Source organism: Pseudomonas sp. 18175 (assembly GCF_050432925.1).
Classification (GTDB): domain Bacteria; phylum Pseudomonadota; class Gammaproteobacteria; order Pseudomonadales; family Pseudomonadaceae; genus Aquipseudomonas.
Genome location: NZ_JBKFTO010000024.1, coordinates 54,054 through 102,754, shown reverse-complemented (window position 1 = coordinate 102,754; position 48,701 = coordinate 54,054). Strand labels below are relative to the sequence as shown.

Sequence of the window (48,701 nt, the reverse complement as noted above, 5' to 3'; positions counted from 1 at the left end):
GACTGCTTCGATGAACTGAAGCAACCTGCTACCGAAACCTACATAACTCATTGTTTACCAAGGAGTTTTCCGTTTCGACTGCGCCGGAAGTGGGGCGAATTATAGGCCTCCAGAATCTGCCGTCAACCTTTAATTTTGATTTTCTATCAAACAGTCGAGATTGATTAAAAAACCATCAAAAGGACGGCTCACCCATCCTATCTATATAGAAGAACACTCAAATCACGCCCACTTCCTTAAGGGCAGCCACATTCGCCACTCCCAACCCCAGCACCCGCTGTAAAACCTGGACTGTATGCTCTCCCAGTAAGGGCGGTGCGCTACGGTATTCCACAGGCGTCTTTGATAGCCGTATGGGACTCGCCACCTGAGGCACCATCCCTGCCAGCACATGAGGCAACTCCATCGCCAGCCCGCGCGCCTGAACCTGTGGATCAGCAAACACCTGTGCCAGATCATTGATCGGCCCACAAGGCACCCCAACCCGCTCCAACTGAGCAACCCATTCAGCCGTCGTCTTAAACACCGTAGCTTGACGAATCAGCGGTATCAGCTGCGCACGATTGGCCACCCGCGTCTTATTAGTAGAGAACCGCGGATCATCTGCCCACTGTGGCTGCCCAGCCACCTCAGCAAACTTGCGAAACTGCCCGTCATTACCTACCGTCAGGATGAAATCGCCGTCAGCCGTAGGAAAATCCTGATAAGGCACAATATTTGGATGTGCATTACCGAGGCGTTTAGGCGCTGCCCCCGTAGTCAGATAGTTCATAGCCTGATTAGCCAGGCAAGCCACCTGCACATCCAGCAGCGCCATATCGATATGCTGCCCGCCACCGTCATGATCCCGATGGGCGAGCGCCGCAAGAATCGCAACGGTCGAATAGAGCCCCGTGAGAATGTCAGTCAACGCCACGCCAACCTTTACCGGCCCAGCGCCCTCATCACCCTCGGGTCGTCCAGTCAGACTCATGAGCCCACCCAAACCCTGGATCATGAAGTCATAACCCGCGCGAGCCGCATAAGGCCCCGTCTGGCCAAAGCCTGTGATTGAGCAATAAATCAGCTCCGGGTTGATCTCCTTGAGCGACTCATAGTCCAAGCCATACGCCGCCAGGCCACCCACCTTGAAATTTTCGATCAAAATGTCGGACTTGGCAGCCAGGTCACGCACCAGCTTCTGCCCCTCCGGTCGCGTGAAGTCGATGGTCACCGACTCTTTATTGCGATTGGCCGACAGGTAATACGCCGCTTCACTGGTGTTCTCGCCATAGGCGTCCTTAAGAAAGGGCGGCCCCCAGGCGCGAGTGTCGTCGCCGCTGCCCGGTCGCTCGACCTTGATCACCTCAGCCCCAAGGTCCGCCAGTATCTGCCCGGACCACGGCCCCGCCAGTACCCGCGATAAATCCAGTACCCGCAGATGTGAAAGCGCGCCCATGCCGTGCTCCTATTAATAGAACGCCTGAAGACCGGTTTGCGCACGCCCAAGAATCAGGGCATGCACGTCGTGGGTACCTTCATAGGTGTTCACCACTTCCAGGTTGACCAGGTGACGCGCCACCCCGAACTCATCGGAAATACCGTTCCCACCCAGCATGTCCCGCGCCATGCGTGCGATATCCAGGGATTTGCCGCAAGAGTTGCGCTTCATGATCGACGTGATTTCAACCGCCGCCGTCCCCTCATCCTTCATGCGCCCCAGACGCAGGCAACCTTGCAGGGCCAAAGTGATTTCGGTCTGCATGTCAGCCAACTTCTTCTGGATCAACTGGGTAGCTGCCAACGGACGACCAAACTGCTGACGATCCAAGGTGTATTGACGAGCGGTGTGCCAGCAAAACTCGGCCGCACCCAATGCGCCCCAAGAGATGCCGTAACGCGCCGAGTTAAGACAGGTGAACGGCCCCTTCAAGCCACGCACATCCGGGAAGATGTTCTCCTCCGGCACAAAGACGTTATCCATGACGATCTCACCGGTAATCGAAGCCCGCAGGCCGACCTTGCCGTGAATCGCCGGCGCACTGAGGCCCTTCCAGCCTTTCTCCAGGACAAACCCACGGATATCACCGGCATCGTCCTTGCCCCACACCACGAACACATCCGCGATCGGACTATTGGTGATCCACATCTTGGCGCCCGTCAGGCTGTAGCCGCCTTCCACTTTGCGTGCACGAGTAATCATCGCGCCCGGATCGGAACCATGGTTAGGCTCGGTCAGCCCGAAACAACCAATCCACTCACCAGACGCCAACTTTGGCAGGTACTTCTGTTTCTGCGCTTCGGTGCCGAACTCATTGATTGGCACCATAACCAGTGACGACTGCACACTCATCATCGAGCGATACCCGGAGTCGACACGCTCAACTTCGCGGGCGATCAACCCATAGCTGACGTAATTCAAGCCGCTGCCACCGTACTGCTCGGGGATCATCGCGCCCAACAAGCCGGTTTCGCCCATTTCGCGAAAGATCGCAGGGTCTGTCTTTTCATGGCGGAAGGCTTCGAGTACACGCGGCGCCAGTTTGTCCTGGGCGAACTGCTCAGCACTGTCGCGCACCATGCGCTCTTCTTCGGTGAGCTGTTGATCCAGCAGCAGTGGATCGATCCAGTTGAAGCTTGCCTTGCCAGCCATGAATAAGTCCTCGCGAAGATAAATCAGAAGTCGTGGATGGAGCCTAGGCCGGGCGAGCGAGGAGGGCAAACGAGGTTTCTGCATAGGCTTGTGCTAATTTCTCACTTCGAAACACTTAATAGCGCCGCCTATGCGCTTTACATGTGAGGACAAGGTACATGCGCAGAAAAATCCCCAGCACGACCGCCCTTGTCAGCTTTGAAGCCGCAGCCCGCCACGAGAGCTTTACCAAGGCGGCGCACGAGCTCTCCATCACTCAGGGCGCTATCTGCCGGCAAATTGCGAGCCTTGAGGAGTTTTTAAGTGTCGAGCTGTTTCGCCGTTCGCGGCGCGGGGTCAAGCTGACGGAGGCGGGGCTGTCCTATAGTCGCCGTGTCGCTGCGCAGTTGGACGCGGTGGAGCGCGACACCTTGTCCGTCATGGGGCAGCAAGGCACCAACGTGATTGAGCTGGCCGTGGTCCCGACATTTGGCACCCAATGGCTGATACCGCGCCTCAAAGACTTCCAGCATCAACACCCAGAGGTGACGGTTAACCTCACCAACCGCACGCGCCCCTTTCTATTCGCCGATACCGAGTTCGACGCTGCGATCTACTTTGGCGATGCCGACTGGTCGGGCACCGAGTCCCACCGCCTGATGGGAGAAAACCCCGTTCCAGTGTGTAGCCCACGGTTACTCGGCAACCGCACGCAATTCAGCCCCCAGCAGATTGCCGAGCTGCCACTGCTGCAACAAACCACGCGCCCTTATGCCTGGCGTCATTGGTTCAACGCCCAGCAACTGAACATCCCCCGTGACATGACAGGGCCGCGTTACGAGCTATTCTCGATGTTGTCCCAGGCAGCCATGCATGACATGGGCATAGCATTGATCCCTCCATTCCTGATTCAGCGCGAACTGGACGAGCGTCAACTGGTCATCGCGAGCCCAGAAGCGCTAACCAGCTCGAAGGCTTACTACCTGATGATTCCTGACAGAAAAGTCGAATCAGCCTCGCTGCACGCATTCAGAGATTGGCTGATCGATCAATCACAGCGCTACACCCCCAGCATTTAAAGGGAAATCAAATTTACTGACTTTGTAGTCAGTAAAAACAAGATCCTACAGATATACGTATATGTCGCATTTCAACAGACTGTACTTGCCGACTTAAAATACGGCTCAAAGCCATGATCTTCATGGCTTGTAGCGAATATCACAAGCCGATGCCCGACTATTCACACCAACGATAACAAAATCCTCTGAAAACGCCTGAAGCCCTTTAAACCCATGTATTTGAAGCGGTTATTTCAGAGTGTTGCGACAATCAGTCACAGGGTGACTTGTAGTTAATTTTTCGTCACCCGTCATAATCCCTTGAAGGCCGTAAAGTTCGCCTGCAAAATGCCGCGCCCCGCTGTCATTTCAGCGGGATCGTGCTGATCGGCCGCCCCAGATGCGCCCCTCACGGTGCACTGGCCTTTTTACAAAAAGATCAAAAGCAAAAAGATCATGCAGGAGATTTGACGTGCACATTGGTGTTCCTCTCGAAACCCAGACCGGTGAAACGCGGGTGGCTGCCACCCCGGAAACCATCAAGAAGCTGATCGGCCAGGGCCATAAGGTCACTGTACAAAGCGGTGCCGGCATTAAGGCCAGCATCACTGACAGTGCCTATGAAACGGCAGGCGCAACCATTGGCAGTGCCAACGATGCGTTTGGCGCCGAGCTGATTCTCAAGGTGGTAGCCCCCAGCGACAGCGAACTCACGCTGATCAAAAGCGGCACCGTATTGGTGGGCATGCTCAACCCGTTCAGCAACGAAACCATCACCAAGCTCGCCGAGCGCGGCATCACCGCCTTTGCCCTCGAAGCTGCGCCGCGCACCTCGCGCGCTCAAAGCCTCGACGTGCTGTCGTCCCAGGCCAACATCGCCGGTTATAAGGCCGTGCTGCTCGCCGCGCATCACTATCCGCGCTTTATGCCGATGCTGATGACCGCCGCCGGTACCGTCAAAGCAGCGCGCGTGTTGATCCTCGGCGCTGGTGTTGCTGGCCTACAGGCCATCGCCACGGCGAAACGTCTGGGTGCGGTGATCGAAGCGTCTGACGTGCGTCCGGCCGTAAAAGAGCAGATCGAGTCCCTCGGCGCCAAGTTCGTCGACGTGCCGTACGAGACCGACGAAGAACGCGAATGCGCCGTCGGCGTCGGTGGCTACGCCCGCCCAATGCCAAGCAGCTGGATGCAACGCCAGGCCCTGGCCGTGCACGAGCGCGCCAAGCAGGCCGATATCGTCATCACCACCGCGCTGATCCCGGGCCGCAAGGCGCCGACCCTGCTCAGCGCCGACACCGTCGCGCAGATGAAACCAGGCTCGGTGGTCATCGACCTCGCCGCCGCCCAAGGTGGCAACTGCCCGCTGACCGTCGCTGACGAAGTCGTGGTGGAAAACGGCGTGATCATCTGCGGCCCGACCAACCTCGCCGGTGCTGTCGCCGCCGATGCGTCAGCCTTGTACGCGCGCAACCTGCTGGACTTCCTGAAGCTGGTCTTCACCCAGGAAGGGCAGTTTGAAATCAACCTCGAAGACGACATCGTCGCCGCGTGCCTGATGTGCCGCGACGGCCAAGTCATCCGCAAAAACGCCTAAGCAGGGATTCAGACGATGGAAGAGCTTATCTCCCCCGGTATCTACAACCTGATCATCTTTGTGCTGGCGATTTATGTCGGTTACCACGTGGTCTGGAACGTGACACCCGCGCTGCACACGCCGCTGATGGCGGTGACCAACGCGATTTCCGCGATCGTGATCGTCGGCGCCATGCTGGCCGCCGCCCTCACCGTGACCCCGCTGGGCAAGACCATGGGCACCCTGGCCGTGGCCCTGGCGGCGGTGAACGTGTTCGGCGGTTTCCTGGTGACGCGTAGGATGCTTGAGATGTTCAAGAAGAAAGCCCCGAAAGTAAAAGAAGAGGCGCCGAAGTAATGAGCATGAATCTGGTAACGACGCTCTACCTGATCGCGTCGATCTGCTTCATCCAGGCCCTCAAAGGCCTGTCGCACCCAACCACCTCGCGTCGCGGCAACCTGTTTGGCATGCTCGGCATGGCGCTGGCGGTGCTGACCACCGTGGGCCTCATCTACAAGCTAGGCGCGGAGCTGGCGACTGCCGGTATCGGCTACGTGATTGTCGGCCTACTGGTCGGCGGCACCGCCGGTTCGATCATGGCCAAGCGCGTAGAAATGACCAAGATGCCGGAGCTGGTGGCGTTCATGCACAGCATGATCGGCCTGGCCGCGGTGTTCATTGCGATTGCCGCCGTGGTCGAGCCGCAATCCCTGGGTATCGTTAAACACCTCGGTGATGCGATTCCAGCCGGTAACCGCCTGGAACTGTTCCTCGGTGCAGCTATCGGTGCCATCACCTTCTCCGGTTCGGTGATTGCCTTCGGCAAGCTGTCGGGCAAATACAAGTTCCGCCTGTTCCAGGGCGCACCGGTACAGTTCGGCGGCCAGCACAAGATCAACCTGGTGCTCGGTCTGCTGACCCTGGGCCTGGGCTTGGCCTTTATGTTCACCGGCAACCTCACCGCGTTCGCGCTGATGCTGGCCCTGGCGTTCGTGCTGGGCGTGCTGATCATCATCCCAATCGGCGGCGCCGACATGCCGGTCGTGGTGTCGATGCTCAACAGCTACTCCGGTTGGGCCGCAGCGGGTATCGGTTTCTCGCTGAACAACTCGATGCTGATCATCGCCGGTTCCTTGGTGGGCTCCAGCGGCGCGATCCTGTCGTACATCATGTGCAAGGCGATGAACCGCTCCTTCTTTAATGTACTGCTCGGCGGTTTCGGCAATGCGCCGGATGCCGGTGCCGCAGCTGGCTCCAAAGAAGCCCGCCCGGTCAAATCCGGCTCGGCCGACGATGCGACCTTCCTGCTGACCAACGCCGACACTGTGATCATCGTTCCAGGCTACGGCTTGGCTGTGGCGCGGGCGCAACACGCGCTCAAGGAACTGACCGAGAAACTCACCCACCGCGGCGTCACCGTAAAGTACGCAATCCACCCGGTGGCAGGCCGCATGCCCGGCCACATGAACGTTCTGCTCGCCGAGGCCGAAGTGCCTTACGATCAGGTGTTCGAGATGGAAGACATCAACTCCGAGTTCGGCCAGGCCGACGTGGTGCTGGTGTTGGGCGCCAACGACGTGGTCAACCCGGCGGCCAAGAACGATCCGAACTCGCCGATTGCCGGCATGCCGATCCTCGAAGCGTTCAAGGCCAAGACCATCATCGTCAACAAGCGCTCGATGGCCAGCGGTTATGCCGGTCTGGATAACGAACTGTTCTACCTGGATAAGACCATGATGGTCTTTGGTGACGCGAAGAAGGTCATCGAAGACATGGTCAAAGCCGTCGAGTAACACTGCTGCAACGCAATACTCGAAACCCCGGCCTCTTGTAGGCTGGGGTTTTTTATTACTTCATGAAACCCGACCAAAGGCTCTAAATCGCTGCCCGGCATTCGACCATGGTAGCGGGCCGAAATTATTTGAAATCACTAAACTGCGCACCTTGCTTCCGTAGCCTGAGATAAGAATCCATGTACCGTGATCGCATCCGCTTGCCTTCGTTGTTAGACAAGGTCATGAGCGCGGCCGACGCCGCCGCACTGATCGAAGACGGCATGACCGTCGGCATGAGCGGCTTCACCCGCGCCGGTGAAGCCAAGGCCGTGCCCCACGCCTTGGCCGAGCGCGCCAAGACGTCGCCGCTGAAAATCACCCTGATGACCGGCGCCAGCCTGGGCAACGACCTGGACAAGCAACTGACCGAAGCCGGCGTGCTGTCCCGACGCATGCCGTTTCAGGTCGACAGCACCCTGCGCAAGGCGATCAACGCGGGCGAAGTGATGTTTATCGACCAGCACCTGTCGGAAACCGTTGAGCAGCTGCGCAACAACCAGCTCAAGCTGCCGGACATCGCCGTAATTGAAGCGGTGGCGATTACCGAGCAAGGCCACATCGTGCCGACCACTTCGGTGGGCAACTCGGCCAGCTTCGCGATTTTCGCCAAGCAGGTGATCGTCGAGATCAACATGGCGCACAACCCGAACCTGGAAGGGTTGCACGACATCTATATCCCGACCTACCGCCCAACGCGTACACCGATCCCATTGGTAAAAGTCGACGACCGCATCGGCAGCACCGCGATCCCGATCCCGCCGGAGAAGATCGTCGGCATCGTCATCACCAACCAGGCCGACTCCGCCTCCACGGTGACACCGCCTGACAGCGACACCCAAGGCATCGCCAATCACCTGATCAACTTCCTCAAGCAGGAAGTGAACGCCGGGCGCATGACCAACAAGCTCGGGCCACTGCAGGCGGGCATCGGCAATATCGCCAACGCGGTGATGTGCGGCTTGATCGACTCGCCGTTCGAAGACCTGACGATGTACTCGGAAGTATTGCAGGATTCGACATTCGACCTGATCGACGCCGGCAAGCTGAGCTTCGCCTCGGGCAGCTCGATCACCCTGTCGGAACGTCGCAATGCCGACGTGTTCGGCAACCTGGAACACTATAAGGACAAGCTGGTGCTGCGCCCGCAGGAGATCTCCAACCACCCGGAGGTGGTACGTCGCCTGGGCATTATCGGGATCAACACTGCGCTGGAGTTCGACATCTACGGCAACGTCAACTCCACCCACGTCTGCGGCACGCGCATGATGAACGGTATCGGCGGCTCCGGGGACTTTGCGCGCAACGCGCACTTGGCGATCTTCGTCACCAAGTCGATTGCCAAGGGCGGGGCGATTTCCAGTGTGGTGCCGATGGTCAGCCATGTGGACCACACCGAACATGACGTCGACATCCTGGTGACCGAAGTCGGGTTGGCTGACCTGCGCGGCCTGGCGCCACGGGAGCGGGCACGGGTAATCATCGACAACTGCGTGCACCCAGCCTATCGCGATGCGCTCAACACTTACTTCGATGCGGCCTGTGCCATCGGCGGTCATACACCGCACATTCTGCGTGAAGCACTCAGTTGGCACATTAACCTGGAAGAAACCGGGCATATGCTCAAAGCGTGATTGATACAGATCCGAGCTGATGCAAACACAGTTTCATCGGCTCGGTGGTATCCCCTGGCATTCTGAAAAAAACTGTACTGCTGTACCGGTCATTTCCTACCGAAATATCCCACATCACTCACTGAAATTGCCCATTTCGCACTGTTTCAGTGCGGACAGGTACAGTTGCCCCATTTCCGTACAGTACAGCCCCCTTAAACAGTTAACTGGCCCCTCACAATACAGGTGAACTGTATCTAGAGAGTGTTGCGTCGGAGGAGGATCATTGGCATCAGTTAAACCACTACCTAATCCCGCCACAAGCGGAAGGATGTCATCATGGAACGTACACTCAGTTCCGATCTGTTCTTCGAAGAAAAAGCTGTAAACACCCAGGCTTCCCTGCCTTTGCGCGTTATCGCCAACCTGATGTTGTGGCAGCGCCGCATCTCCAGCCGCCATCAACTGGCTCGTCTGGATTCGCGTCTGCTGGCTGACGCCGGTATCAGCGAAGCTCAACGCTACGAAGAGCTGAGCAAGCCGTTCTGGCGCTAATTGGCGCTCGCTGGCCCTGACCTGTAGGGTCCACTGCCAGCAACCAGATTTGTCAAAACAAAGCCCGCCCCGGGAGACCGGAGGCGGGCTTTGTTGTTTCTGGGATATCGGTTTTGAGCACTTGAACAGTAGACGTTCAAATCAATAGGTACAGTTTAAAAAACATAACAATTAAGCAGTACAATTTTGCATTGGTGTATCTGTATCAGTAACGGCAGCTCACCCAACATGGTGTTCCATAACCTTATAAAAGGCGCACGCCATGGATACCCAACCCCCTCTTTATAGACAACTGCTTAACAAAACAGCTTCCACCCTGGCGAAATGGGCGCGCCAAGCCCGCGAGCGACGCCAACTGGCTCAGCTGGATCGACGCGAACTGTCCGACGTGGGCATCAGCCCCAGCGATCGCCTGACTGAACTGTCCAAGCCTTTCTGGCGTGACTAGGCAGTCAAGAGGCTTTCCGAACGGATAAACGGCGGCTTAATATCCAGCCACTGCGTGGCGAACTGTTTAGATCAGGCGTCTGATCCACAACGGCTGCCCTGTGCCACGTTATCCGTTCACCTAAAGGAGTCACCCCATGTCCCGTCTTCGCCTGCTAACTGCTGCTGCCTTGTTAGCCGTGGCCGCCAACGCCACTGCGACCAGCCTGATCGTGACCACTGACTCGATCGTTGGCGCGCTCAAAGCGACCTCCGATGCCACTTCCGATGCCACCTCGTCCCTGCGCGACAACAAGGTCGTGCGTGCCGCCCGTGACGACGCCGCCAGTTTTGTCGCCAGCGAAGGTGCCATCCGTGGCGTGAAACTGGAGAGCGCCCTGGCCCAGATCCGCCAACAAGCGCCACAACTGAACACCGCGACGGACACACAACTGGCCCAAGCCATCCTGGCGATCTGACCAACGGCCCGATGCCCAGGCGCTGGCTCTCGCCCGGGCATTGCGCTAGCCTTGGCGCTCGCTTTCAGTTATCGAGTCCCATGGCTTTTTCATACCGCCTGTTAATAGTCCCTGTTTTGTTTTGCGCTGGCTCGTCGCCATTGGCTTCGGCCTTTGATGTGACCACCCAGGGCACCGTCGCAAGTGCGTACGCCACCAGCAAAGTGACTTCCGCGCCCTTCGACCGCAAGGTGATCGTAGCCGCCCAGGATGACGCGGCCGCGTTCATCGCCACTGACGGCCAATGGCGCGGAGCGCGGCTGGAATCGGCGCTGGATTACCTGCGCCGCACCCAGCCAAAACTTAACGCCAGCGACCGTGAACTGGCGCAAGCAATTCTCGTCCAATAATCATCTGTGTATTTCCGTCTTTGTAATTGGAGTTATTCCATGCGTAGCCCGCTGATCGCCGCCACCCTTGGCCTGTTGTTGTTGGCCGACGTTGCCCAGGCACATACCCTGGTGGCCACCAGTAACATCATTGTTCGCGCCTCCGGCCGCACCATTGATTTCACCTCGGACACCACCACCTCCATCCGCGACTCCAAAATCGTGCGCGAAGCCCACGATGACGCCGCCAGCTTCGTCGCCACCAACGGCGAGATCCGTGGCGCGCAACTCGAAGCCGCCTTCGACACCCTGCGCACCCGCGTGCCAGAAGCCCGAGACGCCAGCGACCAGACCCTCGCCGAAGCTATCCTCGCTCTGTGAGGCGCCTCGCCGCCTGGCTATTGGCCGGGGCTGTGCTGCTCAGTGCAGGCGCAGCCCAGGCCGGCCTGCAACTGCGGCTCAAGACCGAGGGCTTGAGCCCAGCCCAGCAGCAGGCCAGCCAGGCATTGCTTGATGAAGCGATGCGCTCACTGCCGCCGCGCTTTATCGAGCAACTCGACCGGCGCATCGATGTCGGCTGGACCGACAAAATGCCCGAGAACGCCTACGGCCAGGCCTCGCTGGTGTCCGAACTGGACCTCAACAGCAACCTGCTCGCCAGCCTGACCGATGGCACGGCCGCCACCCAGAAAACCAATCGCCCCCATGGCACCGTGCGCCGGGAAATGCTTGCCACCGTGCTGCATGAACTGACCCACCTCTATGACCGTGCGCGTCTGTGGTCCAAAGACGAACGCGCGCTGATCAATCGCTGCAGCCGCCAGAACAACATCACCGGCCTGATCGGCCTGCCCGATCAATGCCGTGGCCAGAACGACCGCCGCTTCACCTTAAGCGATGACCCGCGCCTGCTGGACCTTGCCGGTTGGCCGCAATACGTTGGCCGTCGCGGTGAGCGCGAGCAGCACAACCATCAGGTTGCCCGCAGCCCGGATATCTACGAAACCACCAGCCCGCTGGAATTCGTCGCGGTCAACATGGAGTACTTCCTGCTCGACCCCAGCTACGGCTGCCGACGCCCCGCACTGTTTCGTTATTACAAGGAACACTTCGGCTGGGCGCCGCCCGAACAGGACGCCTGCGCCAAGACCTACCCCTTCCTGAACGCAGGCAACGACTTCGCCAAGACCCCCCTGGGCCAAATCGACCCGGAGCGCGTCTACGAGATCGACTACCTGCTGGCCGAAGCCAACCAGAACCTGGTCAGCCGCTGGGGCCACAGCATGTTGCGCTTGGTGATCTGCGCGCCCGGCCGCCCACGTGGCCCGGATTGCCGGTTGGATCTGGATCAACACCTGGTGTTGTCCTACCGCGCCTTCGTCGGTGACGTACAGCTATCGAGCTGGGATGGCCTGGTGGGCAAATACCCATCCCGGCTGTTCGTGCTGCCGCTGGCCCAGGTGATCGACGAATACACCAAGACCGAACTGCGTGGCCTAGCCTCCGTGCCCTTGAAACTGAGCCGCCAGGAGATCAACGACACCGTTGAGCACGCTGCCGAGATGCATTGGAGCTACGACGGCAGCTACTTCTTCATTTCCAATAACTGTGCGGTGGAGAGCCTGAAGCTGTTGCGCAGCGGCAGCGCCAACCCGCAATTGACCGGCCTGGACAACATCACCCCCAACGGTTTGCTGGAAGTCTTGAGCGCTCGCGGCTTGGCCGATACCAGCGTGCTCGACGACAAACGCAACGCCCTGCGCCTGGGCTATCACTTCGACTCCTTCCGCGAACGCTACCAGGCAATGTTCGACGTGTTGCGCAAGCATCTGCCGATCAAGCAGACCCAGGTCGAAGACTGGCTATCCCTCAGCGCCGCCGAGCGCCGCCCCTGGTTCGACCAGGCAGACCTGCGCACCAGCGCCGCACTGCTGCTATTGGAACAGGCCAGCTATCGCAAGCAATTGATGCTGGCCCAGGATGAAGTCAAACAACGCTACCTCGGTGCCCGCGAGCTGAAAAACGGCGGCATGGAGAAAGCCAACAACACCCTGCAACAGATCCTCGCCAACAGCGGCTTCCTCAGTCGCCCGGCGGAGCTGCTGGACAGCGGTGGCTACGGTTTGCCGCAACCGTCGGAAGCCAAGCGCCTGGAGTCGGAGAGTGCCGAGCGCCAGAAGCAGCTGCAATCGCTGACCGGCGACTTGGATAAAGAGGTGAGGGCGTTGCTGGATCCAGCCCGGGCTGATGAGATTGCGGCGTGTGAGGCCAACCTCAAGCAGGTCGGGGAACACTTGCGCAAACTGCACAAAGCCGCCGGCGGTCTCGAACTGCCCTGATATCTCCCCGCAAACACACTCTGAATGTGGGAGCTGGCTTGCCAGCTCCCACATTGGATCTCCATACACTTAAAGATTGTGCAGCTTCCCTTCATCACCTGTTTTCCCAGCGAAAGCTGGCTGAAAGCTTTCCCGTCTAGGATCGCCTCCAACTGCCGGCAACAGACCGGCTGTACACAACAACAATGGTGATTCCCGATGTCCGCCCGTACCCGCCTGTTCGCCCCAACTCCACCCGTACGCCTCGTGCCTTCCGTTCTGCGCTGAACCCCATCCGGTTCGCCATTCCCTAGCCGCGCTACGCCTGGAGTATTCCTATGCTGACTTTCCTTGGCTTTGCCATGGTCATCACGTTCATGTTCCTGATCATGACCAAGCGCCTGTCCGCGCTGATCGCCTTGATCATCGTGCCGATCCTGTTCGCGCTGTTCGGCGGGTTTGCGCCCGAGATCGGCCCGATGATGCTTGCGGGCATCACCAAGCTGGCGCCCACCGGCGTGATGCTGATGTTCGCCATCCTCTACTTTGCCCTGATGATCGACTCCGGCCTGTTCGACCCGGCCGTGCGCAAGATCCTCAAGATGGTCAAGGGCGACCCGCTCAAGGTCTCGGTCGGCACTGCCGTGCTGGCCTTGGTGGTGTCCCTCGACGGTGATGGCGCCACCACCTACATGATCTGCGTGGCCGCCATGCTGCCGCTGTACCAACGCATCGGCATGAGCCCACGGATCATGGCCGGCCTGATCATCCTCGCCGGTGGCGTGATGAACATGACCCCCTGGGGCGGCCCGACCGCCCGTGCCGCCAGCGCGCTGCACGTGGACCCATCGGATATTTTCGTACCGATGATCCCGGCGATGGCCGCAGGTGTGGTCGCGATCCTGGTGATTGCCTACATGTACGGTAAGCGCGAACGCGCACGCTTGGGTGAACTGCACCTGCAAGGCGACGAAATCGACCACAGCGAAATTAGTGTGTCCCAATTCCCGGACGCCCGCCGTCCGAAGCTGATCTGGTTCAACGGCGCGCTGACCTTCGCCCTGATGTGCACCCTGATCGCCGGCCTGTTGCCGCTGCCCGTGCTGTTCATGGTGGCGTTCAGTATCGCGATGATCGTCAACTACCCGTGCCTGCAGATGCAGAAAGACCGCATTGCCGCCCACTCCGGCAGCGTGCTGGCTGTGACTGGCCTGATCTTCGCCGCCGGTATCTTCACCGGCATTCTGTCGGGCACCGGCATGGTCGATGCCATGTCCAAGAGCCTGCTGGCGGTCATCCCTGACGCTCTGGGCCCATACCTGGCGGTGATCACCGCGCTGGTGAGCATGCCGTTCACCTTCTTCATGTCCAACGATGCGTTCTACTACGGCGTACTGCCAGTACTCGCCGAAGCCGCCAGTCACTACGGCATCACGGCCGTGGAAATGGCCCGCGCCTCTATCGTTGGCCAGCCTGTGCACTTGCTCAGCCCGCTGGTGCCGTCCACCTACCTGTTGGTGGCCCTGGCCGGTATCGAATTTGGCGATCACCAGCGCTTCACCCTCAAGTGGGCAGTGCTGGTGTGCCTGTGCATAATGTTCGCCGCGTTGCTGATGGGGATTTTTCCGCTGTTCAGCACTCTATAATCGTACCAACCCAACCGCGCGGCGCTGCAGCTTGCGCGGTTTAACACTTGCTCAAAGGAATACACATGGAATGGCTGACCAATCCAGAAATCTGGATTGCCTTCTTCACCCTGACGGCCCTCGAGATCGTCCTGGGCATCGATAACATCATCATGATTTCGATCCTGGTCAGCCGCATGCCCAAGCATATGCAAGCGCGCACCCGGATCTTCGGCCTGGCGCTGGCCATGGTCACGCGTATCCTGCTGCTGCTGTCGATCACTTGGGTCATGCAACTCACCGCAGACCTGTTCGTGGTGTTCGGCCAGGGCATTTCCGGTCGCGACCTGATCCTGTTCTTCGGTGGTCTGTTCCTGCTGTGGAAAAGCTCCCAGGAGATGTACCACGCCCTGGAAGGTGAAGACGAAACCCACGACGAGCCGGGCGGCAAGGGTGGCAAGTTCATCTACACCATCATCCAGATCGCGATCATCGACATCGTGTTCTCCCTGGACTCGGTGATCACCGCTGTCGGCATGGTCTCCCATGTGCCGGTCATGGTCGCGGCGATTGTCGTGGCGGTACTGGTGATGATGTTGGCTGCTGGCACTATCAGCGAATTCATCGACAAGCACCCGTCGCTGAAAATGCTCGCGCTGTCGTTCCTGCTGGTGGTGGGTACCGTGCTGATCGCCGAATCCTTCGACGTGCATGTGCCTAAAGGCTACGTCTACTTCGCCATGGCGTTCTCGCTGGCGGTGGAAGCGGTGAACATCAAGATGCGCACCGCCATCGCGAAAAAGAAGAAACAGCAGGATCCAGTGAAACTGCGTAAGGACATTCCGGGTCAATAAACCCGAGCCAGACCAAAAAGGGGCTTAGACAAGCCCCTTTTTTGCATCCGCAAAAAGTTGATTTCATGACACATTTATTTCAAACCACAGATTAGCTATGCGATGCTGGCGCGCAGGCCATTGTCCAACTACAGCTTAAGTACAAGACGTAGAACGGCACGCGGCAAACTTCCTACGCTCCCTTTGGAGCGCACCCACACGGGGGGCCGAGCATGCTGACCTTGCTCAATCTGCTTTCCGCCGTGACCCTGCTTATCTGGGGCACGCACATCGTCCGTACCGGCATCCTGCGGGTCTACGGTTCCAACTTGCGCCAAGTCATCGGGCAGAACATGTCCAAGCGCTGGCTGGCGTTTATCGCCGGTATCCTGGTGACGGCCATGGTGCAGAGCAGCAACGCGACGGCGATGCTGGTCACCTCCTTTGTCGGCCAAGGCCTGATGGGGCTGATGACTGCCCTGGCCACTATGCTCGGTGCCGACGTCGGTACGGCCTTGATGGCGCGGGTGCTGACGTTTGACTTGTCGTGGCTGTCGCCGCTGCTGATTTTTCTCGGGGTGATCTTCTTTTTATCGCGCAAACAGACACGGGCGGGGCAGATGGGCCGTGTGGGGATCGGCCTGGGCCTGATCATTCTGGCGTTGCAATTGATCGTCGAAGCCGCCGGCCCGATTACCCACGCCCAAGGCGTCAAAGTCATCTTCGCTTCGCTGACCGGCGACATTCTGCTGGACGCCCTGGTCGGCGCATTGTTCGCGATGATTTCCTACTCCAGTCTCGCCGCCGTACTACTCACCGCCACCCTGGCCGGTGCTGGCGTGATCGGCTTGCACGTGGCCATCGGCCTGGTGATCGGCGCCAACATCGGCAGCGGCGTGCTGGCCTTCCTCAGCACCAATATGCAGAACGCCGCTGGGCGCCAGGTTGCCTTGGGCAGCCTGCTGTACAAGCTGATCGGCCTGTTGCTGATCATCCCAGTGCTCGACCCTCTCGTACGCTGGATGGACGGCCTGGACTACAACACCCAAGGCATGGTCATCACCTTTCACCTGCTCTACAACGTCAGCCGCTGCCTGATCCTGCTGCCCACCATCGGCCCGATGGCGCGCCTGTGCGCCTGGTTGCTGCCCGAGCAACCCGAGGCCAACGGCAAGGCCAAGCCACGCCACCTGGACCCGACCGCCCTCAGCACCCCGAGCCTGGCCTTGGCCAACGCCGCCCGGGAAACCCTGCGCCTGGGCGACCTGATCGACAATATGCTGACCTCGATGCAAGAGGTACTGCGCGGTAAACAAACCGCCATCACCCAGGAAATGCGCAGTCTCAGCGATGACGTCGAAGCCCTGTACAGCGCGATCAAACTCTATCTGGCGCAAATGCCCCGCGAAGACCTCAGCGAGCAAGACAGCCGCCGCTGGGCCGAGATCATTGAGCTGTCGATCAACCTCAAGCTCGCCGGCGACCTGATCGAACGCATGCTGCGCAAGGTCCAACAGCAAAAAACCTCCCAGCGCCGCCAGTTCTCCGAAGTTGGCCTGGAAGAACTCAGCGGCCTGCACAGCCAATTAATCGCCAACCTGCGCCTGGGGCTGTCGGTATTCCTCAGCGCTGACCCGGAAAGCGCCCGCCAATTGCTGCGTGAGAAACGTCGCTTCCGCGCCCAGGAACGCCGCTTGGCCCACGCCCACGTCAGCCGCTTGCAGCGCAAGATCGTACAAAGCCTGGAGACCAGCTCCCTGCACCTGGAGCTGATTGCCGACATGAAACGTCTCAACTCGTTGTTTTGCAGCAGCGCTTATGTAGTGTTGGAAACGTCCGACACCGGCGCGCTCTCCGCCGAAGATATTGCCGACATCACGCATTCGCCCTGAACGTACGATGGCCCGTGAAGTCAGTTAACACTGACCTCACTCGCCAGGAAGCCAGTTATGCGTCGCCTGTTATTCGCCTGCCTGCTCATGGGTTCTGCCCACGCCTTCGCCTTTGACCGCCTGCAAGTCGAGGGCTACACCTTGCCCAACGGCCTGCAATTGCTGCTCAAACCGGGCACCGAACGCGGGCATGTGGCAATCCGCCTGGTGGTCGGCGTCGGCCTGGACGACTTCCCGTGTGAAGAAAAGGAGCTGCCGCACCTGCTGGAACACTTGCTATTCAGCGGCATCGACGGCGGCGGCGAAGGCGACCTCGAAGACCGCATGCAGGCCCTGGGCGGCGAGTGGAACGCCTACACCAGCAATGCCGACACCACCTTCGTGATCGAAGCCCCCGCGCAAAACCAGCGCAAGGTGCTGGACCTGCTGCTGGCGATCATCACCCGTACCGAACTGAGTGACGCCAACATCGCCGCCGCCAAGCAGGTGGTGGAACGCGAAGACGGCGGCCATTACTCGCACCTGCAACGCCTGTTGGACCGCCAGGACCTGGGCCACACCGCCAGCAATCAACTGGCCGTCGAATTGGGGCTCAAATGCGCCGAACGCGCCGAAGTCGGCCCACTGACCCGCCAGCAACTGGAAGACCTGCGCAAACACTGGTACGCCCCCAACAACATGACCCTGATCATCGTCGGCGACCTCGACAAGCTGCTGCCGGCCTACCTGGAGCGAACCTACGGCCAACTCGACCCAATCGACCCCACCGAACATCCAGCATTGCCGCAAATCCAGCACGCCGCCGCCAGCCATCGCGAACTGATCCACGGCTGGGTAGGCGACAGTGCCAAACTGCACTGGCTGTTCCCCGAACCGATGTTGGATGACCAGCACGATGAAACCTACGACTTGCTCAAGGACTACCTCGACTGGGCGCTGTACCGCCAGCTGCGGCTCAAGCACGCGCTGTCCTACGGCCCCTGGAGTGAACGTGAAGTGCTCGGCGGCGTTGGCTTCCTAAGCCTCAACGCCGACCTGGAGCGGGAAAACCTCCCCGAAGCCAAGCAGGTGCTGCAAGACCTGCAAGCACATTTGCTCAAGAATGGCCTGGACCCCGCCGTGTTCGCCCGCCTGCAACAAGCCGCCATCGCCCGCCAGGCCTGGGCGGTGCAGGGCAACAGCGCACTGGCCGATTACTACTGGAGCGCCTCGGGCGACTACGACAACGGTCATTTCAGCGATCCGGCCAAGCGTATCAAGGCGGTAAGCCTGGACCAGACCAACCAGGCCATGCGCCAGGTATTCAAGCAACCGGGCTATTGGCGCATCGAGAAACCATGGCTGAGCTACGACGCCCTCAGTTGGATCGGCGCCGGTGTGCTCGGGTTGATTGCGGTTGTGTTGATCGGCGTACGGGCTTATCGCAAACGGATCGCGTAATCGGGCACCGGACTCACGGCTAAGGCGTTATTCTGTCTGGGATTTTTTCCTACAAAGACTGCGAACCGCCGAATGCCAAACCTGACCCACTTAATCACGCGCATCCTCGAACTGATGAAGCGCTACCCAGGGGTGATTGCACTCGGCGGCTTTATCTCGGGTGTGTGCAGCTTCATCCTGGTGGACCGCCAGCAAGGCATGGCCAGCTGGATCGCGGTGATCATGCTGGTGAGCTGGTTGTGGCTGATGCTGGAAAACAGCTTTACCCAGTTGTTCACCAAGGTCTTCAAGCGGGAAATCCCCGAACCGCTGCTGCGCTACGCGACTCAGATGATCCACCAGGAAAGTCTATTTTTTGTGTTGCCGTTCTTTTTCGTCACCACCGCCTGGAACAGCGGCCAATCGGTTTTCACCGGCCTGCTGGGTGCGGCCGCATTGGTGTCGATCACCGACCCGCTGTACTACAAGTGGCTGGCGCCCAAGCGCTCATTGTTCCTCGCGTTGCACACCCTGACCCTGTTCGCCGCACTGCTGACCGCGCTGCCGATCATCCTGCACCTGACCACCGCCCAGAGTTACAAACTGGCCCTTGGCGTGGCCATGGTGCTGTCGATCCCAAGCCTGGCAGTGAGCCTGCCCCTGCGCAGCGTCAAAGGCTGGGCGATGTTGCTCGGAGTCACCGCCGCCATCGGCTGCGCGGGTTGGTTCCTGCGCAGTTGGGTGCCACCGGCCACGCTGTGGATGACCGAAGTGGCCATCAGCACCCAGCTGCAAGACCGCACGCCCGGCGACGACCTCAAGGAAGTCAACGCCGCCCAGCTTCGCAGCACCGGGCTGTACGCCTACACCGCGATCAACGCACCACGCGGGCTGGATGAGCGGATTTACCACGTGTGGAAATTCAACGGCAAAGAGGTCGACCGCATCGCCCTGGATATCCACGGCGGGCGCAAGGAAGGCTACCGCGCCTGGACCCACAAGCAGAACTTCCCGGCCGACGCGACTGGCCGTTGGCAGGTGCAGGTGTTGACCGAAGACGGCCAAGTGATCGGCGTACTGCGCTTCAAAGTCACCGACACAGCACAAACGGACAACCCAAAGTAGGCAGGTTCGTGCTATTACGTAGGAATTGTGGATAGCCATACAAGCTCGGAGCTTATGACCAGTAGTACCACGGCCGGCGCCGCCCACCTCGATACGTCCACCACTCCGCCGTTACTCAGGGTTACGGGGGACTGGACGCTTGCCCACTACGCAAACCTGAAAAAGCTCTCGGACAAACTCGACGGCCAATACGACGCCGGTGCGCGCATCGACCTCAACGGCCTCGGCGCGCTGGACACTGCCGGCGCATCGCTGCTGGTGGAGTTGCTGGGGCCGACGCGCATCGAACAATCTGCCGAACAGTCCGATTGCAGCCTGTCCACGGCAGACCGTGCACTGCTCAAGACCGTCTACCGCTCCCTCAACGATTTCTGCGTACCCGACAAAGCGCCGGAAGAAGCCACCGGCATCCAGGTGCTGGCGCGTATCGGCCGGGCAGTGGACAAGGTCTGGATCGATAGCAAGCAGCTGTTGGGTTTCATCGGCCTGATCCTGGAAACCTTCGCCCGCGGGATCTTCCGGCCTAAGCGCTGGCGCATCACGCCGATGGTTGCGCATATCGAACAGACCGGCCTCGACGCCGCGCCCATCGTGGCCTTGCTCACCTTTCTGGTGGGCGCAGTCGTGGCCTTCCTCGGCGCCACGGTGCTCAAGAGCTTTGGCGCGACGATTTTCACCGTGGACTTGGTGGCGTTCTCTTTCCTACGGGAATTCGGCGTGTTGCTCACCGCGATCCTGATCGCCGGCCGCACCGCCAGCGCGTTTACCGCACAGATCGGCTCGATGAAGGCCAACGAGGAAATCGACGCCATCCGCACCTTGGGCCTGGACCCGATGGAGTTGCTGGTATTGCCCCGCGTGCTGGCGCTGCTGGTGTCGCTGCCAATGCTGACGTTTTTGGCGATGCTTTCGGGCATCGTCGGCGGTGGCGTGGTGTGTGCCGTGGCGTTGGATATTTCGCCGGCGATGTTTCTGTCGCTGCTCAAGTCCGATATCGGCGTGCAGCATTTCTTGGTGGGCATGGTGAAAGCACCGATCTTCGCCTTCCTGATCGCGGCGATTGGCTGCCTGGAGGGCTTCAAGGTCAGCGGCAGTGCTGAGTCGGTCGGCGCCCACACCACTTCCAGCGTGGTGCAATCGATCTTTGTGGTGATCGTGCTGGACGCGGTCGCCGCGCTGTTCTTCATGGAGATGGGCTGGTGAGTCGTCTACACCGAGCGCCCACTGAGGCGGTGATTGAAGTGCGCGGGCTGTGCAATCGCTTTGGCAGGCAGAGCGTGCACGAGAACCTCGACCTGGATTTGTACAAAGGCGAGATCCTCGCAGTGGTTGGCGGGTCAGGCAGCGGCAAGTCGGTGCTGCTGCGCAGCATTGTCGGCCTGCGCCGGCCCAGCGAAGGTGAGGTGCGGGTGTTTGGCAAGAACCTGCCCAGCCTGCCGGAACATGAGCGGTCCTTGGTGGAACGGCGCTTTGGCGTGCTGTTCCAGAAGGGCGCGCTGTTTTCGTCGCTGACGGTGACCGAGAACGTCGCGCTGCCGCTGATCGAGCATGCAGGCCTTAGCCGCCGCGATGCCGAGCATTTGGCCGCGGTCAAGCTGGCCCTGGCAGGGTTGCCACTATCGGCCGCCGACAAGTACCCGGCGTCACTGTCCGGCGGCATGATCAAACGCGCCGCCCTGGCCCGCGCCCTGGCCCTGGACCCGGACATCCTGTTTCTCGACGAACCCACCGCCGGCCTCGACCCGATTGGCGCGGCGCAGTTTGACCAACTGATCCTGACCCTGCGTGATGCACTGGGCCTGAGCGTGTTCCTGGTCACCCACGACCTGGACACGCTGTACACCATCACCGACCGCGTGGCGGTGCTGGCGCAGAAAAAGGTACTGGTGGCCGATGCCATCGATGTCGTCTCGGAAACCGACGACGCCTGGATTCACGAATATTTCCACGGCCCCCGGGGCCGCGCGGCATTGGATGCCGCTCAACCGCTCAACGAGGTATGACATGGAAACCCGAGCCCATCATGTGATGATCGGTCTGTTCAGCGTGATCGTAGTGGTCGGCGCGATGCTGTTTGGCCTGTGGCTGGCCAAGTCCAGCATCGACAGCGCCTTCCAGGATTACGAAGTGGTGTTCAACGAGGCGGTCAGCGGCCTGTCCCAGGGCAGCGCTGTGCAGTACAGCGGGATCAAGGTGGGTGACGTGATCAGCCTGCGCCTGGACCCCAAAGACCCGCGCCGTGTACTGGCACGCATCCGCCTGGCCGGGCAGACACCGATCAAGGAAGACACCCAGGCCAAGCTCGCGCTGACCGGTATCACCGGCACCTCGATCATCCAGCTCAGCGGCGGCACGCCACAAAGCCCAGAACTCAAGGGCAAGGACGGCAACCTGCCGGAGATCATCGCCTCGCCGTCACCCATCGCGCGCCTGCTCAACAACAGCAACGACCTGATGAGCAGCATCAACCTGCTGCTGCATAACGCCAATGCCTTGTTCTCCCGGGAAAACGTCGAACGCCTGACCAATACCCTCGACAACCTGCAACAAACCACCGGCGCCATCGCCGACCAGCGCGGCGACATCAAGGTGGTGTTGCAGCAACTGATGCAGGTGAGCAAACAGGCCAGCGGCGCCCTTGAACAAACCACCGTGCTGATGCGAAACGCCAATGGCTTGCTGAACGATCAAGGCAAACAGGCCTTCAGCAGCGCCGAACAAGCGATGAAATCCCTCGAAAAAAGCACCGCCACCATCAACACCTTGCTGACCGACAACAAGGACTCGGTGAATAGCGGCATGCAGGGCCTCAACGAACTGGCGCCGGCCGTGCGCGAACTGCGCGAGACCCTGGGTTCGCTGCGCGCCATCTCCCGTCGCCTGGAAGCCAACCCCAGCGGTTACCTGCTGGGCAGCGACAAGAACAAGGAGTTCACGCCATGAAGCGTGCTTATCAACTGATCATCCCAGTGGCCTTGGCCCTCGTCAGCGCCTGCTCGATCCTGCCCAAGCCGGACCCTTCGGACGTGTACCGCCTGGCTGCGGCCCCGGCGACCGCCCAAGGTGCACCGGTAAGCTGGTCGCTGCGGGTGACCAAGCCCCAGACCAGCGAATTCCTCGACAGCCCGCGTATTGCCGTGGTGCCCAATGGCGACTTGATCAGTAGCTACGCCAATTCGCGCTGGAGCGATCCGTCGCCGGTGCTGCTGCGTAACCGTTTTATGGATGGCTTCCAGCGTGATGGCCGGGTGACGTTGTTGAGCACCGACGAGACCAATCTGCAGGCCGACTATGAGCTGGGTGGGCAGTTGCAGGCGTTCCAGAGCGAATACCGTGGCAGCGCAGTGGAGGTGGTGATCCGTCTCGATGCGCGGCTGGTGCGCGGCAGTGATCAGCGAATTATTGCCAGCCGACGGTTTGAAGTGCACCAGCCAGTGAGCGACACCAAGGTGCCGGCGGTGGTGGCTGGGTTTGGAGCGGCGGGGGATCTGTTGAATAAACAGGTGGTGGATTGGGTGGTGCAGCAGGGTAATACNTGCACCAGCCAGTGAGCGACACCAAGGTGCCGGCGGTGGTGGCTGGGTTTGGAGCGGCGGGGGATCTGTTGAATAAACAGGTGGTGGATTGGGTGGTGCAGCAGGGTAATACAGCGCGTGTGGCGAGGGAGCTTGCTCCCGCTGGGCTGCGTAGCAGCCCCAAATCCGGCCAGTGAGTTTTACCTGACACACTTGTGAGACCTTGTGGGGGCCGCTACGCGGCCCAGCGGGAGCAAGCTCCCTCGCCACAAGGTTCAGGCCTCAGCCAAAGAACCAGTAGCACACCGCAATCGCCGCAACCACACCCGCAAACTCCGCCAACAACGCACACCCAACAGCATGCCTGGCCCGCTGAATCCCCACCGAGCCAAAGTACACCGCCAACACATAAAAGGTGGTTTCCGTACTGCCCTGAATCGTCGCTGCCACCAGCGCCGGGAAGCTGTCCACCCCCTGGGTTTGCATGGTCTCGATCAGCATCGCCCGCGCGGCGCTGCCGGAGAACGGCTTGACCATCGCTGTGGGCAAGGCATCGACAAAGCGCGTGTCCATGCCGGTCCAGGCCACCAGATGACGGATGCCTTCAAGGCCAAAGTCCAGCGCGCCCGAAGCACGCAACACACCGACGGCACACAACATCGCCACCAGGTACGGCAGCAGGTTCTTGGCCACGTCGAAGCCTTCCTTGGCGCCTTCGACAAACGCCTCGTAGACCTTCACCTTGCGCAACGCGCCGATCAGCAGGAACAACATGATCAGGCCAAACAGCGTCAGGTTGCCGAGGATCGACGACAGACCGGCCAACGCCGTGGCGGACAAAGTTGCCAACAACGCCATAAAGCCACCCAGCACCAGCGCGCCAGGAATCAGGTAGGCCAGCACCACCGGGTCCCACAACCGCAGGCGCTGCATAACCGCCACCGACAGCAGGCCCACCAATGTCGAAGCACTGGTGGCCAGCAGGATCGGCAGGAACACCAGCGTCGGGTCGGCCGCACCTTGCTGGGCGCGGTACATAAAGATCGTCACCGGCAATAGCGTTAGCGAAGATGCGTTAAGCACCAGGAACAGGATCTGCGCGTTACTGGCGGTGTTGGGGATGGGATTGAGTTCCTGCAACGCCTTCATCGCCTTCAAGCCGATGGGCGTGGCCGCGTTGTCCAGGCCCAGGCCATTGGCGGCGAAGTTGAGGGTGATCAAACCGATGGCGGGATGGCCGGCGGGTACTTCCGGCATCAAGCGCCGGAACAGCGGGCCGAGGGCCTTGGCCAGCCAATCGACGATCCCGGCTTTTTCGGCGATGCGCAAAAAGCCCAGCCATAAGGTCAGGGTGCCAAACAGCAGCACCATCACTTCCACCGAGAGTTTGGCCATGGCGAAAATGCTTTCGACCATTGCCGCAAATATCCCGGCGTTACCGCCAACAAGCCATTGCGCCAGTGCTGACACCATTGCCACAACAAAGAAGCCAAGCCACAGGCCATTGAGCATCAGTTAAATCCCCCGAAAGATGGGGCGAATGATAGCGGGGCTGGCAGAAACGACAAACCCCGGATTTCCCGGGGTTTGTCTCAACGCAGTCGAGCTATCAGCTACGAGTGGCTTGTGCAGCTGGCACGGCATCTTTGCTGCGCCAGTGCGGCAGGGAGTTCCAGTAGCGCTCGCCCTTGGCGTCGTCGTACATGCCTTCCCAACGGGCGATAACCAGCACGGCCAGGGCGTTGCCGATCACGTTCAGGGCGGTACGCGCCATGTCCATGATGCGGTCGACACCGGCGATGAACGCCAGGCCTTCCAGCGGGATACCCACGCTGCCCAGGGTGGCCAGCAACACCACGAAGGACACACCCGGCACGCCGGCGATACCTTTGGAGGTGACCATCAGGGTCAGGACCAGCATCAGTTGCTGGCCAACCGACAGGTCGATGCCATACAGCTGGGCGATAAAGATCGCCGCGATGCTCTGGTACAGGGTCGAACCGTCAAGGTTGAACGAATAACCGGTGGGTACCACGAAGCTGCAGATGGCCTTCGGCGCGCCGTAGGCTTCCATTTTCTCGATCACACGCGGCAGCACGGTTTCGGAACTGGCGGTGGAGTAGGCCAGTACCAGCTCATCCTTGAAGATGCGCATCAGCTTGATCACCGAGAAGCCGAACAGGCGGGCGATCAGGCCCAAGACCACAAACGCGAAGAACAGGATGGCGACGTAAACCAGGATCACCAACTTGGCCAGTGGCAGCAGGGAGGCAAAGCCGAAGTTGGCCACGGTCACCGCGATCAGTGCAAATACGCCGATCGGGGCGTACTTCATGATCATGTGGGTGACTTTGAACATGCTCTCGGACACGCCCTGGAACATCGTCACCAGCGGCTCGCGCAGCTCAGGCTTGAGGCTCGACAGGCCCAGGCCGAACAGCACCGAGAAGAAGATGATCGGCAGCATTTCGCCACGGGCAACCGCAGCAAAGATGTTCGACGGGATCAGGTTGAGGATGGTCTGGATAAACGCATGCTCATGCTGCACTTCGGCGGCAGTGGCGGTGTACTTGGAGATATCGACGGTACCCAGGGTACTCATGTCGATGCCGGCGCCCGGATGGAACAGGTTGGCCAACAACAGGCCGACCACGATGGCGATGGTGGTGACGATTTCGAAGTAAAGGATGGTTTTGACGCCGATGCGCCCGAGCTTCTTCGCATCACCGACACCGGCAATGCCGACGATCAGCGAGGAGATCACAATCGGGATCACGATCATTTTGATCAGGCGGATAAAGATATCGCCCGCTGGCTGCAACACATTGCTGATCCACCAGGCCTTTTCAGCACTGAAATGGTTGAGCACTGCACCGATTGCGATCCCCAGCACCAAACCGATGAGGATCTGCCAGGCGAGGCTTAGCTTTGCCTTCTTCATGTCATTACCCTTACTTCAAGTGGACGTATGGCAAATGCGCCAGCTGCAACGCTCGAGAGCGAAAAAGTGTGTGCATCTGCCTCCATGGAAGGTCGCCGCAGCGTGGCCGAAATGGCTTACTGGCAGGCGAAAAAAGGCGCAACTATTCCGATGCAAGAGGACGACGTCTAATGCCGTAAACGCCTACCCTATGCCGAATCGGCATGGGTTTTTTTCATAATAACTGTCCGAACGGTCAGTTCAAATGCGACATATTGTCCGGCAAATATGCCGTGAACCTGCAAAACCCGGCTCGCTCAGAGAATCAGGACGTCTGGGAAGGGTTGGCGTAAATGCCTGGGATTACTGTTGCTCTGTGTCAGAAATGTCCTATAGCGCAGGCAAAATTTTCTCGATAGATGGTCACCCCGACACACCAAGAAATGGTTCGGGAAGAGCAAAAGTGAGATTTGCGGCTATGAGCGGTATGAGAGGCGGGAAACCAGTGCCATAAGCCCGCCGCAAGTTCAGCAAGCCAAGCGCTTGTGAACCTGCGTCGCAGCTTTTCACCTGACCCGGCCCTTGCGCAGGCACTCCTTGTGCCCGTAGGTCACGCCGATCCCAATTGATCAGAGCAACCCGGCCCCCTGGTCATGCACCCCCCTTGGCGAGCGGTGCAAACGGAAAGAAGCGAGGAGCTTCTCTCTATGGACGCTGGCTTCGTAGACGACACTGTCGTCGGACGCAGCCTAGTACCAATTCGGATCTTTCTTTAGCTGCTCCATCAGCAGCTTCTGCATGCCTTCATCCGGCTTACCGATAAAACGGTAATCGGCGTGCCGCGTCGGAGACTTGTCTGCCGGCAGACCGGCTGGGACTTCAACCAACATGGCGTAGGCATCTTCCTTATCGAGGCTAAAGGCAACGATCAGGCGCTTATTCAGACACGTATCGGCGGTCTCGCACAGCGGACCCACCAAGTACTTGTCACCGTCTTCTTCGACGGCGTTCATTTGTTCAGCCGTGCCCGACAGGTTCATCACCCATTCCGGCAGGCGCTCTTCTTTCTTCACCACGCCTTGCCAGGTCTCGCGGTATTGCGGGTCCGCGCTGAGCAATTGGTTGGCCCGGGATTGGCCGTCATTGGCGGCCATCACCAAGCCGCTACCGCCCAAGAGCAGGGCGGCAGCCATGGTTTTAAAGGACAGGGAGGTCATATTCAGCCTCGGCCGCGACGACCAAAGAAGAACGAAGCAATGAACATCACCAGGAAGACGACAAACAGAATCTTGGCGATCCCCGTAGCGGTGCCCGCGATACCACCGAAGCCCAGGACTGCAGCCACAATGGCGATGATCAGAAATGTGATTGCCCAACTCAACATGGTGATTCTCCTTACGCTTCTATAGAGGTAACAGCGGTAGTGCCGTGCAGCCACTCAACAACAAGTGACCGTTTTTTGCCTAGAACACCCAACGCTCTTGGGTGGGCAGCTCGCCCAGGGTGGATTCCTGGTCGGCAACCCTCAATTGCGGGGCGGTTGAATCGGCAGCAGCACTGCCAATTGAACGGAAATGGGTCTGGGTCATCACCGGATGCTCAAATTGCGGGATTTGCTGCTGACTCTGCTGCGCATGCTGCATCTGCTGGCCGGCAATCAACGTGACCATCAGGGCCAAGCTGGCAAACAGACCTTGTTGCAAGCGCAGTGGCGATACACGCAGTTGGCTGAGGCTTTGGCGAGTCATGCTGCTGTTCTCCCGCATTTTGATTATTCGTATTGGTTGAGAGAGATATTGCAGAGCGCATGCCAGCTTTTTTATAAAATAAAACCCAATAAAATCAGTTAGTTACGTATTCAAGCTGAGCGGGGCGCACAGCATCCTGCACGATGCCCCCACTATGGCCGTGCGAAATGCACGATGGCCAGCGGTCGGATCAAGGGATCGAACGTGAGGGAAGCGTTGCCGAAGTGGCAAGACGGCATGAAAACGCCATCAGCCAGGGGCTTTGTAGGAAGTGATGCAGATACCTGCACGACGTTGCCTTTTATCGATCAGAATAAACCATGCAACTTGCCCGATTATTCCGGGACTAAACACCATCATTCATAGTTAAGGAGCGCGGGACAGATGGAATCAGCCAAGGAACTTCAAGGCCGCATTCTTTTAGTGGATGACGAATCCGCGATCCTCCGCACCTTCCGTTATTGCCTGGAAGATGAAGGCTACACCGTAGCCACCGCCAACAGCGCCGCCCAGGCCGATGCCCTGATGCAGCGCCAGGTGTTTGACCTGTGCTTCCTCGACCTTCGCCTGGGCGAAGACAATGGCTTGGACGTGCTGGCGCAGATGCGTATCCAGGCACCGTGGATGCGCGTGGTGATTGTCACCGCCCACTCGGCGGTGGATACCGCCGTGGATGCGATCCAGGCCGGCGCTGCCGACTACCTGGTAAAACCTTGCAGCCCTGACCAGTTGCGCCTGGCCACCGCCAAACAGCTGGAAGTACGCCAACTCTCGGCACGCCTGGAAGCGCTGGAAGGCGAAGTGCGCCAACCCAAAGACGGCCTCGACTCCCACAGCCCGGCCATGATGGTGGTGCTGGAAACTGCACGCCAAGTGGCGGGCACCGATGCCAACATCCTGATCCTCGGCGAGTCCGGCACCGGCAAGGGCGAACTGGCCCGCGCCATTCACGGTTGGAGCAAGCGCTCGAAAAAATCCTGCGTAACCATCAACTGCCCGTCGCTGACCGCAGAGCTGATGGAAAGCGAACTGTTCGGCCATAGCCGCGGCGCGTTTACCGGTGCCAGCGAAAGCACCTTGGGCCGGGTTAACCAGGCGGACGGCGGTACGCTGTTTTTGGATGAAATCGGCGACTTTCCCCTCACGTTGCAACCCAAGTTGCTGCGTTTTATCCAGGACAAGGAATACGAGCGCGTGGGCGACCCCGTCACCCGTCGCGCCGATGTGCGCATCCTCGCCGCCACCAACCTGAACCTGGAAGACATGGTGCGCGATGGTCGCTTCCGTGAAGACCTGCTGTATCGCCTCAACGTGATCACCTTGCACCTGCCACCGCTGCGTGAACGCAGCGAAGACATCCTGACCCTGGCCGATCGCTTCCTGGCACGCTTCGTTAAAGAGTATGCGCGGCCAGCACGAGGGTTCAGCGATGAGGCACGCGAAGCACTGCTCAACTATCGCTGGCCCGGCAATATCCGTGAGCTGCGCAACGTAGTGGAGCGGGCGAGCATCATTTGCCCCCAGGAAAAGGTCGAAATCACTCACTTGGGCATGGCCGAGCAACCCACCCACAACGCCCCGCGCATTGGCGCGGCGCTGAGCCTGGACGAGTTGGAAAAGGCCCATATCGGCGCCGTACTGGCCACCGCCGATACCCTGGACCAGGCGGCACGAACCCTCGGCATCGATGCGTCGACCCTGTACCGCAAACGCAAACAGTACAACCTGTGAGCTGCACCCTATGAAGTTAGCGATGAAACTGCGCACTCGGCTATTCCTGAGTATCTCAGCGCTGATTACCGTCGCCCTGCTGGGACTGATCCTGGGCTTGGTGAGTGTCATGCAAATGGCCAAGACCCAGGAGTCGCTGATTCGCAGCAACTTCATCACCCTGGACCTGGGACTCAAGCTGCGCCAGAGCCTGGGCGACCAGTTGATCATGATGCTGGAGGAACGCCCGGATCCAGACGCCTTGCAAGCCTCGAAGCAACGCTATTTCGACCTGCTCGACCAGGGCATTGCGCACGAGCAGCGGGACGGCAATGGAACAGGGTTCAGCCAGGCACGAGGGTACTATCAGAATCTGCTGGAGGCTTTTGATGAGTCTCAGCAGCCCTCACCACCACCGGGCAGCAAGGAAAAGCTTACCGAGAGCTTTAACATGCTGCGCAACGGCCTGATCACCGAGCACAAGCAGGCCTTGCAAAACATCAGTAACAGCGAGCACACATCCCGCGAGCGCGCCCTGCTGATCGCCGGTTTGCTGGGGCTGGTGGGGTTGGCGGTGCTGATCATCGGGTTTGTCACGGCCCACGGTATCGCCCGGCGTTTTGGCGGGCCCATCGAGGCGCTGGCCAAGGCGGCAGACAAGATCGGGCAGGGGGACTTCGAAGTGACGCTGCCGATTTCCTCGGCGGCAGAAATGAACCAACTGACCCGCCGCTTCGGCATCATGGCCGAGGCCCTGCGTCAGCATCAGGCCACCAATATCGATGAACTGCTGGCCGGCCAACAACGCCTGCAAGCGGTGCTCGACAGCATCGACGATGGCCTGCTGATGATTGATCGCCAAGGCCGCATGGAGCACCTCAACCCCGTGGCACAGCGCCAGTTGGGCTGGGACGAGGAACGTCTTGGGCAGGGCCTGGGCGAAGCGCTGATGCGCCCGGAACTGGATGAACAACTGCAACTGGTGTTGCGGGGCGGCAATCTGGAACGGGCACCCGACGATCTTGAAGTGGAAGTCGAAGGTGAGCTGCGCCTGTTGACCTACAGCCTGACGCCGGTGAGCCACACCCAAGGGCATATCCTCGGTGCCGTGATGGTGCTGCATGACGTCACGGAACAGCGCGCCTTCGAACGGGTGCGCAGTGAATTTGTACTGCGCGCTTCCCACGAGTTGCGCACCCCCGTGACTGGCATGCACATGGCGTTCGGCCTGTTCCGTGAACGGGCGAAATTCCCGGCTGAGTCCCGTGAAGCGGACTTGCTGGATACGGTCAATGAAGAAATGCAGCGTCTGATGCAGTTGATCAACGACCTGCTCAACTTCTCGCGCTACCAGAACGGTCTGCAGAAGCTCACCCTGGGGCCCTGCGATGTCACCGATCTGCTAGAGCATGCCCGTGCGCGATTCGCCGAACCGGCCAATGCGCAACATATCGAACTGCTGGTGGAAGCCCAATCCGACCTGCCTCGGTTGTATGCCGACCAGCCGCAGCTTGAGCGAGTACTCGATAACCTGCTGGGCAATGCCTTGCGCCACACTGCCGACGGCGGGCAAATTCGCTTGCAGGCGCGCCGCCATGGCGAACGGGTGATTATCAGCGTCGAAGACAATGGCGAAGGTATCGCCTATGGGCAGCAGGGCCGTATCTTTGAGCCCTTCGTGCAAGTGGGCCGCAAGAAGGGCGGCGCCGGCCTTGGGCTGGCGCTGTGCAAGGAGATCGTGCAATTGCACGGCGGCCGTATGGGCGTGTATTCGCGGCCAGGGCAGGGCACTCAGTTCTACATGGCGCTGCCGCTTTAGCTTCGGTTCAACGCCCGCAGGATCGCGGCGCTTTCCGCATCCGGGTTGCCGTCATACAGCGACGGGCGGAAATGCATCTGGAAGGCCGCGATCACATGGCGCGTGGCGACATCCAACTCACCGGTCTGAGGCGTCTGGTAACCCAGACGGGCCAGTTCTTGCTGGAACCAACTGACGCTCGGCAACTCGCTGGCGTACTGCACCTGAAAGCGCGCAACAGCCTGGGCATCGGGCCATACGCCAAGCCCTTCAGCCGCCAGGCGCTTCCAGGGAAACAACGGGCCCGGGTCCAACTTGCGCAGCGGCGCGATATCGCTGTGGCCAATGATGTTCTTGGGGTCGATGCCGTTGCGCTTGCTGATGTCCTTGAGCAACACCACCAGCGACTGCACTTGCGGCTCGGTGTACGGGTACCACACGCGGCCGGTCGGCGTGTCGCGGTAGCCCGGGTTGACGATCTCGATGCCAATGGAGCTGGAATTGAGCCAGGTCCGGCCCATCCATTCGCTTTCACCGGCGTGCCAGGCGCGCTGGCTCTCGTCCACCAGTTTGTAGATGGTGCCGGAGGCATCGTCGCTGATCAGGTAATGGCTGCTGACCTGGCCATGGGTGAGCAATGCCAGTGAGCGTTCAAGGTTGGTGGAGGTGTAGTGGACGACCACGAATTGCACGCGGTTGTCGTGGTTCACCGAAGGATGGCTGGTGTTCAGCCGAGGGCCGCTGGCGCAGCCCGCCAGCAGAAGAAACACAAAGGCAAAGGACAGGAATTTCATGGCAGATGACGTTACGCTGAAGACGATAATGCAACAGTGTAACGTACCATCTGCGGCCCGACGGTCAAATTACAAAATGGAACATCTTTTACGCCGCCTGCACTTGGTTGCGCCCCGCCGCCTTGGCCCGATACAACGCCGCGTCGGCACGCTTGAGCACCAGCTCGCTGCGCTCTCCTGGCTGGAACTGCGCCACACCCATGGACACCGTGATCGTCACTGGCTCGCCCTTGAAGTGAAACGGGCACGCCTCAATCGCCGCGCGTAGCACGTTACCCACCGCCATGGCATCGGCCAGGGAGGAATTGGGCATCAGCAATACAAACTCTTCACCGCCAAAACGCGCGATGAAATCTGTAGGGCGTAAGCGCTTGCGCAGTACGTTGGCGATGATTTTCAACACCTTGTCGCCAGCCAGGTGGCCGTATCCGTCATTGATGCGCTTGAAGTGATCCAGGTCCAACATGGCCAGCGACAGGCTGTTGCCGTGTTGAAGCCAGGCATTGACCTCGAAATCGAGGCGCTCGCTCCAGGCCGCACGGTTGGGCAACCCCGTCAGCGGATCGATCAGAGCCTTCTGGCGCTGCACCTCCAAGTGCTCGCGATAACCTTGGGCCTCCTGCTCCATATTGGCCACGCGCTCGGCCAACCCTTTCAAGCGCGCCGCCACTTCCTGCTCGCGCTGGTCGCGTTGTTGCTGGTGCTCGTCCATGGTGCCGAGCAAACCTTCGAGATGGCTTTCCAGGACGTGCTTGAGGCTGTCCAGGTCGGCCGCGTCCTGGACGCTGCTTTGCAGGCCGTCGACCTGCTCGCGGATCTGGGTGTCCAGCTCGCGGGCCGCGGTGCTGCTGTCGGCATGACCGTCGCTGGCGACCTGCAAATGGCCCTGGAACGCTTCAAGCCGCTCATTGAGCTGCTTGAGGTACGCCTCGAACTCATGCTGGCCACTGTCGGTGATCGCCAGCATCAACACCGCCAGGTCATCGAGGATTGGTAGCAGTTCGTACCAGTTCAAGCCATGGGCCAGGCGTTCGCGCATGGCTTCGGCCTGGGATCGGTGGCGTTCCGGCAACGGCAACTCTTCCAGCAGGCCAAGCAAGGTGTCTTCGATATGCTTGGCAACGGAGCTGTAGGACGGTTCTGGGGAATCCGGCAAAGCGTACGGGCCGTCCGATTGGAGCTCATCGGCGTCGGGATCTTCAACTTCAACCACGGGCGGCAGTGACAGGCTGCCGATTACCGTTTCCTCCGGCGCCTCAACGTCGACCGATGGGGCTTCGATAAAGGCGGCGAGGGCACTTTCCGAGGCCGGCTCTTGTGCTTCGGGATCCGAAAGCGTGGGCTCGATACGCGCTACAGGCGTTTGAGAAGGTGCCGCCTGGGCAGGGGCCTCGTACACAAACGTTTCGCTGCCCGCTTCGATGGGTGTTTCGGGCTCGGCCTGCACAACCACCGGCTCCGGGGCCTGGGGCGCAAACGCGCGCAGTGCTTGGGTCAGTTCTTCGGATTGCTCAGGCGCCTGAGGCTCGGCAGCGGCCTTGGATACAGCAGCTTGTGGCGATGGGCTGGGGGCTGGCTCGTTCGCCACCGCCTCATTCGCTACCTCCTTGGTACCAAATAAACGTTGCAGAAGCCCAGGCCCGGGGCGCGCGGTTTCGCTGTCCGGCTCCAGCCCATCCAGTGCCTGGCCCTGCAAACTGCTCAATTCACTGAGCAACAATGGGATTTCACGGGCTTGACTGACGCGCCCGTCCAATTGTTTGGCGAAGGTTTTCAGCGGCCGGGCCACTTCGCGGGGCAGTGGCAGCTTTTGCAACTGCGCCACCAATGAGGTCAGGGCCGTGCTGATCTGATCGACCCTGGTTTCGCGGCGCTGCTCCGAATCCAGCACGGCCTTTTCCAGGCGCGGCAGCAAGGCGGCGAGGGCGGCGTCCATATCGTCGGAGCGCACAACGTCGCGCATTTCCTTCATGCACTGATCGACCGCACGGTCGGTGCCTTCGGCCGCCAGGGTGCTGCGCACCAAGCCTCGGCGCAGCAGGTCGAGACGCGCAGCCCAGCGGCGTTCGAGCTTTTCTTGTTGCTCGATACTCTTGAGGTATTTTTCTTTCCAGCGCTGGGCGTCGTCGCTCATGCAAGGGGTCCGCGAGGGCCTGGGCTCAACGCGGGCAATGCATCAGCCGTGAGCGAACCCGGTAGACGAATCTCTACCGCGACCGGCAGGTGATCGGAAATGGGCTGCGCCAGCACCTGTACGCTTTCAAGCGTGAGAGTGGGGCTGAGCAGGATATGGTCAAGACAGCGTTGCGGGCGCCAGCTGGGAAACGTGGCTTCGGCCTGCGGCGCCAGTAGCCCAAGATCGCGCAACGGGGAATTCTGCAGCAGGTCGCTGGCGTGGGTGTTCATATCCCCCATCAGCACCTGATGTTTGTAGTTGCCAATCAGCTCGCGAATATACGCCAACTGCATAGTGCGGGTGCGGGCACCCAGCGCCAGGTGCATCATCACCACCACCAAGGCCTCAGGGCCTTCGCCGAAGCGCACAAGGATCGCTCCCCGTCCCTTGGGGCCAGGTAATGGGTGATCTTCGATGACGGTGGGTTTCAAGCGGCTGAGCACGCCATTGCTGTGCTGCGCCAGGCGCCCGAGGTTGCGATTGAGCTGCTGGTACCAGTAAGGAAAGGCGCCCAGCTGGGCCAGGTGTTCCACCTGGTTGATGTAGCCGGAGCGCATGCTGCCGCCGTCGGCTTCCTGCAGCGCAACCAGGTCGAAGTCATTCAACAGGTTGCCGATTTTCTGCAGGTTGCCCGCGCGCCCGTTGTGGGGCAGCAGGTGCTGCCAGCCACGGGTGAGGTAGTGCCGGTACTTCTCGGTACTGATACCCACCTGGATATTGAAGCTCAGCAGGCGCAAGCGGCTGTCAGCCGGCAGGCCTGTGGATTCCAGGTGATGTTCGTTGACCTGCGGGTCATGCAGGCCAACGACACGTTCGGTACCCCAGCGGCGCATGGTAGGCCCCTTACTTCGCTGCACGCTCTTTGGCGATCAGCTGGTCAGCCACGTTGAGGGTCGCTTCTGGACCACCGGTGCTGCCCAGGTCAAAGCGGTATTTACCGTTGACGATCATGGTCGGTACGCCTTGCACGCCATACTTCTGCGCCAGTTCCTTGGCCTGTTTGATCTGGCCCTGGATAGCGAAAGAGTTAAAGGTGGCCAGGAACTTGTCCTTGTCCACGCCTTGAGTGGCCACGAAGTCAGCCATTTCGTCCGGCTTGGTCAGGCGCTTGCCTTCTTTCTGGATCGCATTGAACACGGCATTGTGGACCTTGTGTTCCACGCCCATGGCTTCCAGGGTCAGGAACAGCTGGCCGTGGGCATCCCAAGGGCCGCCGAACATGGCGGGGATGCGCTTGAAGTTCACGTCTTTAGGGAGTTTTTCAACCCAAGGGTTGATGGTCGGCTCAAAAGCGTAGCAATGCGGGCAGCCGTACCAGAACAGCTCCACCACTTCGATCTTGCCAGGCACGGCAACCGGAACCGGGTTAGTCAATTCAACATAGGTTTTACCGGCTTCAAGCGGCACGTCGGCAGCTTGTGCGGTCATGCCAAAGAGGCTGACAGTGACGAGAGCGGCGCTGAGGATCAGATTACGCATGCTTTACTCCTGGACAAATAAAGTCGCCTCACGCGACCTTTGTTGTGACAGGTCTGCGCGGGCATGAGTTCGTTAGTGTAACGGCACCGGCCACAAAAAAGGGCGGCCTAGGCCACCCTTTTTATGCTTGCATCGATGGATTAATCGAGCGTTAACGTAGCCGCAGGCTCAGTGCAGGCCCTGAATGTAGCTGGAGAGGGCTGCAATATCCTCATCACTGAGCTTGCGCGCAATCGAACGCATGATCATCGCATCGCCATCGTTATTGCGCCCGGCCTCTTCCTTACGGAAATCGGTGAGCTGTTTGGCGATGTATGTCGCGTGTTGGCCGCTAAGATGCGGGAAACCGGCGGCAGCTATACCGGCGCCATTTGGCGAATGGCAGCCAATGCAGGAAGGAAGGCCTTTCTCCAGGTTGCCACCACGAAACAGTTTCTCGCCACGGGCCACCAATTTCGGATCAGCAGCTCCCACACTGCCTTTCCGGCTGGCAAAATACGCCGCGATGTCTGCCAGGTCCTGATCGCCGAGGTTGGTCAGCAAGCCGGTCATTTCCAGTACCGTGCGCTTGCCATCCTTAATGTCGTGCATCTGCTTGGTCAGGTAACGTTCACCCTGGCCGGCCAGTTTGGGGAAGTTAGGCGCCGGGCTATTACCATCCGGCCCATGGCAGGCACCACACACGGCGGCTTTCGCTTGACCGGCAGTGGCATCACCTTTGATGGGGCCCTCTGCAGCGACGGCAGCGCCTGTGATGCCCATGGTCAACAGCAGACTCACGATCAGTTTGTTCATCAGCTAATCCAACTACGGCTAAGGGGTTTATAGAGTTATCTACCGGGTTTACTCACCATCAACTCAATGACGGCCTGGTAATCCTCAGTACTGCAGTCCATGCACAAACCACGCGGCGGCATTGCCTTGAAACCCTGGGTCACGTGTAGCACCAGCGTGTCCATGCCCTGCGCCAGTCTTGGCGCCCAGGCTGCCTGGTCACCCCGCTTGGGGGCATTAGGCAACTGGCCGGCATGGCAAGCCACGCAAACTCGGTTGTACAGCGCTTCCGGATCCTGTGTAGCCTGAGCGCTGTAAAGCGGAATCAGGACACCAAAAGCGAGCAACCATCTGGTCATACGTCGACCATTTCAGGGTTTGAGAGCGTTTTGCGTTCTAATGCGCAATAAAGGTCTTTCGCTCCCGTGAATTTCGTCCTTCGCTGGGACAAAACACACACAAAATCTGCGGCATTATATACTGGCGCTACTGAAACGGAAACGACACCGCTTGCCGCACCCTTTCTCGGCACCGCCCACATCGGAAATCTCATGCAACTCAAGAATCCCATCCTTGGCCTGTGCCAACAGTCCACGTTTATGCTCAGCGCCGCCAAAGTTGACCAATGCCCCGATGACGAAGGCTTTGAAGTTGCCTTTGCCGGCCGTTCCAACGCCGGTAAATCCAGCGCCCTGAACACCCTGACCCATGCCAGCCTGGCACGCACCTCGAAAACCCCGGGCCGCACGCAACTCCTCAATTTCTTCAAGCTAGACGATGATCGGCGTCTGGTCGACCTGCCGGGCTACGGTTACGCGAAAGTACCTATCCCGTTGAAGCTGCACTGGCAGCGTCACCTTGAGGCTTACCTGGGTGGCCGCGAGAGTTTGAAGGGTTTGATTCTGATGATGGACATCCGTCATCCAATGACCGACTTCGACCTGTTGATGCTCGACTGGGCCGTCGCCAGCGGCATGCCGATGCATATCCTGCTGACCAAGGCCGACAAGCTCACCTACGGCGCAGCCAAGAACACGCTGCTCAAGGTGCAGTCCGAAATCCGTAAAGGTTGGGGCGACGCGATCACCATCCAGCTGTTCTCGGCACCGAAACGCATGGGCCTGGAAGAGGCCTACACCGTGCTGGCTGGATGGATGGAGTTGGCAGACAAGGGCGCGGAACTCGCGGAATAACTTTCGCGATTCACTTTCTTGGAGGCAAAAAAAACCCCGGACTTCTTATGGGGAGGGGAAGTTCGGGGTTCAAGTACTGGACCGCTAGGGCGGGGTCCAGATATCTGCCAACACTTAACACAACATAGGAGCATTGAAGGGCTTCACCACCCATTCAGTAACTCTGAGTAGCACTTCACGGGTTAAGTTCCGGCAGGTTCAAAAAACTATTGGAAATAACTGACGGCGACTTCTGGACTAAAGCACTCTGCCACCACCCTAAGGTGGCAGCAAAGCCCCGGAATCAGTGCGCTTCGTCCCAGTTATCGCCCACGCCCACTTCCACCAGCAGCGGTACGTCCAGGTTCGCGGCGGCACTCATGTGCTCGCGGATTTTCTCGCTGACTTCGGCCACCAGGTCCTCACGCACCTCCAGCACCAATTCATCGTGTACCTGCAAGATCACCTTGGCGTCCAGGCCCGAGTCGGTCAGCCAGTTGTCCACCAACACCATGGCTTTCTTGATGATATCTGCGGCAGTGCCCTGCATCGGCGCGTTGATCGCCGTGCGTTCTGCAGCGGCGCGCTCTTGAGGCTTGTTGGAATTGATATCCGGCAAGTACAGGCGACGGCCGAAGAACGTCTCGACGTAACCCTGATCGGCAGCCTGGCCGCGCGTGCGCTCCATGTACTCGCGAACGCCGGGGTAGCGGGCGAAGTACACATCGATGTACGCCTTGGCCGTCTTGGTATCGACGCCGATGTCCTTGCCCAGCTTCTGGGCGCCCATGCCGTAGATCAGGCCGAAGTTGATTGCCTTGGCGCTGCGGCGCTGGTCCGAGGTGACTTCGCCCAGCTCAACCTTGAACACTTCGGCCGCCGTGGCCGTGTGCACGTCCAGATTGTGGCGGAAGGCATTCATCAAGCCCTCGTCCTTGGACAGGTGCGCCATGATCCGCAGTTCAATCTGCGAATAGTCCGCTGCCAGCAGTTTGTAGCCCTTGGGCGCGACAAATGCCTGGCGGATACGCCGCCCTTCAGCAGTACGCACCGGGATGTTCTGCAGGTTCGGATCACTGGAAGACAAACGCCCGGTCGCGGCCACCGCCTGGTGATAGGACGTGTGGATGCGCCCAGTACGCGGATTGATCTGCTCCGGCAGGCGGTCGGTGTAGGTGCTCTTGAGCTTGCTCATGCTGCGGTATTGCATCAGCACCTTGGGCAGCGGGTAGTCATCTTCGGCCAGCTTGGCAAGCACTTCCTCAGCGGTGGACGCCTGGCCCTTGCCGGTCTTTTTCAACACCGGCAAGCCAAGTTTTTCGTAAAGAATCGCCCCCAGTTGCTTAGGCGAACCCAAGTTGAATTCCTCACCGGCGATCTCGAACGCCTGGCGCTCCAGCTCGACCATCTTGTTGCCCAATTCGATGCTCTGAACGCCTAGCAACTGCGCATCGACCAATGCGCCCTGACGCTCAATGCGGGCCAACACCGGCACCAGCGGCATCTCGATATCCGTGAGCACACTGGCCAGGCTCGGGATGGCTGTCAGTTGCGCGAACAGCTCCTGATGCAGACGCAGAGTCACGTCAGCATCTTCGGCGGCATAAGGCCCGGCTTGCTCAAGTGCGATCTGGTCAAAGGTCAGCTGCTTGGCGCCTTTGCCGGCGATGTCCTGAAAGCTGACGGTGTCATGGTCCAGGTACTTCTTGGCCAGGCTGTCCATGTCATGCCGGGTGGCGGTGGAGTTGAGCACATAGGACTCGAGCATGGTGTCGTAGGCGATGCCGCGCACGGTAATGCCCTGGGCCGGGTCGCCACCGATGGCGCAGTTGGCGAGGATGTTCATGTCGAACTTGGCGTGCTGGCCGACCTTGAGCTTGCTCGGGTCCTCCAGCAGCGGCTTGAGGGCCAGCAACACAGTATCGCGATCCAACTGCTCCGGCGCACCGATGTAGGAATGCGTCAGCGGGATGTAGGCCGCCTCATGGGGCTGCACCGCGAAGGACACGCCGACCAACTGCGCCTGATGGGCATCGATACCGGTGGTTTCGGTGTCAAAGGCGAACAACTTAGCCTCGTTGAGCTTCTTCAACCAAAGATCGAACGTGGCCTGGTCGAGAATGGTGGTGTAAGCCGTCTCAACCGGAGCCGCGGGAACCGCCTCGGCAACTTCTTCGGCAGCCGGCGCCGCCTTGAGCTCGACACGCTTGGCATCGCGCTGAACCTCATCGATCCAGCTCTTGAACTCCAGCAGCGAGTACAGCTCCAGCAGCTTTTCGCGGTCCGGCTCGATCAGGTGCAGGTCATCCAGCCCCACGTCCAGCGGCACATCACATTTGATCGTCGCCAATTGGTAGGAAAGAAACGCCATCTCCCGATGTTCTTCGAGCTTGGCCGGCAGTGTCTTGGCACCTCGGATCGGCAAGGTCGGAACAATGTCCAACTGCTCATAAAGCTCTTTAATGCCGCCATTCACGCCCACCAGCAAGCCGGAGGCGGTCTTCGGACCAATCCCCGGGACGCCCGGAATGTTGTCGGACGAATCGCCCATCAACGCCAGATAATCGATGATCTGCTCCGGAGCGACGCCAAATTTCTCCTTTACGCCCTCGATGTCCATCGCGCTACCGGTCATGGTGTTGACCAAGGTAATGTGCCCGTCCACCAGTTGCGCCATGTCCTTGTCACCGGTAGAGATCACCACCGGTCGGTTGGCGGCCGCGCTGCTGCGGGCTAGGGTGCCGATCACGTCATCGGCCTCGACGCCTTCGACGCACAGCAACGGAAAGCCCAAGGCGATCACGCTCTGGTGCAGTGGCTCGATTTGCACGCGCATGTCATCAGGCATGCTGGGGCGGTTGGCCTTGTATTCGGCGTACATGTCATCGCGAAAAGTCCCACCTTTGGCGTCGAATACGACGGCAAATGGGCTGTCCGGATACTGCTTTCGCAGGCTTTTGAGCATGTTCAACACGCCCTTGACCGCGCCGGTTGGCAGGCCTTTGGAGGTGGTCAGTGGAGGCAGCGCGTGAAAGGCGCGGTACAGATATGAAGAACCGTCCACCAGGACGAGGGGGGCTTGGCTCATGAGCAGGATCAACCTTTTCGGCGGGTCAGGCGCTAGAATAGCCGGACCAATGACGACAAAGGGACAAGGTTATCATGCGTACATTCAATCGCCTGCTGTTCACTGGCTTGATTGCACTCGCTCCGATGGCTGCCATGGCGGCAGACAGCGCCCCCGGGGGCGACCCGGAAGTTACCATTCGCACGGAAGGCGACAAGACCATCCAGGAGTACCGCCAAAACGGTTTCCTGTACGCAATCAAGGTAACGCCCAAGGGCGCACCTCCATATTTCCTGGTGCGTGCAGACGGAACCGATGCGAATTTCATCCGCTCTGACCAGCCGGATATGCTGATCCCGTCATGGAAGATTTTCGAATGGAAATGATTTCTTAACTTCAATTGGCGCCGCGCACCGCGGCGCCCGTACTGGCAGTTTTAACCATGTCTGTGTTCACCCCCCTGGCTCGGCCCGAGCTGGAAACCTTTCTCGCCCCTTACGGGCTCGGCCGCCTGCTTGATTTCCAGGGAATTGCCGCCGGTAGCGAAAACACCAATTTCTTCATCAGCCTGGAACAGGGCGAATTCGTCCTGACCCTGGTTGAGCGTGGTCCCGTCGCCGAAATGCCGTTCTTCATCGAACTGCTCGACGTGCTCCACGACGCCGACCTGCCCGTGCCTTATGCGCTGCGCACCACCGACGGCGTGGCCCTGCGCGAGCTGAAAGGCAAACCGGCGCTGCTGCAACCGCGCCTGGCCGGCAAACACATCAAGGACGCCAACGCGCAGCACTGCGCGCAGGTTGGCGACCTGCTTGGCCATCTGCATTTGGCCACCCAGGGCCAGAAGGTGCTGGAACGCAAAACTGATCGCGGGCTCGACTGGATGCTCAACGAAGGCGCGCAGTTGATTTCGCACCTGGATGAGGCCCCCCAACGCCTGCTGCAAGACGCGCTGGATGAGATCAAAGCCCACAAGGAACAGATCCTCGCCCTGCCGCGCGCCAACATCCACGCCGACCTGTTCCGCGACAACGCGATGTTCGAAGGCACCCACCTCACTGGCTTGATCGACTTCTACAACGCCTGCTCCGGCCCGATGCTGTACGACGTGGCCATCGCCCTGAATGACTGGTGCTCGGACGAAGACGGCGTGATCGACGGCCAACGCGCCCGCGCCTTGCTGGGGGCCTATGCAGGTCTGCGCCCGTTTACTGCGAAAGAAGCTGAGTTGTGGCCGACCATGCTGCGGGTGGCGTGCGTGCGGTTCTGGCTGTCACGCCTGATTGCGGCTGAGTCGTTTGCGGGTCAGGACGTATTGATTCACGACCCGGCGGAGTTCGAACATCGCCTGGCGCAACGCCAGCAAATCACGATCCAACTGCCGTTCGCGCTTTAAAAATGTGGGAGCGGGCTTGCTCGCTCCCACACTGGTTTTGTGTAGGTTGTTAGAGCGATTCCAGGCAACCCGCCAAATCATTGCCCAACTTCTCCAGCACCTGCTCATAGCCTTGCGCTGTAGCCGGGGTGTACCCACCCAAGGCATCCAACTCTGCCAGTTTCACCGGCAGGCCGGAAACCAAGGTCTCGGCCAAACGCGGACGCAACGGCGGCTCGCTGAACACACAAGTCTTACCCACTTCCTGCAACCGCGTACGCATGGCTGCTACATGCTGGGCGCCCGGCTGCACTTCAGCGGCAACACTGAACACACCGGCGTGCTTCAGGCCGTAAGCGTCTTCGAAGTAATCGAAAGCTTCGTGGAACACGAAGTAAGGTTTGTCGCCAATCGTCGCCAAACGCGCCTTCAAGCGGGCATCCAGCGCATCCAGGCGTTCATCGAACGCCTTCACATTGCTTTGGTACTTGGCAGCGTTGGCCGGGTCGGCAACGCTGAGGTCGGATGCCATGCGAGCGGCAATCACGCGAGCGTTGACCGTCGACAGCCACAAGTGCGCATCCAGGCTGCCCGGGCGGTGATCGTGGTCATGCTCGTCGGCTTCGTCGGCGTGGGAGTGGCTATCTTCGGCGAAACGACGCAATTTCATGCCTGGCAGGTCTTGAACCGCCACGGTGGGCAAACTACGCCCCTTGAGCACGCGGGGTAGGAAGCTTTCCATGTCCGGGCCGATCCAATACAGCAGGTCCACCGACTGCACACGCCGTACGTCGGATGGGCGCAGCGCATAGTTATGCGGCGACGCACCCGGCGGCAGCAACACCTCCGGAACCGTCACGCCGTCCTGCACAGCCGCGGCAATCAACTGCAATGGCTTGATGCTGGTCAGCACCTTGACCTCGGCCTGAGCGGCGCCAGCGATGAAAAAACTGGTGATGAATACGACAAAAACGGGAAAAAGTCGGGACACGATGACCACTCAATGGCGTAGGAACGGGTAACATAATAACGTCTCTATCAAATATCTGTCGCCGCTCATGCCTAAAACACCGCTTGCCAGCCGTCCCCACGACCACTCTCACTGCGTGCATACCGCGCTGTCGGAGGCCGATACCCTGTGCGCACAGAAGGGTTTGCGCCTGACCGCATTGCGTCGTCGCGTGCTGGAGTTGGTGTGGCAGAGCCACAAGCCGCTGGGCGCCTACGACATTCTGGGCGTACTCAGCGAACAGGATGGCCGCCGTGCAGCGCCACCTACCGTGTACCGCGCGCTGGACTTCCTGCTGGAAAACGGCCTGGTGCACCGCATCGCCTCCCTCAACGCCTTTGTCGGCTGCAACCACCCGGAACACGCGCACCAGGGCCAGTTTCTGATCTGCCGCGAATGCCACGCCGCCATCGAGCTTGAACAAAAAAGCATCAGCGACGCCATCATCCACAGCGCAGCCGACGTGGGCTTCCAGGTCGAAGGGCAAACGGTCGAAGTGGTCGGCCTGTGCTCCGGCTGCCAGGGGGCTTGATGAGCAACGCGTTAATCCGCCTCGAACAGGTCGGTGTCACGTTCGCCGGGCAAGCTGTGCTGGACAACATCGCCCTGAGCGTGGAGCCGGGGCAGATCGTTACCCTGATCGGCCCCAACGGCGCTGGCAAGACCACCCTGGTGCGCGCCGTGCTCGGCCTGCTCAAGCCCGACAGCGGCAGTGTGTGGCGCAAGCCCAAGCTGCGCGTGGGCTATATGCCGCAGAAACTGCACGTCGATCCGACCCTGCCACTGTCCGTGCTGCGCTTCCTGCGCCTGGTGCCCGGTGTAGACCGTGCCCGCGCCCAGGCCGCACTCAAGGAAGTCGGCGCCGAACAGGTGATCGACAGCCCGGTGCAGAGCATCTCCGGCGGCGAAATGCAGCGCGTCTTGCTGGCCCGCGCCCTGTTACGCGAACCGGAACTGCTAGTGCTGGATGAACCGGTGCAAGGCGTCGACGTCGCCGGCCAGGCCGAGCTGTACAGCCTGATCACTCGATTGCGCGACCGCCATGGCTGCGGCGTGTTGATGGTCTCCCACGACCTGCACCTGGTCATGAGCACCACCGACCAAGTGGTGTGCCTCAACCGTCACGTGTGCTGCTCCGGCCATCCAGAGCAAGTCAGCGGCGACCCGGCCTTCGTCGAACTGTTCGGCAAGAATGCCCAGAGCCTGGCGATCTACCATCACCATCACGACCATGCACACGACCTTCATGGCGCAGTGGTCGACGATCCCGCTACCCCACATGTTCATGGAGATAGCTGCAAGCATGGCTGATTTTCTGCTCTACGCCCTGCTGGCAGGCTTGGCTTTGGCGCTGGTGGCGGGCCCACTGGGTTCGTTCGTGGTGTGGCGACGCATGGCTTATTTTGGCGACACGTTGTCGCACGCAGCGCTTTTGGGCGTGGCCATGGGCTTTTTGCTGGATGTCAGCCCGACCATCGCCGTGACCGTAGGCTGCCTGCTGCTGGCAGTGCTGCTAGTGACCCTGCAACAGCGCCAGCCGCTGGCCTCCGACACCTTGCTGGGCATCTTGGCGCCCAGCACGCTGTCCCTGGGCTTGGTGGTGCTGAGCTTCATGCATGAAGTGCGCATCGACCTGATGGCCTACCTGTTTGGCGACCTGCTGGCGATCAGTACCTCCGACCTCGCGTGGATTCTCGGCGGCAGCGCCGTGGTGCTGGTGCTGTTGGTCGCCCTATGGCGGCCATTGCTGGCAATTACCGTGCATGAAGAACTGGCCACGGTAGAAGGTTTGCCCGTGCCAACCCTGCGCATGGCCCTGATGCTGTTGATCGCCGTGGTGATTGCTGTCGCGATGAAGATTGTCGGCGTATTGTTGATCACATCGCTGCTGATCATTCCCGCCGCCGCCGCCCAGCGCCACGCCCGTTCACCGGAGCAAATGGCAATTGGCGCCAGCCTCTTGGGGATGCTTGCCGTGTGCGGGGGCCTGGCGTTGTCCTGGTTCAAGGACACGCCAGCCGGGCCATCGATTGTGGTCACGGCCGCCGCCCTGTTTCTGCTGAGTTTTGTCCTGCCCCGTCGAGGGGTGTAGACTTGCTCGCTTTTTGCGCAAATAGAGAGTCGCAGGAATGAAGCCGTTCAACTCCCGTTATCTGCTCCTTGCCGCATTTACCCTGCTGCTGGGCGCCTGTCAAAGCACACCGCCCGCCGCCACGCCGGCCCCGGACGCACGCGCTGCGGCCATCGCGCAGCTGGAACAAAACCTGGCCAGCAGTGAGCTGGCCACCGCCGAAGACGAACTGGCCGCCCTGCAAGCCCAGTCGCCCAACGACCCGGCGCTGGAGCCTTACCAGCGCCAACTGGCCGAAGCCTACCTGCAGCGCAGCCAGATCGTGCTGCAAAAAGGTGACGTCAATGCAGCAGCCACCGCCCTGAGCCGCGCCCGTGCGCTGATGCCCAAGGCGCCAGCGTTGACCGGCGGCGTTAACAGCGCCATCAGCCATGCCCGCAAGGCCGAGCTGGACAAAGCCGAAGCGGCGCTGAAAGCAGCAGAGTCCAAGCCTGTCGCCAAAGTCATCGACCCGGCGGCTGAAAGCACCACCGTGGCGCTGAACCTCACCGATATCCAGGAATTGCGCCATCAGCTCGACGCCATCGCCACCGACGTGGTGAATTACCAGTGTGATGTGAGCATTCAGGTGCCACGCACCGAGGATTACCCATGGTTGGCCACGTTGCTGACCAAGCGGGTCAAACGCATCGATTCGGGGTATGACCTGAAACTTCACCGGCAGATCTTGAAGAAGATTCCGGCGCAGGTTGTTCTGATTCCGCGCAAGGCTCAATAAAGCATCGCAGGCAAGCCAGCTCCCACCTTTGAATTGTGAATACATTCAAGTGTGGGAGCTGGCTTGCCTGCGATAGCGATCTAACTAACAACCACAAACTTAAGCCGGAATCGCCTTGGCCTTCGCCTCACGGTCCCAAACCCGATGCTGCCCAATCGCGGCAAAGAACGCCTTGAACGCCTTCGCATCCGACCCCACGATCAGCCCTGCATCCACCTCAAGCTTCAACAGATCCAACAACGGCTTGGCCTCACTGGCCACAGTGATAGCCTTCAAGTGCTTGTACGCCTCCAGCAAGTAATGCAACGCCACGCCGTCCTCGCTCAATGCCTTCACCGACGCTTTACCGCCGGGCACAAAGACCGCATCGAAGGCCACGGACGGCAGGCCCTCCATGGACGCATCCACCGGCAGGCTCTTGCCATCTGCGGTCGTTACGGGCGCTGACGTTGGCCCGAGCAACTTGGCATGCGCACCCTCAGCTGCCAGCGCCTTCTTCAACGCCGCTATCGCTGCACCGTCCACGCCATTGGCCGCCAGGATCGCCACCTTGCGGGTCTTGATATCCGCCGGCAGCAAATTGGCCTGACTCAATGCAGGCGAGCGTGCCAACGTGGTCTTACGCTCCTCCACCGTGCCTTTTTTCGGCACCGGCAGCCCAAGGTTCTGCGCCACGCGCTTGGCCAGTTCCAAGTCAATATTGGCCAGAATCTCGTTGACCTGGCGCACACGTATAAACTCACGCTCCACCTTGCCCAGCTCAAAGCTGTAGGCCGAGATGATGTGCTCTTGCTCGTGCTTGCTCATGCTGCGGAAAAACAGGCGCGCCTGGGAAAAATGGTCGCCGAATGACTCACTGCGCTCACGCACCTTATGGGCGTCGATACGTTCGTAGTAAGACTCGAAGCCACCGTCTTGCGCCGCTGGCGGTGTTTCTTTCGGCCAGCCACCGTCAATCGAATTGGGCTCGTACGCGGCACGGCCCTTGTCGATCACGGTCCGGTGCATCGCATCGCGCTGGCCATTATGGAAGGGCGCCACCGGCCGGTTGATTGGCAGCTCGTGAAAGTTCGGCCCGCCCAGTCGGCTGATCTGCGTGTCCGTGTAGGAAAACAGCCGGCCTTGTAGCAGCGGATCATTTGAGAAGTCGATGCCCGGCACGATATGCCCAGGGCAGAACGCCACCTGCTCAACCTCGGCAAAGAAGTTATCCGGGTTACGGTTCAGCACCATTTTGCCCAGCGGCGTAATGGGCACCAGTTCTTCGGGAATCAGCTTGGTCGGGTCGAGAATGTCGAAGTCAAACGCGTGCTCCTTATCCTCAGGAATCACCTGCACGCCCAGCTCCCACTCCGGGTAATCGCCCATTTCGATAGCTTCCATCAGGTCGCGACGGTGGAAGTCTGTATCTTTACCGGCCAGCTTTTGCGCTTCATCCCACACCAGCGAGCATGTGCCAGCGGTAGGGCGCCAGTGGAACTTAACGAAATTGGACACCCCTTCGGCGTTGATAAAGCGAAAGGTATGCACGCCAAATCCCTGCATGCTGCGCAGACTTTTGGGAATGGCACGGTCAGACATGGCCCAGATCACCATATGCGCCGACTCTGGCTGCAACGAAACAAAGTCCCAGAACGTATCGTGCGCCGAGCCACCGGTAGGGATTTCGTTGTGCGGCTCAGGTTTTACCGCGTGCACAAAGTCGGGAAACTTGATCGCGTCCTGAATGAAAAACACCGGCATGTTGTTGCCCACCAGATCGAAGTTGCCCTCGTCGGTGAAAAACTTCACGGCAAAACCACGCACATCGCGCACCGTATCCCCTGAACCACGCGGGCCTTGCACAGTTGAAAACCGTACAAACACCGGCGTTTGATGCCCTGGGTCACGTAGAAAGCCCGCTTTTGTCAGCGCTGAGTGGTTTTCATAACTCTGGAAATAGCCGTGGGCGCCTGTACCGCGCGCATGCACGATGCGCTCGGGGATTCGTTCATGGTCAAAATGCGTGATCTTTTCACGCATGATGAAATCTTCGAGCAGTGAAGGCCCGCGCGCGCCAGCCTTCAAGCTGTTCTGGTTGTCGGCAATCTTTACCCCTTGGTTAGTACGCAGGGCCTGCCCGGTGGCGTCGGAACGGAACGCTTCCAGGGCCTCTAACTTGGCGTTGGTGTTCTTGCGGTCGAGGGTGTCGGTGCCGGCGAGTTCGCTCTTTGGCTTTTTCGTACTCATCAGTCAAAACTCCTTATTCAGGCCCAGGCACGGCACCCGGGACATCGCGCTGCTTAAGTAGTGACTGATACAGTTTTGCACCGTTCCTTTTTTATGACCTTTGATCGCGTTATTGCCAAATCGCTGGATGAATACGAAATAAATGCTAAGAAACGCTATACGGACAGGCTAAAATGCGCGCCCGGCTAACCGCTGATCCCTTTTCCATGCGCCCCACAAGGTTCGCTACGTGATCGAGTTTCATAACGTCCATAAAACCTACCGCGTCGCCGGTAAGGATATCCCCGCGCTGCACCCCACCAGCCTGACCGTCGAAAACGGCCAGGTGTTTGGCCTTATCGGCCACTCGGGTGCGGGCA

General features: G+C 59.9%; 46 protein-coding genes and 1 pseudogene (1 of these 47 only partly in view). 31 read left to right on the top strand and 16 right to left on the bottom strand.

Going from position 1 to position 48,701, the window contains the following annotated elements:
- Nucleotides 1-217: 217 nt before the first annotated feature.
- Together ACLD1Y_RS25905 and ACLD1Y_RS25900 are read right to left on the bottom strand one after the other, a co-directional pair.
- Entirely contained in the window at nt 218-1,438 is a 1,221-nt protein-coding gene (locus ACLD1Y_RS25905) for a CaiB/BaiF CoA transferase family protein (protein WP_429480590.1), read from the bottom strand.
- Nucleotides 1,439-1,450: 12 nt separating this feature from the next.
- A complete protein-coding gene (locus ACLD1Y_RS25900) occupies nt 1,451-2,632 on the bottom strand; it encodes an acyl-CoA dehydrogenase (RefSeq protein WP_010207882.1) in 1,182 nt (393 codons plus the stop codon).
- A gap of 158 nt (nt 2,633-2,790) precedes the next feature.
- On the opposite strand from ACLD1Y_RS25900, the gene ACLD1Y_RS25895 reads away from it, so the two are divergent.
- From ACLD1Y_RS25895 to ACLD1Y_RS25795, 21 genes and pseudogenes are all read left to right on the top strand, one after another.
- Nucleotides 2,791-3,690 (top strand): LysR family transcriptional regulator, encoded by a 900-nt coding sequence (locus tag ACLD1Y_RS25895; protein WP_429480589.1) that lies wholly within the window; start codon nt 2,791-2,793, stop codon nt 3,688-3,690.
- 451 nt (nt 3,691-4,141) lie between these two features.
- Nucleotides 4,142-5,263, top strand: coding sequence for a Re/Si-specific NAD(P)(+) transhydrogenase subunit alpha (locus ACLD1Y_RS25890; protein ID WP_429480588.1), 1,122 nt, complete (start codon nt 4,142-4,144; stop codon nt 5,261-5,263).
- Between the two features lie 15 nt (nt 5,264-5,278).
- On the top strand, nt 5,279-5,599 hold the full coding sequence (locus tag ACLD1Y_RS25885) for an NAD(P) transhydrogenase subunit alpha (RefSeq protein WP_003187417.1): 321 nt from the start codon (nt 5,279-5,281) through the stop codon (nt 5,597-5,599).
- Nucleotides 5,599-7,035 (top strand): NAD(P)(+) transhydrogenase (Re/Si-specific) subunit beta, encoded by a 1,437-nt coding sequence (locus ACLD1Y_RS25880; protein ID WP_150674601.1) that lies wholly within the window; start codon nt 5,599-5,601, stop codon nt 7,033-7,035. Before ACLD1Y_RS25885 ends, ACLD1Y_RS25880 begins: the two co-directional genes overlap by 1 nt.
- Before the next feature lie 179 nt (nt 7,036-7,214).
- On the top strand, nt 7,215-8,708 hold the full coding sequence (locus ACLD1Y_RS25875; RefSeq protein WP_429480587.1) for an acetyl-CoA hydrolase/transferase family protein: 1,494 nt from the start codon (nt 7,215-7,217) through the stop codon (nt 8,706-8,708).
- Between the two features lie 318 nt (nt 8,709-9,026).
- Nucleotides 9,027-9,242 (top strand): DUF1127 domain-containing protein, encoded by a 216-nt coding sequence (locus tag ACLD1Y_RS25870; RefSeq protein WP_010168694.1) that lies wholly within the window; start codon nt 9,027-9,029, stop codon nt 9,240-9,242.
- 262 nt (nt 9,243-9,504) lie between these two features.
- Entirely contained in the window at nt 9,505-9,690 is a 186-nt protein-coding gene (locus ACLD1Y_RS25865) for a DUF1127 domain-containing protein (protein ID WP_429480586.1), read from the top strand.
- 136 nt (nt 9,691-9,826) lie between these two features.
- A complete protein-coding gene (locus tag ACLD1Y_RS25860) occupies nt 9,827-10,147 on the top strand; it encodes a DUF2388 domain-containing protein (protein ID WP_429480585.1) in 321 nt (106 codons plus the stop codon).
- 80 nt (nt 10,148-10,227) lie between these two features.
- A complete protein-coding gene (locus ACLD1Y_RS25855; protein ID WP_429480584.1) occupies nt 10,228-10,536 on the top strand; it encodes a DUF2388 domain-containing protein in 309 nt (102 codons plus the stop codon).
- A gap of 39 nt (nt 10,537-10,575) precedes the next feature.
- Nucleotides 10,576-10,896, top strand: coding sequence for a DUF2388 domain-containing protein (locus ACLD1Y_RS25850; RefSeq protein ID WP_024072651.1), 321 nt, complete (start codon nt 10,576-10,578; stop codon nt 10,894-10,896).
- Complete coding sequence (locus ACLD1Y_RS25845) at nt 10,893-12,854, top strand: DUF4105 domain-containing protein (RefSeq protein ID WP_429480583.1); 1,962 nt, start codon at nt 10,893-10,895, stop codon at nt 12,852-12,854. Before ACLD1Y_RS25850 ends, ACLD1Y_RS25845 begins: the two co-directional genes overlap by 4 nt.
- Before the next feature lie 317 nt (nt 12,855-13,171).
- Complete coding sequence (locus ACLD1Y_RS25840) at nt 13,172-14,479, top strand: CitMHS family transporter (protein ID WP_194937315.1); 1,308 nt, start codon at nt 13,172-13,174, stop codon at nt 14,477-14,479.
- 65 nt (nt 14,480-14,544) lie between these two features.
- Nucleotides 14,545-15,312 carry a TerC family protein gene (locus ACLD1Y_RS25835; protein ID WP_017139071.1) on the top strand — a complete coding sequence of 256 codons (768 nt, stop codon included), beginning with the start codon at nt 14,545-14,547 and terminating at the stop codon, nt 15,310-15,312.
- A 212-nt stretch (nt 15,313-15,524) separates the two neighbouring features.
- On the top strand, nt 15,525-17,183 hold the full coding sequence (locus tag ACLD1Y_RS25830) for a Na/Pi cotransporter family protein (protein WP_429480582.1): 1,659 nt from the start codon (nt 15,525-15,527) through the stop codon (nt 17,181-17,183).
- 57 nt (nt 17,184-17,240) lie between these two features.
- The gene (locus ACLD1Y_RS25825) at nt 17,241-18,623 is read left to right on the top strand and encodes a M16 family metallopeptidase (protein WP_429480581.1); all 1,383 of its coding nucleotides are present in this window, start codon (nt 17,241-17,243) and stop codon (nt 18,621-18,623) included.
- A 72-nt stretch (nt 18,624-18,695) separates the two neighbouring features.
- The gene (locus tag ACLD1Y_RS25820) at nt 18,696-19,727 is read left to right on the top strand and encodes a DUF5924 family protein (RefSeq protein WP_429480580.1); all 1,032 of its coding nucleotides are present in this window, start codon (nt 18,696-18,698) and stop codon (nt 19,725-19,727) included.
- Nucleotides 19,728-19,781: 54 nt separating this feature from the next.
- Nucleotides 19,782-20,930, top strand: a complete 1,149-nt coding sequence (locus tag ACLD1Y_RS25815; protein WP_429480579.1) for an MlaE family lipid ABC transporter permease subunit — start codon at nt 19,782-19,784, stop codon at nt 20,928-20,930.
- Nucleotides 20,927-21,730, top strand: a complete 804-nt coding sequence (locus ACLD1Y_RS25810) for an ABC transporter ATP-binding protein (RefSeq protein ID WP_429480578.1) — start codon at nt 20,927-20,929, stop codon at nt 21,728-21,730. Before ACLD1Y_RS25815 ends, ACLD1Y_RS25810 begins: the two co-directional genes overlap by 4 nt.
- Before the next feature lies 1 nt (nt 21,731).
- Complete coding sequence (locus ACLD1Y_RS25805; protein WP_429480577.1) at nt 21,732-22,670, top strand: MlaD family protein; 939 nt, start codon at nt 21,732-21,734, stop codon at nt 22,668-22,670.
- Nucleotides 22,667-23,278: an ABC-type transport auxiliary lipoprotein family protein gene (locus tag ACLD1Y_RS25800; RefSeq protein WP_429480576.1), complete on the top strand. Its 612-nt coding sequence runs from the start codon at nt 22,667-22,669 to the stop codon at nt 23,276-23,278. The genes ACLD1Y_RS25805 and ACLD1Y_RS25800 overlap by 4 nt, the downstream gene beginning before the upstream one ends.
- Nucleotides 23,269-23,439, top strand: a pseudogene (locus ACLD1Y_RS25795) (ABC-type transport auxiliary lipoprotein family protein); the annotation flags it as partial. The gene ACLD1Y_RS25800 and the pseudogene ACLD1Y_RS25795, both read left to right, overlap by 10 nt.
- 85 nt (nt 23,440-23,524) lie before the next feature.
- On the opposite strand, the gene ACLD1Y_RS25790 reads toward ACLD1Y_RS25795, so the two are convergent.
- From ACLD1Y_RS25790 to ACLD1Y_RS25770, 5 genes are all read right to left on the bottom strand, one after another.
- The gene (locus tag ACLD1Y_RS25790; protein WP_057006172.1) at nt 23,525-24,754 is read right to left on the bottom strand and encodes a nucleoside recognition domain-containing protein; all 1,230 of its coding nucleotides are present in this window, start codon (nt 24,752-24,754) and stop codon (nt 23,525-23,527) included.
- A gap of 97 nt (nt 24,755-24,851) precedes the next feature.
- Nucleotides 24,852-26,183: a glutamate/aspartate:proton symporter GltP gene (gltP, locus tag ACLD1Y_RS25785; protein ID WP_429480575.1), complete on the bottom strand. Its 1,332-nt coding sequence runs from the start codon at nt 26,181-26,183 to the stop codon at nt 24,852-24,854.
- 728 nt (nt 26,184-26,911) lie between these two features.
- The gene (locus ACLD1Y_RS25780) at nt 26,912-27,379 is read right to left on the bottom strand and encodes an inhibitor of vertebrate lysozyme family protein (protein WP_159961866.1); all 468 of its coding nucleotides are present in this window, start codon (nt 27,377-27,379) and stop codon (nt 26,912-26,914) included.
- A gap of 2 nt (nt 27,380-27,381) precedes the next feature.
- Complete coding sequence (locus tag ACLD1Y_RS25775; RefSeq protein ID WP_003170804.1) at nt 27,382-27,546, bottom strand: DUF1328 domain-containing protein; 165 nt, start codon at nt 27,544-27,546, stop codon at nt 27,382-27,384.
- 79 nt (nt 27,547-27,625) lie between these two features.
- Entirely contained in the window at nt 27,626-27,910 is a 285-nt protein-coding gene (locus ACLD1Y_RS25770) for a hypothetical protein (protein WP_429480574.1), read from the bottom strand.
- Nucleotides 27,911-28,294: 384 nt separating this feature from the next.
- Here ACLD1Y_RS25770 and algB point away from each other — a divergent pair, with 384 nt between their 5' ends.
- Both algB and ACLD1Y_RS25760 read left to right on the top strand, forming a co-directional pair.
- Nucleotides 28,295-29,641 carry a sigma-54-dependent response regulator transcription factor AlgB gene (gene algB / locus ACLD1Y_RS25765; protein ID WP_429480573.1) on the top strand — a complete coding sequence of 449 codons (1,347 nt, stop codon included), beginning with the start codon at nt 28,295-28,297 and terminating at the stop codon, nt 29,639-29,641.
- Nucleotides 29,642-29,651: 10 nt separating this feature from the next.
- Nucleotides 29,652-31,439, top strand: a complete 1,788-nt coding sequence (locus tag ACLD1Y_RS25760; RefSeq protein WP_429480572.1) for an ATP-binding protein — start codon at nt 29,652-29,654, stop codon at nt 31,437-31,439.
- Here ACLD1Y_RS25760 and ACLD1Y_RS25755 read toward each other — a convergent pair.
- The 6 genes from ACLD1Y_RS25755 to ACLD1Y_RS25730 all read right to left on the bottom strand — a co-directional run bounded on the left by ACLD1Y_RS25755 (nt 31,436) and on the right by ACLD1Y_RS25730 (nt 37,000).
- Nucleotides 31,436-32,212 carry an N-acetylmuramoyl-L-alanine amidase gene (locus tag ACLD1Y_RS25755; protein WP_429480571.1) on the bottom strand — a complete coding sequence of 259 codons (777 nt, stop codon included), beginning with the start codon at nt 32,210-32,212 and terminating at the stop codon, nt 31,436-31,438. The two genes, ACLD1Y_RS25760 and ACLD1Y_RS25755, sit on opposite strands and share 4 nt — an antisense overlap.
- Before the next feature lie 88 nt (nt 32,213-32,300).
- Complete coding sequence (locus ACLD1Y_RS25750; protein ID WP_429480570.1) at nt 32,301-34,346, bottom strand: diguanylate cyclase; 2,046 nt, start codon at nt 34,344-34,346, stop codon at nt 32,301-32,303.
- Nucleotides 34,343-35,221 carry an endonuclease/exonuclease/phosphatase family protein gene (locus tag ACLD1Y_RS25745; protein WP_429480569.1) on the bottom strand — a complete coding sequence of 293 codons (879 nt, stop codon included), beginning with the start codon at nt 35,219-35,221 and terminating at the stop codon, nt 34,343-34,345. The genes ACLD1Y_RS25750 and ACLD1Y_RS25745 overlap by 4 nt, the downstream gene beginning before the upstream one ends.
- A 10-nt stretch (nt 35,222-35,231) precedes the next feature.
- Nucleotides 35,232-35,867: a thiol:disulfide interchange protein DsbA gene (dsbA, locus tag ACLD1Y_RS25740; RefSeq protein WP_429480568.1), complete on the bottom strand. Its 636-nt coding sequence runs from the start codon at nt 35,865-35,867 to the stop codon at nt 35,232-35,234.
- 168 nt (nt 35,868-36,035) lie between these two features.
- Nucleotides 36,036-36,662 carry a c-type cytochrome gene (locus ACLD1Y_RS25735; protein WP_429480567.1) on the bottom strand — a complete coding sequence of 209 codons (627 nt, stop codon included), beginning with the start codon at nt 36,660-36,662 and terminating at the stop codon, nt 36,036-36,038.
- A gap of 35 nt (nt 36,663-36,697) precedes the next feature.
- Entirely contained in the window at nt 36,698-37,000 is a 303-nt protein-coding gene (locus tag ACLD1Y_RS25730; protein ID WP_429480566.1) for a c-type cytochrome, read from the bottom strand.
- A 192-nt stretch (nt 37,001-37,192) separates the two neighbouring features.
- Between ACLD1Y_RS25730 and yihA the strand changes: the two genes are divergently transcribed.
- Nucleotides 37,193-37,834 (top strand): ribosome biogenesis GTP-binding protein YihA/YsxC, encoded by a 642-nt coding sequence (gene yihA, locus ACLD1Y_RS25725; RefSeq protein WP_010207832.1) that lies wholly within the window; start codon nt 37,193-37,195, stop codon nt 37,832-37,834.
- 283 nt (nt 37,835-38,117) lie between these two features.
- Here the strand turns inward: yihA and polA are convergent, their stop codons facing one another.
- A complete protein-coding gene (polA, locus tag ACLD1Y_RS25720) occupies nt 38,118-40,901 on the bottom strand; it encodes a DNA polymerase I (RefSeq protein WP_429480565.1) in 2,784 nt (927 codons plus the stop codon).
- Between the two features lie 74 nt (nt 40,902-40,975).
- Between polA and ACLD1Y_RS25715 the strand changes: the two genes are divergently transcribed.
- A complete protein-coding gene (locus ACLD1Y_RS25715) occupies nt 40,976-41,266 on the top strand; it encodes a DUF2782 domain-containing protein (protein ID WP_038851128.1) in 291 nt (96 codons plus the stop codon).
- A 56-nt stretch (nt 41,267-41,322) separates the two neighbouring features.
- Nucleotides 41,323-42,276, top strand: coding sequence for a homoserine kinase (locus ACLD1Y_RS25710; RefSeq protein WP_429480564.1), 954 nt, complete (start codon nt 41,323-41,325; stop codon nt 42,274-42,276).
- A 49-nt stretch (nt 42,277-42,325) separates the two neighbouring features.
- On the opposite strand, the gene ACLD1Y_RS25705 is transcribed toward ACLD1Y_RS25710, so the two are convergent.
- Nucleotides 42,326-43,255: a zinc ABC transporter substrate-binding protein gene (locus ACLD1Y_RS25705; protein WP_429480563.1), complete on the bottom strand. Its 930-nt coding sequence runs from the start codon at nt 43,253-43,255 to the stop codon at nt 42,326-42,328.
- Nucleotides 43,256-43,313: 58 nt separating this feature from the next.
- On the opposite strand from ACLD1Y_RS25705, the gene zur reads away from it, so the two are divergent.
- Genes zur through ACLD1Y_RS25685 form a run of 4 tightly spaced genes read left to right on the top strand, consistent with a single transcriptional unit; the run spans nt 43,314 to nt 46,113 of the window.
- On the top strand, nt 43,314-43,796 hold the full coding sequence (gene zur / locus ACLD1Y_RS25700; RefSeq protein WP_429480562.1) for a zinc uptake transcriptional repressor Zur: 483 nt from the start codon (nt 43,314-43,316) through the stop codon (nt 43,794-43,796).
- Nucleotides 43,796-44,575: a zinc ABC transporter ATP-binding protein ZnuC gene (gene znuC, locus ACLD1Y_RS25695; protein WP_429480561.1), complete on the top strand. Its 780-nt coding sequence runs from the start codon at nt 43,796-43,798 to the stop codon at nt 44,573-44,575. Before zur ends, znuC begins: the two co-directional genes overlap by 1 nt.
- Nucleotides 44,568-45,356, top strand: a complete 789-nt coding sequence (gene znuB / locus ACLD1Y_RS25690) for a zinc ABC transporter permease subunit ZnuB (protein WP_429480560.1) — start codon at nt 44,568-44,570, stop codon at nt 45,354-45,356. The genes znuC and znuB overlap by 8 nt, the downstream gene beginning before the upstream one ends.
- Nucleotides 45,357-45,393: 37 nt before the next feature.
- On the top strand, nt 45,394-46,113 hold the full coding sequence (locus tag ACLD1Y_RS25685; protein WP_429480559.1) for a PA5502 family lipoprotein: 720 nt from the start codon (nt 45,394-45,396) through the stop codon (nt 46,111-46,113).
- 99 nt (nt 46,114-46,212) lie between these two features.
- Here the strand turns inward: ACLD1Y_RS25685 and katE are convergent, their stop codons facing one another.
- A complete protein-coding gene (gene katE / locus ACLD1Y_RS25680; protein WP_429480558.1) occupies nt 46,213-48,342 on the bottom strand; it encodes a catalase HPII in 2,130 nt (709 codons plus the stop codon).
- A gap of 229 nt (nt 48,343-48,571) precedes the next feature.
- On the opposite strand from katE, the gene ACLD1Y_RS25675 reads away from it, so the two are divergent.
- A protein-coding gene (locus ACLD1Y_RS25675; protein WP_122485384.1) for a methionine ABC transporter ATP-binding protein crosses the window boundary here: on the top strand, nt 48,572-48,701 show its 5' end (the start). 878 nt of this gene lie beyond the right edge of the window; 130 of the gene's 1,008 nt are visible here — the first part of the coding sequence; its start codon is at nt 48,572-48,574; its stop codon lies off the right edge, out of view.

Bases quoted from the DNA above. Each gene is read 5' to 3' on its own strand.
- ACLD1Y_RS25905 (WP_429480590.1), bottom strand. From the start codon at position 1,438: ATGGGCGCGCTTTCACATCTGCGGGTACTGGATTTATCGCGGGTACTG.
- ACLD1Y_RS25900 (WP_010207882.1), bottom strand. From the start codon at position 2,632: ATGGCTGGCAAGGCAAGCTTCAACTGGATCGATCCACTGCTGCTGGAT.
- ACLD1Y_RS25895 (WP_429480589.1), top strand. From the start codon at position 2,791: ATGCGCAGAAAAATCCCCAGCACGACCGCCCTTGTCAGCTTTGAAGCC.
- ACLD1Y_RS25885 (WP_003187417.1), top strand. From the start codon at position 5,279: ATGGAAGAGCTTATCTCCCCCGGTATCTACAACCTGATCATCTTTGTG.
- ACLD1Y_RS25880 (WP_150674601.1), top strand. From the start codon at position 5,599: ATGAGCATGAATCTGGTAACGACGCTCTACCTGATCGCGTCGATCTGC.
- ACLD1Y_RS25875 (WP_429480587.1), top strand. From the start codon at position 7,215: ATGTACCGTGATCGCATCCGCTTGCCTTCGTTGTTAGACAAGGTCATG.
- ACLD1Y_RS25870 (WP_010168694.1), top strand. From the start codon at position 9,027: ATGGAACGTACACTCAGTTCCGATCTGTTCTTCGAAGAAAAAGCTGTA.
- ACLD1Y_RS25865 (WP_429480586.1), top strand. From the start codon at position 9,505: ATGGATACCCAACCCCCTCTTTATAGACAACTGCTTAACAAAACAGCT.
- ACLD1Y_RS25860 (WP_429480585.1), top strand. From the start codon at position 9,827: ATGTCCCGTCTTCGCCTGCTAACTGCTGCTGCCTTGTTAGCCGTGGCC.
- ACLD1Y_RS25855 (WP_429480584.1), top strand. From the start codon at position 10,228: ATGGCTTTTTCATACCGCCTGTTAATAGTCCCTGTTTTGTTTTGCGCT.
- ACLD1Y_RS25850 (WP_024072651.1), top strand. From the start codon at position 10,576: ATGCGTAGCCCGCTGATCGCCGCCACCCTTGGCCTGTTGTTGTTGGCC.
- ACLD1Y_RS25840 (WP_194937315.1), top strand. From the start codon at position 13,172: ATGCTGACTTTCCTTGGCTTTGCCATGGTCATCACGTTCATGTTCCTG.
- ACLD1Y_RS25835 (WP_017139071.1), top strand. From the start codon at position 14,545: ATGGAATGGCTGACCAATCCAGAAATCTGGATTGCCTTCTTCACCCTG.
- ACLD1Y_RS25830 (WP_429480582.1), top strand. From the start codon at position 15,525: ATGCTGACCTTGCTCAATCTGCTTTCCGCCGTGACCCTGCTTATCTGG.
- ACLD1Y_RS25825 (WP_429480581.1), top strand. From the start codon at position 17,241: ATGCGTCGCCTGTTATTCGCCTGCCTGCTCATGGGTTCTGCCCACGCC.
- ACLD1Y_RS25820 (WP_429480580.1), top strand. From the start codon at position 18,696: ATGCCAAACCTGACCCACTTAATCACGCGCATCCTCGAACTGATGAAG.
- ACLD1Y_RS25815 (WP_429480579.1), top strand. From the start codon at position 19,782: ATGACCAGTAGTACCACGGCCGGCGCCGCCCACCTCGATACGTCCACC.
- ACLD1Y_RS25805 (WP_429480577.1), top strand. From the start codon at position 21,732: ATGGAAACCCGAGCCCATCATGTGATGATCGGTCTGTTCAGCGTGATC.
- ACLD1Y_RS25790 (WP_057006172.1), bottom strand. From the start codon at position 24,754: ATGCTCAATGGCCTGTGGCTTGGCTTCTTTGTTGTGGCAATGGTGTCA.
- gltP (WP_429480575.1), bottom strand. From the start codon at position 26,183: ATGAAGAAGGCAAAGCTAAGCCTCGCCTGGCAGATCCTCATCGGTTTG.
- ACLD1Y_RS25780 (WP_159961866.1), bottom strand. From the start codon at position 27,379: ATGACCTCCCTGTCCTTTAAAACCATGGCTGCCGCCCTGCTCTTGGGC.
- ACLD1Y_RS25775 (WP_003170804.1), bottom strand. From the start codon at position 27,546: ATGTTGAGTTGGGCAATCACATTTCTGATCATCGCCATTGTGGCTGCA.
- ACLD1Y_RS25770 (WP_429480574.1), bottom strand. From the start codon at position 27,910: ATGACTCGCCAAAGCCTCAGCCAACTGCGTGTATCGCCACTGCGCTTG.
- algB (WP_429480573.1), top strand. From the start codon at position 28,295: ATGGAATCAGCCAAGGAACTTCAAGGCCGCATTCTTTTAGTGGATGAC.
- ACLD1Y_RS25760 (WP_429480572.1), top strand. From the start codon at position 29,652: ATGAAGTTAGCGATGAAACTGCGCACTCGGCTATTCCTGAGTATCTCA.
- ACLD1Y_RS25755 (WP_429480571.1), bottom strand. From the start codon at position 32,212: ATGAAATTCCTGTCCTTTGCCTTTGTGTTTCTTCTGCTGGCGGGCTGC.
- ACLD1Y_RS25750 (WP_429480570.1), bottom strand. From the start codon at position 34,346: ATGAGCGACGACGCCCAGCGCTGGAAAGAAAAATACCTCAAGAGTATC.
- ACLD1Y_RS25745 (WP_429480569.1), bottom strand. From the start codon at position 35,221: ATGCGCCGCTGGGGTACCGAACGTGTCGTTGGCCTGCATGACCCGCAG.
- dsbA (WP_429480568.1), bottom strand. From the start codon at position 35,867: ATGCGTAATCTGATCCTCAGCGCCGCTCTCGTCACTGTCAGCCTCTTT.
- ACLD1Y_RS25735 (WP_429480567.1), bottom strand. From the start codon at position 36,662: ATGAACAAACTGATCGTGAGTCTGCTGTTGACCATGGGCATCACAGGC.
- ACLD1Y_RS25730 (WP_429480566.1), bottom strand. From the start codon at position 37,000: ATGACCAGATGGTTGCTCGCTTTTGGTGTCCTGATTCCGCTTTACAGC.
- yihA (WP_010207832.1), top strand. From the start codon at position 37,193: ATGCAACTCAAGAATCCCATCCTTGGCCTGTGCCAACAGTCCACGTTT.
- polA (WP_429480565.1), bottom strand. From the start codon at position 40,901: ATGAGCCAAGCCCCCCTCGTCCTGGTGGACGGTTCTTCATATCTGTAC.
- ACLD1Y_RS25715 (WP_038851128.1), top strand. From the start codon at position 40,976: ATGCGTACATTCAATCGCCTGCTGTTCACTGGCTTGATTGCACTCGCT.
- ACLD1Y_RS25710 (WP_429480564.1), top strand. From the start codon at position 41,323: ATGTCTGTGTTCACCCCCCTGGCTCGGCCCGAGCTGGAAACCTTTCTC.
- zur (WP_429480562.1), top strand. From the start codon at position 43,314: ATGCCTAAAACACCGCTTGCCAGCCGTCCCCACGACCACTCTCACTGC.
- znuC (WP_429480561.1), top strand. From the start codon at position 43,796: ATGAGCAACGCGTTAATCCGCCTCGAACAGGTCGGTGTCACGTTCGCC.
- znuB (WP_429480560.1), top strand. From the start codon at position 44,568: ATGGCTGATTTTCTGCTCTACGCCCTGCTGGCAGGCTTGGCTTTGGCG.
- ACLD1Y_RS25685 (WP_429480559.1), top strand. From the start codon at position 45,394: ATGAAGCCGTTCAACTCCCGTTATCTGCTCCTTGCCGCATTTACCCTG.
- katE (WP_429480558.1), bottom strand. From the start codon at position 48,342: ATGAGTACGAAAAAGCCAAAGAGCGAACTCGCCGGCACCGACACCCTC.